Origin of the sequence: Campylobacter curvus (assembly GCF_013372125.1) — a bacterium.
Classification (GTDB): Bacteria; Campylobacterota; Campylobacteria; order Campylobacterales; family Campylobacteraceae; genus Campylobacter_A; species Campylobacter_A curvus.
The window spans coordinates 113,725-171,395 of sequence record NZ_CP053826.1 but is presented as its reverse complement, the minus strand read 5'-3'; the positions used below and the strand labels follow the sequence as shown (position 1 = coordinate 171,395).

Here is a 57,671-nt window from a genome sequence, read left to right as displayed (position 1 = left end):
TCGAAATTTAGCAAAAATAGATGATTGCCATCTACACGGATAAATGGCAAAATAAGAGCGATGACCGAAATAATGGCAAATACGATATATCGCCGCTTCGTATAGCTGTGACAGGGTGAAAAATTTTTCGGCAAGGTCATAAACGCTCCTTAGAAACAAATACGTAATATTTTAAAGATTATAGTCCTGTCAAAGTTAATCTATCTTGAAAATTTGTAAATTTAAAATTTTTAAGATATAATCCAAATCTCAAAATTTTACTGAAAGGTGGTGAGGATCGTGCCGGGAATCAAGGTGCATCCGAACGAGTCTTTTGACGAAGCTTACAGAAAGTTCAAAAAACAAGTAGATCGCAATCTCATCGTAACAGAGGTCAGAGCGAGACGCTTTTTTGAACCTATGACTGAAATTCGCAAAAAGCAAAAGATTTCAGCTCGTAAAAAAATGCTCAAACGTCTTTATATGCTTAGACGTTACGAGTCAAGACTCTAACCAAAACACGGTGGCGCTAAAACGCCGCCTTGTTTAACTCTTGTTTTAGCCTTCTTTGTTTATAATGCCTTGTCATAATCTTAAAATTTATCTTAAACGGAAAAATCTATGCAAAAGCTACCTGTTGGCCAAGCAGCTGAAATTTTAGGCATAACAAAAGAGGCGGTCTATAACCGCATAAGGCGAGGTTCTTTAAAGGCCGTAGAAAAAAACGGACAAAAATTCGTCATCTTAAATGACGAAAACGCGCAAGAGCCCGAAATAAAATCTGTCAAAAAGCCTACTACAAAAACTCCAAAATCCGCAAACAACGATGAATTTGTAAAATATCTCTTGACCGAACTTAGCGAGATGAAAGCGGCAAATTTAAACCTTCAGGCCGACAAAGAGCGGCTATTTAAAGAAAAAGAGCAGATGCTCATAGAGCGCAAAAACGAAATTTCGCAAATTTACAAAGAGCGCGACGAGAAGCTGATGCAGTTTCTAAACGCGATGCAAAAGCCATTTTTGACGCATAAAAACGACGAGCCCGCCATCGAAGCGCAGATAGACGAGGACGGTGAGAAAAAATGGATAAGCCTGGGCGAATATCTGCGCTCCTTGACGCCGCAACCAAAGAATATCAAAAAGGTGCAAAACAAGATAATAAAACGGATAAATCACTCAAAATTCATAAAATTTAAAAACGGCGTGATACTGATCAGAAAAAATAAAACTTTACAAGAGGTGACAGAATAGATGAAACATATAAAAAAGATAGCGACTTATGCGGCTATTGGCGGCTTTGGTGCGGTCGTGATGGCAGGACTAGCCGGATGCGACAGGAAGGACGAGCAAACCAACGCAATGAACGAAGTGGCGCAAAAAACGGGTGCGTTCGTCGTCATCGAGGAGACCGAACCCGGCAAATACAAAGTGCTTGAGGAGTATCCAAGCAGCGAAACGCGTGTAGTTTTAAAGCAGCTTGACGGCACGGAAAGAATTTTGTCAAAAGAGGAAATGGACGCATTAGTAGCCGAGGAAAACGCCAAAATCGACAACGGAACGTCAAATTTGACAAAGCCGGATGCCCAGCTAAGTAGCGGCGGTGCCGGCCTTGGCGAAATTTTACTAAGCTCTGCGGCAGGCGCGATAATCGGCAGCTGGATAGGCAACAAACTCTTTGGCAACCAAAATTTTCAAAGCCAAAGGCAAACCGCCTATAAAAACCCAAGCACATACATGAGAAGCGTCGATAGCTTCAACAAAGCAAGGAGCACGGTGACAAGTCCAAGAGGCGCTTCAAAGAGCGGATTTTTCGGAGGTGGCTCAAAAAGCTCCGGCTCTTCGAGCGGATTTTTCGGGGGTTAAGATGATAAATTTAAAAAAAATAGAGCCTTTGAATAAAGAATTTTTAGAGCAGATCGGCTTTGCTTGGCATACTGATGCCGACAACAGCGACTACGTCGCGGACGAGATCGTAGAGGTGAGCGATGAGCAGGCACAGGCGTATTACGAAGCGGCGAACGAGCTATACGATATGTTCGTCGCAGCAGCCCAGTACATCATCGACAACAACCTCTTTCACGAGGTCGGTATCCCTTTTAACCTCATCGATCTCATCAAAGACAGCTGGGAGAACGAGGTGCACTGGCATCTTTACGGACGTTTTGATCTAGCGGGCGGGCTTGATGGCAAGGGCATAAAGCTGATCGAGTTTAACGCCGACACGCCGACTGCGGTATTTGAGACTGCGATCATCCAGTGGGCGATGTTAAAATTTAACAAAATGGACGAGAGCTCGCAGTTTAACGATCTATACGCCGCCCTGGTCGAAAATTTCAAGCGGCTTGTCGTTTTAAACGGCGATACGGCCGATTTTAGCAAATATTACGAGGGCTGGAAAATTTTATTTAGCTCGGTCGCTGGCAGCATAGAGGATGAAAACACGACGAAGCTACTGCAAAGTGCGGCGAGTGAAGCCGGCTTCACGACTGATTTTGCATACGTGGACGAGGTGGAATTTAGCGACGAGAACGGGATATTTAAAGGCGATGGAAATTTCGAGTATTGGTTTAAGCTCGTGCCTTGGGAGGATATCGCGATCGAGGAAGGCGAGCTGGCGCTCATACTAAAAAACATCATCGAAAATCAAAAAGCCATCATACTAAATCCCGCATATACGCTGCTTTTTCAAAGCAAAGGCATACTCAAAATTTTGTGGGATCTTTACCCGAACCATCCGCTACTGCTCGAGACTTCAAACGAGCCGATAGTCGGTAAAAAATGCGTCAAAAAGCCGATATTTGGCCGTGAGGGCGAAAACGTGAGCATCATCGAGGCAAATGGCGAGGTAAGTAGCGAAAATGGCGGGATCTACGGCTCAAACCGCGCGGTCTATCAAGAATTTTATGAATTTAACAAAGACGCTAAAGATCAAAGCTATCAAGCGGGCGTATTTTTCGCATATGAGGGCTGCGCGCTAGGCTTTCGCAGAGGCGGTGAGATCATCAACAACACTTCAAAATTCGTAGGACATTACATAAAATGAAAATAGTCTGCCTGGACGCCTTGACACTTGGAAACGACGTCGATTTGAGCATTTTTAAGAGATTTGGCGAGTTTATCAGCTACGCAGTGACTAGCAAGGACGAAACTATCGCACGCCTAAAAAACGCCGATGTAGTCATCACAAATAAAGTCGTCATCGATAAAAACGTGATGGACGAGTGCGAAAATTTAAAGCTCGTCTGCGTGAGCGCGACAGGAACAAACAATGTCGATATGAGCTACGCCGCTCAAAAAGGCGTGGCTGTAAAAAACGTCGCCGGCTACTCGACAAACAGCGTAGTGCAGCATACTTTTGCCTGCTTGCTCGCACTTTGTAACGAGATAAAATTTTACGATGACTACGTCAAAAGCGGCGAGTGGGTGAAGAGTGAAATTTTCACGAATTTAAGCAAAGGCATAGGCGAAATTTCAGGTAAAAATTTCGGTATCATCGGACTTGGCGAGATAGGGCGAGGCGTGGCCAGGATCGCCTTGGCATTTGGAGCGAATATCTTTTACTACTCCACGAGCGGCAAAAATCAAAACGGCGAATTCACACGTCTCGAGCTAAACGAACTGCTTAAAATTTGTGATATCATAAGCATCCACGCTCCGCTAAATGAAAACACGAAAGCGCTGATCGGCGAGCGTGAGCTAAATTTAATGAAAGAAGGAGCCGTTTTGATGAATTTCGGGCGCGGTGGCATAGTCGATGAAAACGCCCTCGCAAGAGCGATAGACAGTAAAAATTTACGCGCTTGCATCGATGTGTTGCAAAGTGAGCCGATGAGGCCAAATCATCCGTTTTTACACCTAAAAAACAGCGCTAACCTCATCATCACGCCGCATATCGCATGGGCGAGCAAAGAGGCGCGTGAGAAGCTCATAAAGCTCATAGTAAAAAATATCGAAGATTTTATAAAGGAGAGATGATGGCGAGCGAACATAGCTTTGACATAAGCGCGCAGGTAGATATGATGGAGGTCAAAAACGCCCTGGAAACCTCTAAAAAAGAGCTTGCGGCCAGGTATGATTTCAAGGGCGTCACAGCACAGATCGAGCTAAGTGAAAAAGACAAAACGATCACGATCCTAAGCAGTAGCGACAACAAAGTCGATGCGCTAAAAGACATCGTCATCTCAAAGCTCATCAAGCGAAACATCCCGCCTGTCGCACTTAGCGAAAGTAAGCGCGAGAGTGCCAGCGGTGGCAATATAAAAGCCACGCTCAAGCTAAACGATACGCTAGATACTGAAAATTCCAAAAAGATCACAAAGGCCATAAAGGACGCCAAGCTCAAAGTCACAGCCACCATACGCGGCGAAGAGGTCAGAGTCAGCGGTAAAAGCATAGACGACCTGCAAGAGTGCATCCGCCTGGTCAAAGCCTTAAATCTCGAACTGCCTATAAATTTTAAAAATTTAAAATAAATTTAGTCCTAAATTTCGGGCTAAATTTGTCCAACATAGTAAATTTCAGGCGCCGATACAAGTAAAAATTTATAAAATTTTAGGTATCCTAACCCGAATTATTTAAACACTGCTTATTCAAGGTAATTAATTATGGGTTTTAAAAGTATTGTCGAGAGCTTTGCCGTAAACTACGCACATAACTCTATACAAAAGTCTTTATACAACGAATTTAACATAGACATCCTAACTACGACCTACAACAAAACGCCACGCGAGGGCAAAAAATACATGCTCTACGCTCATGTACCGTTTTGCCACACATTTTGCCCTTACTGCTCGTTTCACAAATACCACTACGAACAAGAGCTGGCTAAGATCTATTTTGAAAATTTACGCGAGGAGATGAGGCAGGTAAAGGACGCTGGATTTAACTTTAGCTCGCTTTACGTAGGCGGCGGCACTACGCTGATAAACGAGGTAGAGCTCGAAAAAACTCTACGCCTTGCGAAGGAGCTTTTTGATATCGAGGACATCTCTGCAGAAAGCGATCCAAACCATATCTCACCCGATAGCCTGAGGCGATTTGACGGGCTTATCGACCGTCTAAGCGTAGGCGTACAAAGCTTTGATGACGACACCTTAAAGCGCGTGGGTAGATTTGAGAAATTCGGCAGCTCCAAAGAGGTGCGAGCAAGGCTTGAAAAGGCGCTAAATTTCCTCCCGGTCATTAGTCTTGATCTCATCTTTAACCTGCCAAATCAAACAAAAGAGCAGCTCATAAATGATATCGAAATTTCAAAATCCATCGCCCCGCAGCAAATCACGCTCTATCCGCTAATGAAATCAGACCTGACAAGAGAAAATATCGCCAGGTCGCTTGGCGTCTCAAACGTCGATAACGAGCGAGAATTTTACGAGATCATCGTAGATGAATTCAGCCGCGGTAGGTATCATCAAAGCAACGCTTGGGCATTTTCAAACCAAAGCTCAGCCGATATGCGAGACGAATACGTGGGCTCAAACCACGAATACGTAGGCGTTGGCAGTGGAGCGTTCAGCTTCCTTGACGGCGAGCTCGTGATAAATGCGTTCAATCTGCTCGATTACGGCCGCAAGATAAAAGAGCACACGAGCCCGGTCATCGCAAAATGCGGCTTTAGTAAAAAAGAAAGGCTAAAATACATCTTTTTGACGGAGCTTTTTGACGGAGCCGTCGACATCCTAAAATACAACGGAAACAACCGAGCCAACATTCACAAAGACCTATTTGTCGAGCTAAATTTACTAAAGCTCGTAAATGCAATATACGAGGAAAATGGCTGCATAAAGCCGACATTTTTCGGCCGCTACATTTGCGTGGTGCTGATGCGCGATTTTTACGCGGGCATGGACAAGGTGCGCGCGATATTTAAGGATGACGCAAAGATCAAACGCAGCAAAAACCTACACATCATGAGCGAAGATACCGAGGTCGACTACGAAAGAGCCATCATCCAACCACGTGCAGCTATGTAAATTTAGGCACGCTCGGCTTTGACGGCTCGGCCTAAATTTTATTTTATGGCTCTGTTACAATATTTCATTGATTTTCAGCGTTCGAAGCGAAGTCAAACTTTGTGAAGCGACGCTATCAACGCCGATTTTCAGAGAAGCCGTAAGGCTGAACGCGAAAATCGTGCTATATGTTCGGTGCTTTGCGGAGCGAGCAAGGTTTGCGAAGCAAGCGTCAATGATTTATTGTAACAGAGCCATTTGATTTTATCTATCGATATTAGTATAATTTGGCTCCGTTTTTAAAAAAGTATTGATTTCTAAAATTTTAAATACCTTAGCGTAGTCAAATCTTATGAAGAGACACTATCGCCGCCGATTTGCAGGGAAGCGGTAGCTGACCGCGCAAATCGTGCTATATGTTCGGCGCTTTGTGGAGCAAATAAGATTTGCGAAGCGTTCGTTTAAGACTATCAACACTTTTATAATTTTTACCAGCAAGCGGGCAAGGAGCGATGAAAAATGCAGAACAAAACCTACGAAAAGCACGAATTTAGCGTGCAGAGCAAAAGGGTCACGCTCTATCCGAGCGACGCGGCAGGCAGACCCGTCATCTATCTAAACACATTTGAAAACGAGGGCGAGCGCGTGCTGGCGGAGGTGCGCGAGAGGTGCGCGGCGGACTTCACGCTCGTGGCGATCGGGGGTCTAAACTGGGATCACGATATGTCACCGTGGGCGATGCCGCCGCTGTTTAAGGGCGATGCGCCATGCACGGGCGGAGCGGATGAGTATCTGCGGCTTTTGACGGAGCAAATCGCGCCGCGAGCGGGGGAGCTCGTCAAAGGACGGGCGGCTTGGAGCGGGCTTGCGGGGTATTCGCTAGCGGGGCTGTTTGCGCTCTACGTGCTCTATCAAAGCCCCTTTTTCTCGCGGGTTGCGAGCGTCTCGGGCTCGCTTTGGTTTACAAATTTTAAAGAATTCGCCCTCACGCACGAGATGAAGGCGCCGCCTGAGTGCGTATATTTTTCGCTGGGCGACAAGGAGCGCATGGCGAAAAATCCCGTGCTTCAAAGCGTGCAGGAAAACACCGAGCAAATCGCGCGATTTTACGCGAATAGCGGTATCCAAACGACTTTCGAGCTAAACGAGGGCAATCACTTTCAAAACGCCATCCAGCGCACGGCAGCGGGCATTACGTGGCTACTAGGCAGGTGAAAATGCAGACGATTTACTCGGTTTTTAAAGACGTCGTGGCGGCGTACGGGGACGAGCCTGCGATCATCGAGGATGGCGGGACGCTCACGTTTGCCCGGCTTAGCCAGATGGTGGATGCTATCGCCGCGCATTTCCCGTCAAATTTAAACAGCGCGGGCATCGTGATGAGCCACGGCGCGCAGATGATCGCCACGATATTTGCGGTGCTAAAATACGGCGCGCGCTATGTCCCGGCAGAGCCCGATTTCCCGACTGGCAGGATCGCTACTATGATGAGCGAGGCGAATGTCGATTTTATCGTGACGCAGCGCAAATTTGCACCGCGGCTTGAGGGCTTTGAGCTAAAATTTATAGATGAAATTTGTAAATTTGGGGGTACGGGCGGGTCGCAAAATGATAAATTTTACGATAAAAATGAGCCAAGCGCAGAGCGGATCGCACACAAAATTTGCGATTTAAAAAACGAAAACAATCTAAAGTCAAGTATAAATTTGACCGCGACTGCGCAAGAATATGAAGTAAGCGAGGCTGGTGTGTCGGCTGAAAACTTCACGCTACAAAACGCCGCGCCGCAAGACAAAACCGAACAAATTTGCACCGCCGAAAACCAAATCGAACCGTCAAATTTTGCCGATAAAATCCACGAATTTACCGACCAAAGCGATCAAAATTATGAACCCGAAAATCAAAGTCCGGATGCGCCCGCTTATGTGCTCTACACCTCGGGCACGACGGGGCGGCCAAAGGGCGTTTGCGTCACGAACCGCAACGTCTGCCACTACGTGCGCGCGTTTGCGAGCGAATTTCATCCGCGCGCAGGCGACGTGATGCTTCAACAAAGCGTGTGCTCGTTTGACATCTTCGTCGAGGAGGTGTTCGCGAGCTTGCTAAACGGCGCGGCGCTGGCGATCGCGAGCCAAAACGACAAGGCGGATATCGGCGCGCTGATGAAATTCGTCGCGCGGCACAATGTAACGATGTTAAGCGGCTTTCCCTATCTTTTGGCGCAGATGAACGAGCTGCCCCGCATCCCGCGATCCCTGCGGCTTCTCATCAGCGGCGGCGACGTGCTGCGAGGAGCGTATGTTAGCCGCCTGCTGGCGCAAGCTGAAATTTACAACACTTACGGCCCCTCCGAAACCACGGTGTGCGCGAGCTACTATCGCTGCAACGGCGGCGCGGTCTTAAAGGACGGCACATATCCGATCGGGTGCGCGGTCAAGGGGGCGCGGATCAAAATTTTAAACGAGCACGGAGAGGAGCTACCGGCGGGCGAAAAGGGCGAAATTTGCATTTACGGTGACGGCGTATCGGAGGGCTACATCGGCGAGCACGACGCGGAAAACAGGGCGTTTGAGAGCTTGCCGGATGGTGACAGGATGTATCGAAGCGGCGATCTTGGCTACCTGCTGCCAAGCGGCGACATCGCATTTTTGCACCGCAAGGACACGCAGGTGATGATCTGCGGCAAGCGTACGGAGGTAGCCGAAGTCGAGGCGCGCTTACGGCGGTGTGCGGGCGTGTCCCAGGCGATCGTGCGAGCATTTACCGATGAGGTGGGGCTAGCGTATATGGTCGCCTACGTCGTGGCGGAGGGCGAAAATCTAAGCCTTCGCGCGCTAAAAAGCGAGCTCGCGCGAAATTTAACGGAGTTCATGATACCGGAGTTTTTCATTAGACTGCCGCAAATGCCGCTAAATACGAGCGGCAAGCCGGACGCGGCGAAGCTGCCCATACCGATGAAGGATGGCGGAAAATGACGGCCAGGGTGCGGCGAATTTACGCGGATGAGATGCCCCTGCTGCTCGCCCTGCGCGAAGAGGTGTTGCGCGAGGTGTTTGAGCTAGCCCCCGATGCGGACGTGTCGGCGCTACTCGAAGCAAACCGCCGCTACTACGAGGCTAGGCTTGCTAGTGGGGAGCACGTCGCCTGCTTTGCGTATGAGGAGGGGCGAATTTTAGGCTGCGGCGGGGTGTGCTTTCAGACCGAGCTACCCTCGCCCGAAAACCCAAGCGGTCAGTGCGCGTATCTGATGAATATCTACGTGCGAGCGCATGCCAGGCGGCGTGGTATAGGGCGGCGGATCGTGTGCTGGCTCATAGAGCGAGCGCGCGAGCAGGGCGTGGAGAAAATTTATCTGGAAAGCTCGAACGCCGCAAAAGGGCTTTATGAAAAGCTTGGCTTCGCAGAAATGAGCGATATTATGATCTATACGGGCGAGTAAATTTGGCGAATTTGGTGCGGCTGGGTTGAATTAAATTTGGACTGAATTTAGTTTTTGTAAAAGCGGCAAATTTTACAAGATGGGTGGCAAAAAAAGGGCAAGTAAAGGCAAGATCTAAATTCTCGTGCTCTAGGCAAAACAACAGATACCAAGTAAAATTTTAAACGTCCTAGCGAAGTCAAATCTATTGGAGGACTTATCGGCGGCGATTTTCGCGACAGAAACAAAAAAGCCATAAGACCGACTGATTTGTGCGAGTGCAAATCACAAAGCGCCTTGAAGAGCGGCGAGACAAAGCCAAACAGACAAAATCGTGCTATACGGCTACTAACTCTCGCACTTCACTGACAAGAAAAGTGCACACATCAACGTTTTTAAAATCTTAATCTCGCTAACGTAAACCAACAACATCAAGCGCTTCTACCGGTCTCAAGCACCGGAGAATTTACTGCTTAGAAAGAAATTTACTTATCATCGGCCAAACTATGTCAAAATCCGTTAGTAGTACGGGATGCGGAGCGTTCGGGACGATGCCAAGCTGCGCATTTGGCAGCATCTCATAAGCGGCGATGACCGTATCAAGAGGTACGTTTGCGTCCTTTTCTCCGACTATCATGAGCGTTTTTGCATTTACGTTTTTAAACACCTCTTCGCCGACTGACGCCGAGTCGTAATACTCCATGACCTGCTCGAACCACAACAAAATGCGCTCGGGCTCGGGTCTGACGCCATCAAGCTGTTCGTTCCAGTAGCGCTTATCGAGATTTTTTAGATCCTCAAACGTCTTCATCTGCGCCCTACTACCCTGCACAAAGCCCTTCTCCCACACTCCAGCACCTATAGCTACGAGGTTTCTTACCTTTTGCGGATATTTTTTAGCGAAAAGATACGCCGTATAAGCACCGTCGCTAAAGCCGATGATATCGGACCTCGAGATACCAAGATCGTCTAAAACGGCATTTATGTCATCAGCCTTTTGCTCAAAGCTTGGCACGACCTCGCCTATTTGGGATCTGCCGTGCCCTCTTGTGGCTACCAAGATCACTTTTCGATCTTCCCTTAGCTTGTCTGCCAGCTCGCTCATATCAGCAGGCGAGCCTACCAGCCCTCCGTGTAGCAGCACGATCGGACTTCCTTTGCCGTAAATTTCATAATAAATTTTCGTATCCTTAGAATTTACATAATGCCCCACAGCCTCGTTATTTCCATAGTCGGTTTTACTTTGATAGCTTTTAGATGTTTGTGCGAAATAATGATGCTTGGCTTCTTTAGCGAGCGCATTGACGCCGATCGTCACAAAAGCCGCGATCAATAAATTTCGTATTTTCATGGTTGCTCCTTTGGCGGATTTTGTTTTACCATACCACAAACTTATAAATTTTAAACCGCTCAAATTAAAATGCAAAATCAGTTAGCAAGATCGTTAAATCGGGCTAAACGGGCGGCCTATCTATTTTATTGATACGTGTCTATTTTAAATGCACTTAAGTATGCTATGCTAAAATTTTTTAAAATTTACAGGTAAGCGGATGATAAAAACTCTAATAAAAAACAATAAATTTTCTATCATAAAAATCGTCATTTTGACGTTCATTTTCAGCGGCTTTGGCATCGGTGTGCTCTCTTATATAAACGAAAAACTACTAGCCGCACAGAAATTCGACGTGATGGTGGCGGTACAGTTCATCGGCCTTTTGTTGCTGTTTTTGGCAACCTCGGTCTATGCCAACATCTCTCTTACGAATTTTGGTCACAAGCTCATCTACGAGATCAGACGCCACTTGGTAAAGCAGGTCTTAGACACGCCAAACGCGCAGATAGACGCGATCGGCAAAGCAAAGATCATAGCCAGCCTGAACAACGATATAAAAACGATCACATTTGCCTTCATGACAGCGACCGGGCTCATCCAAGGCTCCGTTTTCATCGTGGCTTCGAGCATTTATCTATGCTACATCTCGCCAAAGCTTTTCGTCTTCGTCGCGATCTGGATAGCGGCTACGATGGTGCTAAGTGCGTTTTTTATGAAAAAGATCCATCACTACTACACGCTCTCAAGACGCGATGACGACGCGCTTCAGCAAAGCTACAACGACGTCGTGGAAGGACACCGCGAACTCACGCTAAATCAGCACCGCGCCAAGCTTTGCTTTGACGAGCTTAACGAAATAGGCATGAAAAAGCGCCAAAGCATGGTGCGAGCAGACGTTTATCACGCACTTTCGGATAACTTTACCAACATCATGCTGCTTGGAGCTGTCGGCATGTGCGTGTTTTTGTGCGTCGGTCTTGGCTGGGCGAGCCTGCAGACGGCAGTCACCGTGAGCCTGACCATACTATTTTTAAGAGGCTCTTTCATCAGCATGGTAGCCTCCATCCCGACGGCATTAAGCGCCAAAGTGAGCTTGGATAAAATTCTAAATCTAAATTTAGCCCCGTTCAAAGAGAGCTTTGGCTTTACTGACAGCTTTAGCAAGCAGTGGAAAAGCATAGAATTTAAAAACGTTAATTTTAGCTATCCGGATAAAAATTTCAGCCTCACGGATGTGAATTTACGCATAGAGCGCGGTGAGCTGATATTTGTCATAGGCAAAAACGGTAGCGGCAAAAGCACGTTTTCAAACATACTGTGCGGGCTTTTACGCCCCAGTAGCGGTGAAATTTTAGTGGACGGCGTGAGGCTGAACGATGAAAATTTACGCAGCTATCAGTCAAACGTAAGCGCGATATTTTCGGACTTTTATCTCTTTTCGCAAACGCTTGGCGAGGGGAGCAAATTTGCAAGCGAAAAAGACGCGAACGAGCTTTTAAAGCTGCTTGAGATAGACAAAAAGGTGCAGATCATCGAGCAAAGGCTGAGCACCACGGCTCTTTCTCAGGGTCAAAGAAAGCGTCTTAGCCTGCTCATCGCACTACTGGAAAATCGTAGCCTGCTGGTGCTTGACGAATGGGCGGCGGATCAAGATCCGATATTCAAGCGCGTATTTTACCGCGAAATTTTACCGATGTTAAAGCAAAATGGCGTTACGATAGTCGCCATAAGCCACGATGACGCGTATTTTGATGTTGCAGATCGTATCATCTTGGCAAAAGACGGCGCGATAAGAGAGCTAGTAGGTGACGAGCGGCAAATAGCCAGCAAAGACGCGGTAGAAAAGATAAAAGAGTAAAATTTACACATAAAGTCGGTTAAAGCGCGGCGGCAAAATGTCTTTAACCTCGGATAAAAATAAATTAGATAAAATTCTTAAACATACTAATAAAGGCTGAATTTATGTCTCATTCGCAGCTTGCGAGCCCGTATCTGGGCGCTTTTATGATTTTGGTTCTAGCGACTTGCTCGTTCGTGCTGATAACGTTTTTATCCTCGTGCATCGGCAAAAAGCTCGCAAATCGTAACACCGAGCGCTTGAAATCCGGCATCTACGAGTGCGGCCCCGAGGTCGTAAAGCAGCCAAACAAGATCAATATCCATTACTTTTTTTACGCGATTTTGTTCATACTTTTTGATGTCGAGATTATCTTTATATATCCTTGGGCGGTGGATTTTAGGCTACTTGGAGCGTTCGGGCTCATAGAGATGCTACTTTTTGTAACGCTTTTACTCATCGGCTTCATCTATGCATGGAGGAAAGGGGTGTTTGAGTGGCAAAGCATCAAGTAAATTACGCTGCAAACGGTGGCCTACCGATAGTTTTGACGACGGTCGATAGGCTCGTGCAATGGGGCCGCTCCAACTCGCTTTGGGCGCTTAGCTACGGGCTAGCGTGCTGTGCGATAGAGATGATGGCAAGCGGAGCTAGCAGATACGACTTTGATCGCTTCGGCACGATATTTAGAGCCTCTCCTCGCCACTCGGAGGTCATGATCATCGCAGGCACCCTCACCAAAAAACACGCGGAATTTACCCGCAGGCTATACGATCAAATGCCCGAGCCAAAATGGGTCATCTCAATGGGAAGCTGCGCGAACACCGGCGGGATGTTCAACACCTACTCCACAGTCCAAGGCGTAGATCGTATAATCCCCGTGGATATCTACCTCCCAGGCTGTGCGCCGCGCCCCGAGACGCTACAATACGCTCTCATGATATTGCAAAAAAAGATCCGTCGCCAAAGCGCTTTTAGAGCGCAAAGTGCAAAAAGGCTTGAGGCATGAGAGCCTACAAAGATAGAAAAAACGCGCAAAAAAAGCAGTATTATGACGATAGGTTTTACGTCGTGCCCAAGGTCGAGAGGCAAGGCGTAGAGGGCAGCATTTTCGAGCCTGAAGTCAAAATTTTACAAGAAAAAGGCGTTGAAATTTTAGAAAGCTTCGTAGAGCTGGGGCAGCTCGTAGTCATCATCGATGCCGGACAAAATTTCAAAACGCTTGAAATTTTAAAGACCTATGGCTACGAGCAGCTCAGCGAGCTGGCGGCGGTGGATTTTATAGCAGATCGCGGCGGCTACGAGGTGTTTTACCAGCTGCTTAGCATCTCAAAAAACAAAAGAGTGCGCGTGAAATGCTTCGTAGCAAAAGGTGAAGCGCTAAAAAGCGTGAGTGAAATTTACAAAAGCGCCAACTGGGCGGAGCGCGAGATGTATGATCTCTCGGGCGTCTTGCTAAGCGGACACCCGAATTTAAAGCGCCTAATAATGCCCGATGACTGGTACTCGCACCCGCTTTTAAAGAGCTATCCGCTACAAGGAGACGAATTTGCCGCGTGGTACGAGGTCGATAAAATTTTCGGACGCGAGCACAGAGACGAGATAGGCGCGGAAAATCGCGATCCGGCCTTCATCGATGAAAAAGATACGTTTGAATTTTCCAGGATCTATCACGAAGTCTCAAAGGGCGAGCAACCAAGCAAAAGCGAAATTTCGCAGGAGTATCAAGAAGTTAGCGGAGTGAAATTCGTAAAAAGAGTAAAACGCAGCGAGAGCGAAATTTTAAAGGAGCGGCCGTGAGTCAAGCTCCAAACCGCCTAACGCCGTTTTTTGAAAACATCGAATTCGAGCGAAACGACGGCAAGATGATACTAAATTTCGGTCCGCAGCACCCAAGCGCTCACGGGCAGCTAAAGCTCGTGCTCGAGCTTGACGGCGAAAAGGTCGTGCGCGCGATGCCGGAGGTCGGCTTCATGCACCGAGGCATCGAAAAGATGGCTGAAAACATGACGTATCAAGAGTTCATCCCGGTCACCGACCGTGTAGACTACATCGCCTCGGCGGCCAACAACTACGCATTTTGCGAGGCGGTGGAGAGACTTTGCGAGATCAAAGTACCACGCCGTGCGCAGATAATAAGAGTGATCTTACTAGAGCTAAACCGAATCAGCTCGCATCTTTTGTTTCTAGCCACGCATGCGCTTGACATCGGTGCGATGACCGTGTTTTTATACGCTTTTAGAGAGCGCGAATACGTGCTTGACATGATCGAAAAATACTGCGGCGCCAGACTCACGCACAGCGCGGTCAGGATAGGCGGTATGCCGCTTGATCTGCCTGATGGGTGGCTTGAAGAGATGCTGAAATTTTGCGAGAAATTTCCAAAAGATATCAAAATTTACGAGGATCTGCTAAGCGAAAACAGAATTTGGAAAATGCGCCTTGAAAACGTTGGCGTCATATCAAAAGAGCTGGCCCTTAGCAGCGGCTGCTCGGGTGTCATGTTGCGAGCTAGCGGCGTGAAATGGGACATCAGGAAAGAGCAGCCCTACCTAGTCTATGACGAGATAGACTTTGAAGTGCCATACGCCGTGGCGGGGGATTGCTACGCCAGATACGTGCTTTACATGCGCGAGATGAAAGAGTGTGTCAAAATTTTAAAGCAGTGCGAGAAGCTTTACCGCGCAAGCTCGCGTGAAATTTTAGCCGATGCGCCGGAATTCGTTAGCCCCTCAAAAGAGCAGATCATGACGCAAAACTACTCACTGATGCAGCATTTTGTCCTCATCACCCAGGGCATAAAGCCAAAACGAGGTGAAATTTACTTCGCGAGCGAGTCGCCAAAGGGCGAGCTTGGAATTTATATCAACTCCCAAGGCGAAGCCAGCCCTTACCGCCTAAAGATCCGCACACCAAGCTTCTGGCACTGCGCGATATACGAGGACTTGCTCGTGGGCCAATACATAGCCGACATCGCCGCTATCATAGGCAGCACCAACATCATCCTGGGCGAGGTGGATAGATGAGGCGAGTCGATCTAAGGCATCTAAAAGATAGGTTTTTAAGCGCACTGGGCGAAACCGCAAGAAACGCCCAAAGCGGAGAGGTGATCGTATTTTTGTTTGAGATAGGCGACTTTAGCGGCGTCAAAAACGCGATAAATTTAGCCTATAACCTAAACTGCGAAGTGATGAATTCGCTTAAATTCAACCAAACCGACTGGACTTTGATAATAAAAAAGGTAGCAAAATGAAATTTTCTAAATTCACCAAAGCAAAGAGCCTAAGCCTCGCAAACCTGCTGAGCCTAACGGACAGGGCGCTAGCAAACGAGCTTAAAGAGTGCGATTTTAGATATATCTCCTGCATAGAAGACGGCGCGCTTGGCAGCGAGAATCTAATTCGCTGCGAGATAGGCTCTATCAGCTACGTTTTGGCGCTTCTTTGCAAATACACGCTAAATTTAGACGACGGATACTTTGGCTCACTTGACGAGGGCTTTTTAAGCGGCGAGTGCAATGTAGGCGAGGAGGAGTTCGAGGAGCTTGGCGAGTGGCTAAAAGACGCGCGAAACATCATCATCGACAGCTCCTTTTTCACTCATCCGGACTCAAAAATGCTATTTGAATTTTTGGAAATTTTAGGCAAAAACGTGATCCTAGCCGGCGGCAAAGAGCAAGAATACGAGACGAACGGAAATTTAAGCGAGCTAAAAGAGCTTGAAAATTTTGACGGCAGCGTCATCTACCTTGACCGTAAAGATAGCGACGAGGTCGTAGGCGGCGTGCAGTTTAGCATCGTCGCGAAAGTAAAAGACGGCGATGAAGTGACGCTAAGCGCGCCAAATTTCAACGCTAAACGTAAATTTAGACTAGATAGCGGCATGAAAGGGACGATCGCTATCGTTGGCATGAGCGAATTCGAGGGCTATGACTTCAAGCTCGTAAAAGTGAGTAAAAGCTAAATGAGACTAAGCATAAACGGCCAAATCTGCGAAGCAAGCGAGGGCGAATACATACTAAACGTCGCGCGCCGCGAGGGGATATTCATCCCTGCACTTTGCTACCTCAGCGGCTGTTCGCCTACCCTAGCCTGTCGCCTTTGCATGGTCGAGGCCGATGGCAAGCGCGTTTATAGCTGCAACGCCAAGGCCAAAGAGGGCATGAACGTCATAACAAATACCGCCGAGATCGACGCCGAGCGCGAAGCTATCATGCAAACTTACTGCGTGAATCACCCTTTACAATGCGGGGTCTGCGACAAAAGCGGCGAGTGCGAACTGCAAAATTTCGCCGCCAGAATGCGGGTGAATTCGCAAAAATTCGCGATAAAAGATAGTCACAAACCGCACAAAAAATGGGGTCTCATCAACTACGATCCGGCTCTTTGCATAGTCTGCGAGAGGTGTATCACGGTTTGCAAGGATAAGATCGGCGAGAGCGCGCTAAAAACGACGCCTAGAGGCGCGGATCAAGTCGCAAAGGAGCTAAAAGAGAGCATGCCAAAAGACGCATTCGCCGTTTGGAGCAAATTTCAAAAAAGCCTCATCGCCCCAAGCGTAGGCGACGTGCTCGAGTGCTCGTTTTGCGGCGAATGCACAAGCGTCTGCCCGGTCGGCGCGCTGGTAAGCTCTGACTTTCAATACACCTCAAACGTTTGGGAGCTAGAAAAGATCCCGGCTGCAAACCCGCATTCAAGCGACTGCGAGCTCATCTACTACGAGGTCAAGCCAAAAGGCATCGGCGATAGGGCAAAGCGCATCTACCGCGTGAATAACGAATTTCATTTTGGCGAGATAAACACGGCTGCGCGTTACGGCTTTGACTTTCACAACGAAAATGCGGCGAAAAACGAGGCGAAATTTGAAGAGATCGTGTCCGCCTTCAAGCAAGGCGAGATAAAAAATATAAGATTCAATAGCTTCATAACAAACGAAGAGGCGCTGATACTGGAGCGTTTGCGAGAGAAATTTAGTCTAAATTTGATAAATGAAGAGGCATACGCTTACGCGACATTTTTAGAGGAGTTTTCAAAATTTAGCGGCACGAGCCTTTATAACGGCAACTTCGAGAGTATCGCAAAGGCTGATTTTATCGTAGTTGCTGGCAGCTTTTTAAGATATGATAGCCCAAACACCGGCTACAAAGTAAATAACGCGCTTGTTATGAACAAAGCGAGCGGGCTTTATTTTCATCCTTTGGGCGATGAGATCGTGCGAAATTACTCTAAAATTTTTGATGTCATAGCCCATGAGCCGGGGGCGGAGGGTAAAATTTTGCTCTTGCTTTTGCAAAAATTCGCTAAAAATTTATCTGCCAAGCTGGCGGAATTTAGCCCGAGCGACCTCGCAAGCGAGCTTGGCGTAGATGAGAGCAGGCTTGAGGCTTTAAGCGCAAACAAACAAAATTCAGTCCTCATCCTAGGCGAGGATCTTTACCTCTCGCCGCACGCAAAAGAGCTAGCGGCCTTAGCAGGAGCGATACAAAGATACACGGATTTTAAGCTCGTTTTGATCCCGCCTCGCACCAACTCGCTAGGAGTAGCTAAAATCTGCACGCTCTCAAGCGAGCCAAAAAACGGCAAAACGCTTGGCTACAACGAGGAGGGTGACTTTAAATTCAGCGTCTTTGAGGGCGACATAGACGCCGGTGCGCTAAATCAGCAAGAGGGCACATTTACCAGCATAAACAAAGCCGTAGTACCGACAAATGCGGCGCTGGCTCACGAGGGGTATTTTTTGAACGATCTTGCAAACGCTCTTGGCCTTAGAGCGCGCTACACGATAGACTACACGCATGAGCTGCCTAAAAATAGCGGCTTTAAGGCGGTTAAATTTGACGATTTTAAAAATTTTTACGATAATGACGGCAAGGCTCACCGTGGATACGAGCTTGAAAATTTAAGCGTTTTGGCACAAGATGATCTTGATATCTCAAATTTCAAGGCATTTAGCTGCAAAAAGGCTGAAATTTTGCAAAATGACGGCGAAATTTGCATTTACAAAGCAAACCCTATCCGCCAGTTTTCAAAATTTACAAACCGCACGAAGCTGCTAAACGAGGTCGGTGCGCTTTACGCGAGCGCTGAATTCCTAGCGAAATTCAAGCTAGATCAAAACGACGCGGCGATCATAAAAAAAGGCGAGGACGAGATAGCGATCCTGGTGAAGCTGGATAAGGATCTAAGCGGCGAGTGGGCTTATCTGGGCGATTTTGACGAAAAGATACGAACGGATGAAATTTTTAAAGGCGCGCGCTTTGCAAACGTGCAAATTTTAAGATCAAAAGAGGCGAGCGATGAGTGAGGGGCTATTTTTTATCATCGAAACGTTCATAAAAGCCGTAGTGATACTGGCGGTCATAGCGTGCCTGGCGGGGCTAGCGACATACGCCGAGCGCAAGGTGCTAGCCTATATGCAGCGCCGTATCGGCCCTGATATGGTCGGACCGGTCGGGGTCTTGCAGATAGTGGCCGATATGATAAAGCTTTTTACCAAAGAGGACATCGTGCCTGCAAATGCAAACCGCTTTATATTTTTGATCGCGCCGCTGATCTCGGCTATCGCGGCGTTTGCAGCGCTAGCACCGATACCGTTTTTACCGGAATTCGAGCTTTTCGGGCATACGATCAGGCCGATACTGGCTGATATCAATATAGGCGTGCTTTACGTGATGGGCGTAGCCTCGGTGTGCGCATTTTCGCCACTTATGGCAGGGCTTGCTAGCTACAATAAATTTGCCCTCATCGCCGCAGCACGCGCCGTGATGGGGCTAATAAGCTTTGAAGTGGTCTCTGGGCTGGCGCTACTTAGCGTCATCATGATAACAGGTTCGCTCTCGCTCATAGACATAAATAACTATCAAAAAGGCATCTTTGGCTGGTTCGTTTTCAAGCAGCCGCTAGCTTTCGTGCTGTTTTTGATGGCGAGCTTTGTCGAGTGCAACCGTACGCCGTTTTGTCTGACCGAAAACGAGACCGAGATAGTCGCAGGATACGGCACCGAATATAGCGGCATGCGCTGGGCGATGTTTTTCATCGGCGAATACGCCAACATGATCGCCTCAAGCATCGTCATAACGCTGATATTTTTAGGCGGGTTCAACTCGTTTTGGTTCGTTCCCGGCGGCTTGATGATGATATTTAAGGCAAGCTGCGTGTTTTTCTTTTTCCTTTGGACGCGCGCAGCTTGGCCACATCTTAGGCCCGATCAGCTGATGGTGCTTTGCTGGAAAATTTTACTCCCGCTAGCGCTTGTAAATGTGCTGATAACGGGCATAGCGTTGATTTGAGGTAAAAATGGCCGAGAAAAAATATATTTTATTAGACGAACGAGCGAGTGTCGATACGAATTTTGATAAATTCAAGCGCTTTATCTCGCGCACCTTTAAAAGCGAGCTATTCACCGGACTTTGGGTAGTCTTGCGCGAGATGCTTTTTACAAAGTCGCACACCCTAAAATACCCCTTGCAAAAGATAGAGCTTGACGCTAGATATAGGGGCGTGCATAGGCTGATGAGGTTTATAGAGAGCGAAAACGAGCGGTGCATAGGATGCGGGCTGTGCGAGAAAATTTGCGTCAGCAACTGCATCGCGATGCAAACGGCGCTTGATGAAAACGGCCGCAAAGTGACGCTAAAATACTCGATAAATTTAGGCAGATGCGTGTATTGCGGATTTTGTGCGGATGTTTGCCCCGAGCTTGCCATCGTCCACGGTGACCGATACGAATTTGCAAGCGAACAAAGGGCGTATTTTGGCATGAAAGACGACTTTTTGACGAAAGATAAAAATTTAAGCGAGCAAGTGGAATTTGAAGGCTACGGAAGCCTACCGCCAAATGCGGACGCGCTCGTGAAGCAAAATCCAAACGCCTACTTGGAGGATGAAAATTTAGATGAAACGGACGAAATTCCGACCGCAAGCGCACGGGCGCTAAATTTAAACGCCAAAGAAGCGGACGAGAAAGCGAACAAGGAGAGCCAAGATGTATGAAGCCATCGCCTTTTATCTCTTTAGTGCGCTCAGCCTTGGCTGCTTTGGCGTGAGCGTATTTAGTAAAAACGTCCTTCACGCGATGAGCGCGCTGGCCGGGGGCATGATATTCATCTGCGCGCTATTTTTCTTGCTAGGAGCGGAGTTTTTAGGCGTCGTTCAGATCATCGTCTATACGGGCGCCGTGATGGTGCTTTACGCCTTTAGTATGATGTTTTTTGACATTAGCCGCGATGTGAACGAGAGCTATTCGCTAGCTTCAAAGCGCCTTATCTACACGCTTAGCGTGTTTATCGCGCTACTTTTAGTCATCGTGTTTTCAAGCCCTGTGATAGGTCAAAATTTAGCCGCACAGCAAAGCGCGCAAGAGCTTGGCAATATCGAGCTCATCGGCCTCATGCTCTTTGGCAAATACCTAATCGCCTTTGAGCTGACAGCCATCATGCTGCTAGTAGCGATGGTCGCTGGTATCGTGCTCGTGCATAAAAAGATGGACATCAAAAGCCAGACACAGGAGCTGCTATGATCACGCTTTCACACTATCTGGTCGTAGCCGCGCTGATGTTTGTTTTAGGACTCATCGGCATAATGAAGCGAAACAACCTCATAATGCTCTTTTTCTCGAGTGAAATTTTACTAAATGCCGCAAACGTCGCGCTGGCTGCGATATCTAAATTTTATAACGACATCACGGGGCAAATTTTTGCGCTTTTCATCGTCGCAGTCGCAGCGAGCGAGGTCGCAGTGGGGCTTGGGCTGCTGATACTTTGGTATAAAAAGACGGGCAGCATAGAGCTAAGCTCGATGAATAATATGAGGGACTGAAATGGCGCTATTTTGCATATCTTTATTTTTCCCGCTTCTTAGCTTCATTTTCGCCGCCGCCTTGTCGCACGCAAAAAGGCTAAATTTCGTGGGGCTGGTCTGCTCTTTCCTCATACTTTGCAGCGCTACCGCCTCGCTGATGCAAGCGACGATAGTATTTGACGGCACGCCGATACAAATTTTACTGAAAGACTTCATCTGGGTCGACGGGCTGAGGCTGAATTTCGGCTTTACGATCGATGCCGTGAGCGCTACGATGATGTGCGTAGTGGGCGTGGTCTCAACGATAGTGCATATCTACTCGATCGGCTACATGGGCAAAGACGATGGCTTCAACCGGTATTTCAGCTATCTTGGGCTTTTCGTCTTTTGCATGATGTTTTTAGTCATGAGCGACAACTTCGTAGGGCTTTTCATCGGCTGGGAGGGCGTAGGGCTTTGCTCGTGGCTACTTATTGGTTTTTGGTATCAAAGATCTAGCGCCAACGCCGCGGCCAACGAGGCTTTCGTGATGAATAGGATAGCCGATCTTGGCATACTGCTTGGCATATTTTTTATATTCAAAGAATTTGGCTCGCTAAAATTTAGCGATGTCTTTGCGGACGCGCCGACTGTCAGCCATCAGGCGCTAAATTTCATCGCGGCGTTTTTGTTTATCGGCGCGATGGGTAAAAGCGCGCAGTTTCCGTTTCATACCTGGCTGGCAAACGCCATGGAGGGCCCGACTCCCGTCTCCGCGCTCATCCACGCAGCGACGATGGTGACAGCGGGTGTGTATCTGGTCGTGCGCGCTAACGCCATATTTGCTCAAGCGCCTGAAATTTCGACCTTTATCGCCTATCTTGGCGCATTCGTGGCGGTCTTTGCGGCCTCCATCGCACTCGTGCATAACGATCTAAAAAAGATCATCGCCTACTCCACACTCTCGCAGCTTGGATATATGTTCGTCGCAGCGGGGCTTGGGGCGTATTGGGTCGCGCTCTTTCACCTGATGACGCACGCTTTTTTCAAGTCGCTTCTGTTTTTGGGCGCTGGCAACGTGATGCACGCGATGAGAGACGAGCTTGACATCAAAAAAATGGGCGGACTTTATAAATTTATGAAGCCTACGGCCGTTTTGATGGCTATCGGCTCGGTCGCTTTGGCGGGATTTTACCCGTTTGCGGGCTTTTTCTCGAAAGATAAAATTTTAGAAGTCGCCTTTGCAAACGGCGGATACATACTCTGGGTAGTGCTTTTTGCAGGCGCGCTGATGACGGCGTTTTATAGCTTCAGGCTACTTATGCTGGTATTTTTTGGCGAGGCTAAATTTAAATTTCATCCGCATGAGGCTAAAAATTTCATGCTTACGGCTATGGGCGTGCTTGGCGTGCTCGCGCTGATATCTGGCTGGTTTGGAAGCGATCTTAGCCTGGCTTTGTCCTCCGTGCTGCCAAAATTTGAGCTAAATTTAGAGTATGAAAGTGAGGTCACGCTCATCTTGCTCACGCTGATATCGATCACGCTTAGCACGCTGTTTACGATATTTGCCTATAAAAAGCAAATATTCAAAGAGGAGCTTGGCGAACTAAAAATTTATAAAATTTTACAAAATGCCTATTTCATACCAAAATTTTACGATAGATTCGTCATCAAAAACTACACCAAAGCGGCTAAATTTTGCCGCAAAATGGACGAAGCCGTCATCGATAAGAGCGTCGACGGCATCTCAAAGCTGATAAACGCCTTCGCATTTAACGCGAATAAAATGCAAAGCGGCGAGCTCACGCGTATGCTACGCCTCATGGTCGCTGGCTTTGCGATACTTTTAAGCTTTATATTTTTGCTCGCAGGAGGCGCATGATGCTCACGCTAATCATATTTTTCCCCGCTATCGGCGCGATGCTAGGCTTTTTGATCGAGGAGCGAAGCATAAAATTTTACGGAGTGAGCATAGCTTTCATAGAGCTCATCCTGACTCTTTTCGCGTGGTTTCGGGCGGATTTTGGGGCGTATGAGTTTGAGCTCATGAGTCAAAGCGCACTACTACCTACACTTGGCATAAGCTATCTTGTCGGCGTAGACGCGATCTCGCTAAGCCTCATCGTAATGAGCGCGTTTATGAGCCTGGTAGCGCTCTTTGCACTTAGCGTCAAAGAAAATTTAAAGCATCTTATCATCAGCGTGCTGTTTTTAGAGATGACGATGATGGGCGTGTTTGCCAGCCTTGATATGATAATGTTTTATCTATTTTGGGAGCTTAGCTTGCTTCCGATGCTTTATATCATCGGTGCTTGGGGCAGCGGCAAGAGGATCTACGCTGCGGTGAAATTTTTCATCTATACGTTTTTAGGCTCGGTTTTTATGCTGATAGGCATCATTTTCATGGCGTATCTAAATTTCAAATCAAGCGGCGCATGGAGCTTTAGTCTGCTTGACTGGTACGGCCTGGAGCTCTCAAAAGATGTGCAGATCTGGCTGTTTGTAGCGTTTGCATTTGCGTTTGCCGTAAAAACGCCGATGTTTCCGTTTCATACCTGGCTTCCTTACGCACACGGACAGGCTCCTACCATAGGCTCGGTGCTGCTTGCGGCGGTGCTTTTAAAGATGGGCACTTACGGCTTTGTCAGGCTTTGTTTGCCACTCTTTGCGGACGCTAGCGTCCAGCTTTACGGCGTCCTTTGCACGCTTGGCGTCATAATGGTCGTCTATACCGCACTCATCGCATACGCGCAAGATGATATGAAGCAGGTGATCGCCTATAGCTCGATCTCGCACATGGGCGTCATAATACTTGGAATTTTCTCGCTAAATTCCATCGGTATCGCAGGGGCGATATTTTTGATGATCAGCCACGGCATAGTTAGCGGTGCGCTGTTTTTACTGGTAGGCATGATATATGACAGGCGCCATACGAAGCTGATAACCGAATTTGGCGGGCTGGCTCATGTTATGCCTCGCTTTGCGCTTATATTTGGCGTCATCTTACTAGGCAGTATCGGACTGCCGCTTACGATAGGCTTTGTGGGCGAGTTTTTAAGCTTACTTGGGGTATTTAAAACAAACGCGGTGTTTGCGTTTTTTGGGGGCATAGGCATAATAGTAGGCGCTATTTATATGCTGAGCTTATATCGCAGAGTATTTTTTGGAGAGTGCAAAAACGAGCGAAATTTAGCCCTAAAGGATCTAAATTTTAAAGAGCTCATCGCTATCGTGCCGCTTTGCTTGCTAGTCATCGCGCTTGGAGTGTATCCAAATTTCCTCCTAAAGCCGATTGATATCAGCACGCAAAATATCATCTCAAAAATGCAAAAGCGAGCCGTTTTGCAGGATGATAAAGACAAAATTTCACGGCCAAATTCAGCAAGGAGCGAGCGATGAACGAGATGGCGCAGCTAAATATGAGCGAGCTTTCGATATCTTCGGTCGCACCGATGCTTAGCATGATAGTTTTCGCACTGTTCATCCTTTGCGTAGGCGTGATAAAAAAGGATCTCTCGCGCAGCTTTTACTCGGTGTTTTGCATCATTGCGATATTTGTGAACGTGGGGCTCGTGCTTGATTTTCACGGGCTTAGCGTTAGCTTTTTTGATATGCTCTTAGTAGATGGCATCTCACTAGTCTCTCAGCTCATCATCTTGCTGGCTTCAGCCCTTTTCATACCTTTAGCGCTTAGCACCAAGGAGTATTTTGAATACACCATCGCCGAATACTATGCGCTGTTTTTGTTTATGATCGCTGGTTTTGAGTTTATGGTGAGCTCAAACAACCTGCTTCTCATCTTTATCGGGCTTGAGACCAGCTCGCTGGCGCTTTATACGCTCATCGCCCTTCATAACAAGGCCAAAAGCATAGAAGCGGCGATAAAATACTTCACGATGGGCTCACTCTCTGCGGGCTTTTTTGCGTTTGGCGTCGCGATGCTTTACCTGACGGGAGGTTCGATTGACCTCGCGCAGATCGGGCAATCTATCAAAAATTTCAACCTCCAGCAAAGCCTCACGGCGCTGATTGGCTGCGTATTCATAGCCTCGGCTATCGGCTTTAAGCTATCTTTGATCCCTTTTCACACATGGGTGCCTGACGTTTATGAAGGCTCAAACGCTCCGCTGGCAGGCTATATGTCTATAGTGCCGAAGGTCGCGGGCTTTATCGTGGCTCTACGCTTTTTTGAGATGCTAAGCACTTCAGGGATGCTCTGGGTCAAAGACATGCTTTACATCGTCGCAGTAGCTACGATGAGCCTTGCAAACATCATGGCTTTGGTGCAAAGAGATGTCAAGCGCATGCTGGCTTTTAGCTCCATAGCGCATGCTGGTGTCGTGCTTTGCGCGCTAGTCGTCGGCGATACGCATGCAAATATAGCGCTGTTTTTTTACTGGATCATGTTCGTCTTTGCAAATTTAGGCGCATTCGCGATGCTTTGGGTAGCAAGATGCGACGACAAGGTCTGCTGGGACAAGCGCTTCAAGCATCCGTTCGAGAAATTTGCAGGACTGATCAAAATTTTACCAAGCTACGCCGTGATAATGGCGATCTTTATGGTCGCACTAGCGGGCATCCCGCCTTTTAGCGTATTTTGGGGAAAGATGTTTTTGCTAAGCTCTCTCATAAATTCCGGCTACATAGTCCTTAGCGCCATCATCATGCTAAATTCCGCCATCGCGATATATTATTACCTAAAGCTCATAGTCTATATGTTTTTAAAAGAGCCCGTAGTGACTGATAAAAATTTATACGTCGCAAACGTCTCCATGGCGCTTAAAGTCATCGTCGGCATAGCCGTCATAGGCACTGTTTTCGCCTTTTTACTGGCCCAGCCCATACTAGGATATATCGGGTATTTCGTTTCGGCGGCCGGATTTTAAAAAATGCAAAACTTAGCTATAATGTCGGCATGAAAAAAGCCTTATCGATTTTATTTTTTCCGATATTTTTGCTAGCTTTTAATCTCAGTTTAAACAGCGGCGCGCAAAGCGGCAAGCCATATAGCGTGCTTCAACTAAGCGACGAAAAAGAATTCGAGTGCGTGGAGCAAATTTTAGCCTACGACACGAAGCGATACGTTTGTATGCTAGACGACGGGATCTTGCCTCATATCGAGGACACCGTGCTTCCGCTGATGGATATAAAATACAAAAAACAAGACGGCAAGCTTTTTATCATCGTTTTACCAAAGGCGAATTCCAGACTGCTGAATATCCCCATCGAGCTATATGACAGCAACAAGGTCTATAACTCAAGTAGCACGATATCAAAGCACTTTAGCATCATCATCGATCCAAATTTAAGAGAATTTGACAAAATAAAGCCAAACGGGCTAAATTTCGCACCGGATTTTAGCAACTTGCTCTATCCTAGCATCGGAGCGCTCGATCTGAACAAAGCACCGATCGAGGGCATGGACAGCAACGACATAGATCTTTACATCAGCATAAAAAGAGCCTACGACAACGGCTCTTACGAAAACGTCGCTCACGATACGCAAACAGCCATGCAGCGCCATCCTCAAAGCCTCTTTGCGAGCGAATTTTTACTCTATCATCTAAGAGCGCTTGATAAAATTTTCGAGCATGCAGACGAGTTTGAGGGTGTGACGCCAAACGAGCTGGTGAGCGAAGGCAGGGCCTGGATACGTAAATTCCCGTCCGATGAGAACTATGCTGAAGTACTTTACCTCATCGCCCGCGCTTATTTAAAAGACGGCATAGCAAGCGACGCCAAATACATGCTAGATATCCTGATGGCCGAGCATGAAAAGTCTAAATTCACAAAGCTTACGATGCTTGATTACGCCGATTATCTTTATAGATTCGGCAAACAAAAAGAAGCGATGGGAATTTATGAAAACGTGCTTTACAATACCGCCGACGTCGATGTGGCCAGTCGCGCCGCGCTAGCGCTCGTGGATGCCAATATCGACAAAGAGAAATTCAACGAGGCTAAAAATTTCATCATCAAAATTTTAAACGCTAATGAGAAATTTTTTATGAACAACCCGCAACGAGCTATGAATTTAGCCAACGTATTTGCGAGTAAAAATATGCCGGATGTCGCGGCCAGGATCTATGAGATCATCGTAAACAACAGTAACCGCCAGAGCGAATTTTACGAGACGGCGCTAAAAAACATCGGTATAAATTTAGCCAAGACGAAAGACACCAAAAAGGCCTACGAATACCTAAAACGCTATGAAAACGAGTTTAAATACGGCGAATACGTCGATGAGGTCACAAGAACGCTGGACGGACTGTTTTTCGAGGTCAAAGAGGACAACTCGACCAAGCTTCACGAGCATTACGCGGATCTCATGCAAAAATACGGCGACTCCGACATCGGCAAAAAGGCGCTTATTAGTCAGATCGCGCTAGACATAAAAGAGCGCAGATACGCTGACGCGCTAAGCTATACGAGCGCGGTCAAGGAGATGAACGTAACGCAAGGCATGGAGCTTTTAAACACGGCTGCGTATGAGCTTGCCAAGCAGGGATTTATAGACGATGACTGCCAAGCGGTCGTAAATTTACTCGAAAACTACGATGTGGATAAAATTTCGCTCCCGCAGTTCAAGCTTTTTAACTGCTATTTTAGGACGGCTAGATATAACGAGGCTTTAGCGCTCGCCAAATCTCACGCCAAGGATGAAAATTTAGAGGATCGCGTCGAGTGGCTGGTAAATTTAAGTAAAATTTTGTATCAGCAAAAGGACTACGAAGCCACCATAAAAGCGGCAAATGATGCGCTCTCACTGGGTGCTGGCGTAGAGTATAGCGACCCGACGCCGGTGCTGTTTGACCGCTTTTACTCGCTATTAAAGCTAAAGCGCTTCGAGGAGGCGGTCGCGACGCTAAGTGCGATCGAGCAGCTACGCGGGCAGGACTTTAAGATAATCGAAACCTACGTAGCTCTAAGCGACTACGGGCTAAACAGCAACGACTACGCCATAGTGAGCTCCTATGCTAAAAAGGCGCTCGAGCTGCAAACTCGCGTCAAGATAGATACGTTCTCACCGAAGCTAAATTTCTCATACGCGTCCGCATCGCTCAAAATAGACAATCTCGCCGAGGCGCTTGATGAGGCGAAATTTATACTAAATATGAAGCTAAAGCCCGAAGATAGGCTACATGCGCTAAATTTAATAGGCGAAATTTACATCCGTATGAAACGACCCGAGCTTGCAAAGCCGTATCTTGAGGAGTGCGTGAGCTCGAATTTCACGAGCGCTTATAAAAGTGCGTGCCAGGCACAGCTTGGAATGGTGAAGTAAAATTTGCAGCTTCAAAAAATTTATTAACGCTTTAATAAAAGGCTCTACTACAATATTTCATTGATTTTCAGCTTTCAAAGCAGGAGAATGCGAACAGCATTCGAGTCAAACCTTACTAGCGAGCTTATCACCGCCGATGTTTCTGCTTCGCTTTGCTCGCAGCTTTTCAAGACACTTCACTTCGTTTGCAACTGCAAAGCAGAAGCGAAGCAAATATCAATGATTTATTATAAAAGAGCCCCTTAAATAAAAAACATTACAAAATCAAAAGTAAAATTTAAGAGTATATTTGGGATTTTAATCGCTATCTAGGGGTGATTAAAAAGATGGTGCGGATGAGAGGACTTGAACCTCCATGCCGTGAGGCGCCAGATCCTAAGTCTGGTGTGTCTGCCAATTTCACCACATCCGCACAAACAATGATAAATGGTACGCCCATCAGGATTCGAACCTGAGGCCTACGGCTTAGAAGGCCGTTGCTCTATCCAGCTGAGCTATGAGCGCATTAAACAAAGTGGCGCGCCCGATAGGAGTCGAACCCATAACCTACAGATCCGAAGTCTGTCGCTCTATCCAATTGAGCTACGAGCGCCCAAAATGGGGTGAGTGATGGGAATCGAACCCACGACCCTCAGGACCACAATCTGATGCTCTAACCGACTGAGCTACACTCACCATTTTGAAATGGTCGGGGTGAAAGGATTCGAACCTTCGGCCCTCTGGTCCCAAACCAGATGCGCTAACCAGCCTGCGCTACACCCCGCCTGAGTTGTGAGTTATGTGCCACTACCTCATTGAAAAATGGCATTTTAGCTAAAATCGCTTTTAATGTCAAGAAAATTTAGCCCTAGCGCCGCTTCAAATTTTAAGCCCAAGCCATAGCCATTTTGACATAGTATCTATCATCTTTTTCGTTTAGACAATCTCGCAAAAATCCATCCAGCTCACCTTCGTCTAAAAAGCTACTACACAAAATATCTTCTCATATTATAAATCTGAGCCCCAATACCGCCTCAAAAGCAAATTTGCAAATTTCTCATCTCTTAAATCGTATAAAATTTCACGTAGTTCGTCTTGAAGCCGCATGAGCCCTCCTTAAAACAAAGATCGTCCACAAAAGAAAGCAGCCTGCGATGAGGTAGACGTTGAAAAACATCGCGCGCCAGATATATGTGATGTCGCCATTTAAGACAAAAACCACGAACGAATACAAGCAAATTTGCAAGACAAGCTGCCTGATCGCGTTTAGCACGAAAACCATGCTCGGCCTTTTCACCGCTTGAAGCGCGCTTCCGGAGACGTTTATGACGCCGTATCCGATGTAAGCGAAGGAATTTACCAGCAAATAGCTCTGCGCGACATAAACCACCTGAGCGTTCGCGTCAAATAGCCGCACTATGTAGCTTCCGCAAAGCACGCAAAAAGCGCAGGCAAAGAGGCAATAATAAAGCAAGATCCTAAGTGCGTTTTTGTAGCACTCTTGCACACGGGCATATTCGCGAGCACCGAAATTTCGAGATATCACACTAAGCACGGCCGCAGCGATGCCGATCGTTGGTAGCACGACTATCTGCTCGATGCGAAGAGCGATGCCATACCCTGCGACCGCGCTAGTGCCGTAAAGGCTGATAAATTTTAACAGCACAAGCCCTCCAAGCGACATCGAGAGGTAGTTTAGACACGCGGGCACGGCTTGTTTTAAAATTTTAGCGTAGATCCTAGCGTCAGGCAGGAAAATTTTAAGAGAGCTGAAATTTATCATGCCGCTTTTATAGACTTTAACAAATAAAAATATCGCTCCTAAGAACTGCACGCTAGCCGTCACGAACGCTATGCCGCCAACGTCTAGATCTAAAATTTTAACATTTATGAAACAAAAGGCTATGTTGATGAAAAAGCCATAAAATAGCCAATTCCTGTAAGTTTTCGTATCGCCTAGCGCGACTAGGATACCATTTAGCGACTTTATGAGCAGAAAAAACGGCGAAGCAAGGAAAATCACCCTTATATATTCGAGCGCTTCGTCTAAAAATTCGTCGTTTGCACCCAAAAATACAAGCAGTTTGGGAGCTATGAAAAAGCCAAAAACACCCATAGTAACGGCAAACATCAGCACAAAGATGACGCCCTTTGCAGCGTAAATTCTAGCTAAAAACTCACGCCCGGCGCCTAGCGAGTTGCCAATGAGCGCCGTCAGCGCCGAGCCAAATCCAAGCCCTATGCCAACGATGCTAAGATAGAGCAAAAAGCTCATCGACAGCCCGGCGACTGCGGACGTGGAGATCGTCCCGGCAAAAAACGTCCCGGTCACGTTATAAAGCGTATTAAACATCATCGCCGTCCCGGCAGGCACGGCTAAAGTGATGATGAGCCGATTTACCGGCTCTTTTGTGAGATCCATTTTTGTCCTAAATTTTGCACGAGCGAGTCAATACGCGCATCATAGGCAAGCAAATTTTACCAACAAAATCTCTCGTTCGTGTTGTTTTCTTGACGGGCACGCTCAAATTCGACCCTATTTTTCGCATCGGCAAGATATCCGCTTTGCTTTTTGAGCTTCTCATCTAGCGAGCTCTCAGACTTTGCCAGAGCGGCTTTCCTGTCGCTAAATTTAGACGGAAACCTATCCATGAAAATCGCCTCGTAAGGATGGGCTTTGACCCACGCGATCGAGCGTGCAGCGATCTCTTCTTGCTTTTTGATATCGCAAAATGCGTATGGATTTATCACATCGCCTACGAGCTTCATGAAGGCTAAATTTATATCCATCGTAGACCTAAACATCGGATCTTTGACGTCGATCACATCGGCAAAGGTGATGAAGCGGTCTTTGCCCGCATAAAACCAAAACGACGCCTCATCGCGTAGTCCCAGATCATACGCGCGTGCCGCGATGCTCATCAGCGCGCTGGGACTAACTAGCGCAGGGTCGTCCTCGACGATCTTTATCGCCTTTTGTAGATTTGAGACGTCGCTTGACATCAAAAGATCGTTTATCTTGTCATAGACGTTGATGTATTCGGGTTTGCCCCCGCTTGAGGAGTAGATATCCGAGACGTAAATATCCACCGACGTTACCTTTTGTATCGGTTCGCCAGCTGACAATGTAGCCAGGCTCGCGGCAAACAAAGCGGATAAAATTTTGAAATTTTTCATGATTTTCCTTTTTCGATCTGGCTTTGCTTTTTCCTGGAGTAGATATTTATGAGCTCCACAGTCAAAGAAAACGCCATAGCAAAATAGATATAGCCCTTTGGCACGTGCAGTCCCAGTCCCTCGCCTATGAGCGAGAAGCCTATGAGTATCAAAAACGCAAGTGCTAAAATTTTGATAGTCGGGTTGCCATCTACGAAATTTGAAATGCCCTTTGACGCAAACATCATCACGCCCACGGCTAGGATCACGGCTAGGATCATGATCTCGATGTGATTTGCCATGCCCACGGCCGTGATGACGCTGTCAAGCGAGAAAACGATATCCAAAATAGCGATCTCGGTAACGATGAATATGAAATTCGCCTGCGTTTTTTTGAGATCCTTTTTCACCTCGTCATGCTCGCCCATGATGTTTGAGTGAATTTCAAGCGTGGATTTGGCTATCAAAAAGAGCCCTCCTATTATCAGCACCAAATCGCGCCCCGTGATCTCGAAATTTACAATGCTAAAGAGTGGCTTTGTCAGTTTCATTATCCAAAATAGCGATAGCAACAGCAAAATTCTAGTCATCATCGCTAGTGCAAGGCCTAAGATACGCCCACGGTCGCGCTGATTTGGCGGCAGTTTACCTACCAGGATCGCGATAAAAATGATATTATCGATGCCAAGCACTATCTCAAGCCCGGTCAGCGTCATCAGCGATATCCACGCCTCAGGCGAAGTCATCCATTCAAACATTTCGTTCCTTATTTGTAAATTTCATCATTTGCATAAAATTTTGACTATGCTTTGAGGCAAGATTTCATGCTCGATAGCGTGGATCTTAGCCTCCCACTCCTGCTCGCTCATGCCATCTTCGCGCTCGAAAGCACGCTGAGCGATGATCTTTCCGCCGTCTAGCTCCGCACTGACCCAGTGCACGCTCACGCCGCCGATTTGCATATCGCTAGCAAAGCTCTCTTTTATCGCATGAGCGCCCTTAAACAGCGGCAAAATAGAGGGATGCAGGTTTATCGCTCTTATCTGGCTGGTGAAAATTTCACTCAAGATCCTCATAAATCCAGCCAAAACCACGAGATCGACGTCGTATTTTTTGATCTCATTTACCAAAGCGGCGTCAAATTCCTCCCTGCTGGCGAAATTTTTATTTTCGATGACGACGCTGGTAAGGCCGTATTTACGCGCCCTTTCTATGCCATAAGCGTCAGCCTTGTTTGTGAGCGTGAGCGCCACTTCAAGGCGCACACCGTTAAAAATCTTACCATGCAACTGCGACAATATCGCCTCTAAATTCGAGCCGCTACCGCTAAAGAGGACGGCTATTTTTTTCGTAGGCATTTTACTCCCTCGATGATGTTTTTAGGGCTTAGCGCGTAGTCGTTTTTCTTAAATTTTCGCGCACCAAGCGCATGTGCGAGGCTCGCGGTCACGGCTGCATCAAGAGGCGAGTATCCTTGCGCTAAAAGCCCTGCGACAAGCCCGCTTAGCACGTCGCCGCTACCGCCCTTTGCCAGAGCGCTCGTGCCGTGCCTCATGATATAAAGCCTGCCGTTTTGCGCGATGATCGTATTTGCGCCCTTTAAAAGCAAGACGTTTTTAAATTTCAAGCTCCACTCGCGCGCAAATTTAAAGCGATCGCTTTGCAAGGTTTTAATGTCGATATGAGCGATACCAGCCAACGCCAAAAGCGAGCAAAATTCCTTCGGATGAGGCGTGATGACGATGTTCTCGTTTGATCTTAAAAGCTCGATCACGCGCGGCTCATAACACATATCAGCGTCTATGACAAGCGCTTTACCAGCTAGCTCACTAAGGGGCAGATCCGCGTAGTTTTGCCTACCAAGCCCCATACCAAGCGCACCTGCATTCATCTTTGCACTTAGGCTTTTTGTTTGCATTATATTTTCTTCAAGAGATGAGATTTCACTCTGGCTAACGACGCTAACGAGTCCCGCACCTATGGCGTTTGCCGCATTTGCCGCCATCATCGCAGCACCCTTGTGCTCTCCTGCTAGCACGAACACATGGCCAAAATCGCCCTTGTTGGTGTCGTTTTTACCGCGAAAAGGCAGCTTCATATCGCGTCTAGTGAGTAGATGATCCTCGCTTTGCACGCTGAAATTTTTAGAGCTCACGCCAAGCCTTGCGAGCAAAATTTTGCCAGTATAGTCCTTGGCCGCGTCAGAGTAAAGCCCTATTTTACGCGCTCCCATACATATCGTGACGTCAGCCTTCACGCATGCGCCAAGGATCGCACCTTGTTTGTTAAGCCCGCTTGGGACGTCGCATGCGACCTTGTAGGCTTTGTTTTTGTTTAAAATTTCGATCGTTTTTATGTGACCGGCTCCTAGCTGCCTGCTAAGCCCTGAGCCAAATATCCCGTCTATGATGCAGGCTGCTTCGCCTATCTCGCTTGTCTCGCAAACTCCCGCTTCAAGCGCTCTTTGACGCTGCTTGGCAGCTAGCGGCTTTAGCTCTTTTTCACAGGCGTAAAAGCTGGCTTCATAATCAAGCGCCAGCATACGAAGTGCGGCAAATACGTCCGCACCGTTGTTACCAGCGCCGCAAACGCCTAAAATTTTAGCTTTCTTTTTAAATTTTTTACGGATGAAATTTGCTATGCTTGCGGCTGCATTTTCCATCAAAATTTCATCGCCAAGCCCAAATTTCTCGCTCGCTCGCGCATCAAGCTCGGCGGTGCTTTCAAAAAGCCTTTTCATGCTAGCTCCTTACTCGAAAGCTCAAGGCCTCTAGGATATGCGACCTTGCTATCTTCTCACTCTCATCGATATCAGCGATACTGCGCGCGACTTTCAGCACCTTTTTTACGCCGCGCTGCGAGAGCGCATATCTTTGAGCCGCCGTATCAAGCGCGTCCTTGGCGCCATCTTGCAGCAGGCAAAATTTCGCGACATCGCTATCGCTTAGCTTGCCGTTTGGCTCGCTTTGAGCGCGCATTTTTTGAAATTTAAACGCACGCAAGACCTGCTCGCTCATCTGCTTTGAGGTGATCTTGTCGCGCTCGGCGCTTCTATTTTCCTCCATTTGCACGTGCAAGTCTATGCGGTCCATTATCGGCTCTGAAATTCGCGATTTATACTGCTTTATCTCGTTTTCGCTGCAGCGGCAGTTTAGATCCGCACTTAGTAAATTCCCGCACGGGCATGGATTTTGCGCGGCCACAAAGATAAATTTCGTCTCGTAAGTGACTTTGGAATTTACCCTTGCGATGTGGATTTTGTTGTCCTCAAGCGGCTCGCGCAGGCTTTCTACGATCTGCTTTGAAAAGTGCGGAAATTCGTCAAAAAATAGCACGCCGCCGTTTGCGAGCGCGATCTCGCCGATCTTTGCTACGTTTGAGCCACCCCCAAATATCGAGCTCTTCGTCGATGTATGGTGCGGGCTGCGAAAGGCGCGAACACATGAAAATTCGCTATCTTGTAAATTTAGCGAACGATATGCGGCGGCACTTAAAATTTCGGTCAAATTTTGAGGCGGCATGATGAAAACCAGCCGTTTAGCGCACATGCTTTTGCCACATCCCGGGCTGCCCTCGAAAATGAGATTATGCATGCCAGCAGCCGCTATCACGCAGGCTCTTTTGGCTCGCGTCTGCCCCATGACATCGCTAAAATCAAGCTCGAAATTTACGTTTGGGACATATTTCTCGCCATTTATCTCGATGACATTTTCAAAAAGAGGATGAACGTTTTTAAATTTACAGCTCTCTTTAAATGCCTCGTCTTGGAAAAATTTTATCGCCTCTTCCAGGCTAGAAACGCCGAAAATTTCAAGGTTTGGTATCATCGAGGCCTTTACGGCCACGTCCTTTGGCACGAGCACTTTGGCGTTTTTGATCTGCGTGCTCAAAAAAAGCAAGATAGAAAAAAGGCTCGCCGTATTTTTGACGCTTCCGTCAAGCCCGAGCTCGCCAAAAACGAAAATTTTCTCAAGGTCGCTTGATTTTTGAAGCGCGATCAAAAGGGCGATCGCAAGGTCAAAATGAGAGCCGCTCTTTGGAAGGTCGGAGGGAGATAGGTTTATAGTGATCTTTTGAGCCGGAAAGCTGAAATTTAGAGCCTGCAACGCCGCTTTGACGCGCTCGGCGCTCTCTTTTATGCTAGCTCCGGCGAGGCCTACGATACTAAAACCGGGAAGCCCGCGCGAAAAGACGGACTCGACGTCGACGATCTTGAGACCATCGCTATAAGCCGCGCATTTTAGGGACTTCATAATCTATGTTCTTTTTTGTTCTTTTTGTTTTTGTATTCTTTTTCGAATTTTTTACGTTTGTTGTAGCCGATCTTTTCGATGAAAAGATGTCCGTCGAGGTGGTCATTTTCGTGCTGCAAGGCAACGGCTAGAAGCCCGTCCGTCTCGATCTGGCGCTCCTGCCCGAAGCGATCTTGAAATTTTATCTTGACGCGCTCGGCACGCTTGACATCTTCGTAAAAGCCCGGTACGCTGAGGCAGCCCTCCTGATATACGCATTCGCCGACTTTTAGCTCGAATTTAGGATTGATGATCTCGATGAGATCGGCCTTATCCTGCACGCCCTCTTCGTTGCTTAAATTTACGATGAATACCCGTTTCGCGACGCCCACCTGTATCGCCGCCAGGCCGATGCCGTCCTTTGCTATCATCGTCTCATACATATCATCAAGCAGTTTATGTAGCTCCTCGTCAAAGAGCTCGACCTCTTTTGAGACCTCGTAAAGTTTTTTGTTCGGGTAGGATAAAATTTCTAAGACCAAATTTACTGCTCTCCGTCCGTGTGGCCCAAAAATACGGGCTGCTCTTCAAACTCGGTCGTAGCAAGCGCATCAAGCGCGCCCGAGAGCAGCTCCTCCATGCTTTTGTCTTTGCTTATCATACTAGAAACTATCTGCACATCGAGGTTGTTCTCCTCGCCGTCGATCTTCCACGGCATGCAAGTAAGCATATTTAAAATTCTTTTGCAAGCTTGTTTCGCGCCGTTTTCGTCGGTGTATTTCATGACCATAGCAAAGCATCCGTCACCATAATGTGCGACTATATCGCTTCTGCGCGAAGTCCTTAAAAGTAGCTGCGACATGCTTTTAAACATATTGTTGCGCTCTTTTAAATTTTTGACCCTGTTTGCAAATTTATCTTTGATCTTTACGAGTAAAAACGACGAGTTATAGCCGTATCTCTTGACCGATTCTATCTCGCTTTGTATCGTGGCTACGAGGAATTTTTTGTTATAGACCTCAAATGTGGTGTCATATATCGACTGCTCTTCGATAGCCTTAAACATCTTGCCGACCTCTTCGTAGCTGATCTTGATCACATCAAGATGCTTCTCCATGAGCTCGTTTAGCTTGATGAGGTCTTGGTTGAAAGCGCTTAGAACGTTTTGTAAGGCAAGCAGATTAGTATTGTTTTCCAGGCTTTCCATACGTTTTTGTATGATCGCTCTCATGACGTTTAAATTTTTATAAATGAGAGCTACGGCCTGAAGCATGCTTTTTATCTGAATGAAGCCTTGTTTCACCTCTTTTTCGATGTTAATGCTGCCGCCATCAGAGATGTTTTCGGAGTGAGAGATGAGGATGTCGCCTATCTCTTTTCTAAATTCATCCGACTGCTCATCAAGCATTTTTTCAAAATATATGGAGTAATTGCTAGGAATAGACGGGATATTATCGCCTCGAAGCTCGTGTAAAATATCCTCGGAAAACTTATAAATATCTACCTTTTTCTTTTTGGGATTTTGCTCTTTGGCCTCGGTTTCTTTCTTTTTTGGCTCAGGAGCATTATCTATCTTTACCACGACCTTCGTTCCTTTTTGTTATTTAAAGCTTTTCTCCAAAATTTTGTCGATAAGCCCGTATTCTTTAGCCTCGTGCGAGCTCATGAAAAAGTCGCGCTCAGTATCTTTTACGATCTTATTTAGCTTTTGTCCGGTATTTTTAGCCAAAATTCCATTCAAAATCTCTTTCAAGCGTAAAATTTCACGCGCTTGGATCTCTATATCGCTCGCCTGCCCTCTAGCGCCGCCAAGGGGCTGGTGTATCATTATGCGAGAATTTGGCAGAGCATATCTTTTACCAGGAGTCCCGCAGCTTAGCAAAAATGCACCCATCGACGCAGCCTGACCGATACAAATCGTGCAGACATCGGGCTTTATATAGTTCATCGTATCAAAGATACTAAACCCGCTGGTTATCACGCCGCCAGGAGAATTTATATAAAGGTAGATGTCTTTTTCAGGATCTTCGGCCTCCAAAAACAAAAGCTGAGCCACGATAGAAGCGGCCATACCGTCCTCTATCTCGCCGCTTAGCATGACGATCCTGTCTTTTAAAAGACGAGAGTATATGTCGTAGCTTCTTTCGCCCCTGCTAGTCCTCTCGACTACGACCGGAACATAATAGCTCATTACTCCGCCTTCTCTTTTTTGTTTGATTTTTTGTCCTCTTTACTAAACATTTCGTTAAAGAGTTTCTCCTCGATCATCGACATTTTGATCGCAGGGAGCATGCCTTGGTTGCGATACATTTCAAGATGAGCTTTCGGATCGCGACCGCTTCTGTAAGCCTCAAAATACACAGCCTGAACGACCTCTTGATCGTTCACTTTCACGCCTCTAACGCGTGCTAGCTCGTCAATGATGAAAGTAAGACGAACGCTTTTCTCGGCGTCCTCTCTGTATTCGTCGCGTTTTTTAGCCACGGCGTCTTTATCGTCTCTAAATTTCTTCTTCTCGTCCTCGCTAAAGCCGTTCCATGCGTTTCTAAACTGCATGTCTATCTCTTGCTCGACGATATTTTTTGGAGTGTCAAATTTAAATTTCTCGACGACTGCCTCGGCAAATTTAGGCTTTAGCTCGTCTGATATGAGCTTGAAAATTTTATCTTGACGGATCTGATCTTTTATACGCTCTTCAAGTAGCTCTTCGCTTGGCTTTTCCTCGTTTGGCATGATGGCTTTTAGGGTATTTTCATCTAGCGTCTCGGGGATCTTTCTTTCTTGAATTTCGTTGATCTTTACCTTAAAGACCGCTGGCTTGCCGGCTAGATGAGCCGCGCCGTACTCAGCCGGGAAAGTCACCTCTATATCTTTGCTCTCGCCGGTTTTTAGCCCTATCATGCCGTCCTCAAAGCCGGGTATGAACTGACCTGAGCCTATCTCAAGCAGATAGTTTTCGGCCTTTCCGCCCTCAAACGCTTCACCGTCTACAAAGCCCTCAAAGTCAAATTTAGCAAAATCTCCCGCCTTAAGAGCTCTCTTGCCCTCTACTTTTTCAAGCGGCGCGAACATCTTCAAAAGCTCGTTTTTCTTCTCGTCGATATCCTTTTTAAGCACTCTGGGAGTTGAAAATTCCGGTATCAAAGCCTCGTAGCCTTCGACACTTACGCTAGGCTTGAAAGATGCTGTCAGCTCGACATCTATGCCGTCATCTTTCCTGTCAAATTTCGATATTAACGGCTCACCGATGAGCTCGTCGCTTTTTTTACCTGATTTTTTGATAGCTTCGTTTAAAACGTCTCTTAAAATATCTTGTTCGGCGTCGCTAGTAAGCTCTTTTTCATAACGTTTTAGCACGATGGCGACTGGGACGTGGCCTTGTCTGAACCCGTCTACTTTCATCGTTTTAGCCGCCTTTTTAGCCAGCTTTTCTACGCTCGCTTTTATCTCGTCGCTTTTTATTTTAGCGCTTACTTCGACATTTACGCTATCGATTGGTTTTGCATTGATTTTCATCTATTTCCTTTTGAATACAAAAATTTGAGGCGAAATATAGCAAATTTTCCCTTATTTCATAGTTAAATGCAAAATTTATACATCTAAAAGGCGTTTTGACGTAAAATAGTCTTTTAAAATTTCGGAGAAAATTTATGCAAGAAAGCTTTGAAAATTCCGTAAAAAATATGCTAAAAATCATCGGCGAAGATCCAAACCGTGAAGGGCTTTTGAAAACTCCCTCACGTGTGTATAAGGCGTTTAAATTTCTAACCAGCGGCTACGAGGAAGATCCCAAAGAGGTGCTAAACGACGCGCTGTTTACGAGCTCGAACAACGAAATGGTCTTGATGCGAAACATCGAATTTTACAGTCTTTGCGAGCATCACCTGCTACCTATAATCGGACGCGTACATGTGGCTTATATCCCAAACGGCAAGGTCGTGGGGCTTAGCAAAATTCCGCGCATGGTAAATATCTACGCGCGCCGCTTGCAGATACAAGAGCAAATGACCGAGCAAATCGCCCAAGCACTAGCCGAAGTGATCGAGCCAAAGGGCGTTGGCGTAGTGGTCGAGGCTAGGCACATGTGCGTCGAGATGCGCGGAGTGCAAAAGATAAACTCGACTACGACGACATCGGCACTGCGCGGCTGCTTCATCAAAAACGCCGACACCAGGCGAGAATTTTTCTCTCTGATAAATTCCCCGCAGGAAACGCACTTTTGAACCTAGAACGCCTAAATTTAAAGCTGAAAAGCAAAGAGCTGTCTTTATCCAACACGTTTGGCATCATCACTAAAATCACCGCGACAAATATCGAGATCACCGGGCTTTGCCCAAGCATCGGCGACATCGTTCGTATCGTAGCTAAAGATAAGAGCAAAAACGGGCTTGGCATGGTGACGCAGATAAAAAGCGGCGGGGCTTTCATAAGTCCGTTTGGCTTCGTGGAGGGCTTTAGGATAGGTGACTTCGTCTACGCCAGCGATCAAGGTATGAATATCCCGGTCGGGCGAAATTTACTAGGGCGCGTGGTCGATCCCTTTATGAAGCCAGTAGACGGCAAAGGGGCGATCGAGACCAGCGAATACATGCCTATCATGAAAGCACCGATCGACGCGATGAAAAGGGGGCTTATAAACGAACCCTTTAGCGTCGGCATAAAGACGATCGACGGGCTACTCACCTGCGGCAAAGGCCAGAAACTAGGCATCTTTGCGGGCTCAGGCGTGGGCAAATCCACTCTCATGGGCATGATCGTAAAAAATACCCTAGCGCCTATCAAAGTCGTCGCGCTGATCGGCGAACGCGGCCGTGAAGTGCCTGAGTTTATCGAGAAAAATTTAGGTGGGAATTTAGACGGCACGGTCATCGTGGTAGCTACCAGCGACGATAGCTCGCTGATGCGAAAATACGGTGCATTTTGCGCGATGAGCGTGGCGGAATACTTCAAAAATCAAGGCAATGACGTGCTTTTTATCATGGATAGCGTCACGCGTTTTGCGATGGCTCAGCGTGAGATAGGTCTCGCTCTTGGCGAGCCGCCTACGTCAAAGGGCTATCCGCCAAGCTCGCTCACGCTTTTGCCTCAGCTCATGGAAAGAGCGGGCAAAGAGGAGGGCAAAGGTAGCATAACGGCCTTTTTCACGGTGCTAGTCGAGGGCGATGATATGAGCGATCCGATCGCCGATCAAAGCCGCTCGATATTAGACGGTCACATCGTGCTTAGCCGCGAGCTCACGGACTTTGGCATCTACCCGCCTATCAACATACAAAATTCCGCCTCACGCGTGATGGGCGACGTGATAAGCAACGAACACAGGCAAAATGCGATGAAATTTAAGCGGCTTTATTCGCTTCTAAAAGAGAACGAGGTCTTGCTGCGTATCGGCGCGTATCAGCGAGGTAGCGACAAGGAGCTCGATCTTGCGATCTCCAAAAAAGAATATATGGAAAATTTCTTAAAGCAAGACGCACAGGAAGTTTATAAATTTGAGGAGATTCAAAGCCTGCTCGCGCAGATAAATTAAATTAGCCATGTTTTGATGCTTTTACAAAATGCCTGAAATTTGCGCCTTAACAGCCAAACCAATCGCCAGCGACGCGTCAGCTGCCGTAAACGATAAAAGCCTTGTTGTCACTCAAAATTTCTAGCTCAAAAGCGATAAATTTAACGCTTCAAAGAGCAGCGATTTAAAAAATAACAAGCCGGACAAAAGCCCGTTATCCCGACGATCAGCGGCACAATGGCGATAACGGCGATCCACCAGCTACTAAAATATGCCGCCACGCCAAGTAGCAACACTCCCAAAATCACTCTAAAAATTCTAGTTTTCTTGCTTTGCATCGCATTTTCCTTTTTAAAAGCGTTGAAACAATGATAACAGATCTTAAATTTTAAATATGTGACGATGTCACTAAAGTGATGACGCCGCGTTTTTGCTTTATAGCTCCTTTAGCACTCGCGAGACCGCTTCGCGTGCGCTGCCTAAGTGGTTTGCGATCTGTTCGTGCGTGATTTTTAGCTCGTTTTGTGCGCCGTTTTGTTCTAAAAATTTCATTATTCGCCCGGTTAGCGGCGTAAAGAGTGCTTGCTCCATCACATTCATGACCGAGCTAAAACGCCGCGATATGAGCTCGAGCGTGTGATTTGCCACCTGCGGATAACGCTCGCGAAGCTGCTTGTAAAAGGGCTTTGGGATAAGGATTATTTGTGTATCTTGCATGATTTGCAAATTTAATTCTAACTGCGAGAGTCCCAGCGAGCAAAACGCGCAAAGTATGCAGCTATCACCATTTTTAAGGTTAAAAACAGTGATCTCTTTAAAATTACTCGTGCTGATGTAGCCTCTTATCTCGCCGCTTGTTACGATTGCGTAGCCGTAGCAGCCGTCTTTTGGATATATGATCTCACCTTTTTTAAAGGTTTTTATCACGGCATTTTGCAAGAGTATCCGCCTATCCTCACTTGAGATATCAAATTTCGATAAGAACTCACCATATAATATCTTTTGAAACTCGTCGCTTAGCATATTCGCCTCTTTTGCAGTAGGATTTTTTATTGTAGTCATATTCGTTTGAAATTTCGGTAAGAGAATTTATTTATAAAGCGCTTTAAGCTAAAATTCATCACGTGACATAATCACTGAAATTTCAATAAATTTTAGTTAAAATCACTAAAAATTTTAAGGAATAAAAATGTACGAAGATCAAAATGATATTTTAAAAAATACTAATTTAAGCAAACTTGCAAATTTCCCGATCGTGTTTTTTGCCGTTACGATGGGGCTTAGCGGGCTAGCCCTAGCTTACGAGCGGCTAAATTTACTATTTGATATTTCGCAAATTTTAGGCGAGCTGTTAAAATGGCTAACAGCTGCGCTTTTTATAGTCATTACGGTCTTTTACTGCTTAAAATTCATACGTTATCCAAATGCCGTGCGAGTCGAGTTCGCTCATCCCGTGCGGATAAATTTTTTCGCTGCATTTTCTATATCGCTACTTTTGCTCGCAGCCCTTTTTCAGGAAAGTAAAATTTATGGATTTTTGCTTTACGGCGGACTTGCGGTGCAGACATTTTTGACACTTTACGTTGTCGCTTTTTGGATACAAAAAGAGCTCTTGCTTACCCAAAGTAACCCCGCGTGGTTCATCCCGATCGTAGGCAACCTCATCGTTCCCCTTGCCGCGCCCACTACAAGCGTATTTGCGTGGTATTATTTCTCTGTCGGGGCATTCTTTTGGCTCGTGCTTTTTACCATCATTTTTTACCGCCTCATCTTTCACGAACGGCTCGCGCAAAAATTTATCCCCACGCTTTTTATCTTGATCGCTCCACCTTCGCTCGCATTTTCAGGACTTATAAAGCTTACTGGCGAATTTAGTCTGGTAGCGCAGATATTGCTAAATTTGACTTTATTTTTTACCTTGCTGATACTTTTTATGTTTAAAAATTTTTTAAAGCTTAAATTTTTCCTATCGTGGTGGGCTTTTACTTTCCCCACAGCTGCGGCTAGCATAGCGTTTTTTAGGGCATTTGAGATGACAGGAGAGAAATTTTGGCTAGCGTGCGCTATCGCGATGTTTGCGGCTTTAGTATTTTTCGTCTGCTTCGTAGGCTTTTATACGATAAAAGCAATCTTTCGGCGCGAGATCTGCGTTATGGAAAAATAAATTCAATAGTTGAATCCGACCCTTTTATCCTCGCCAAAGGCGGAATTCAGCTCGCGCTCGATCGTAGTCTTAAAGTCCTCGAAGGTAAATATAGCGTCGTCCTTGACGGCTACTTTCAGCGCGGTATTTTTTAGCACCAGCACGATCTGAGCGCCACTTAGGTTAAATTCCGCCAAGCGCTCGAGGCTGAAATTTTCCTCGAAATTCGCATTTTCAGGCAAAATTTTACGCCAGATGGCTAGACGCTGCTTGAAGTCCGGCTTTTTAAACTCGATCTTATAGTCAAATCTCCTTGAAAACGCGCTGTCAAGGCTTTGGAGGAAATTCGTCGTAGCGATCAGTACGCCCTCGAAGCGCTCGATCTGCTCTAAAAATATATTTTGCATTTGATTGTGCATTTTCTCCGCACCGCTACTGCTCTCCACGCGGGTGCTCAAAAACTGATCGGCCTCGTTTAAAAGCAGCACCGGCTCGCTCTTGCTCTTTTTGCATATCTCTTTATATGTATCGAAAATTTTACGCACGTTTTGCTCACTCTCGCCGACATATTTGCTTAAAATTTTAGAGCAGTCAAAGCTCAATATCTGCTTTTTTAGGCTCTTTGCAAGGCCTATGGCGCTCATCGTCTTACCGGTGCCGGGCTCTCCGTAAAATATGATCTTGGCATCGATGCCGCGGCGATTTTTGATCCCCCAGCTGTTAAGCCGCGCGAGCACCTTTTTATCGACTTGTTTCAAGATCGCACCCAAAAGCTCTTTGGTCTTTTCGTTTAGCACTACATCCTCAAGGCTCGTCGCAGGCTCTATGAGCTCGAATATCTCTTGCTCTTTTACGAGGCTTTCTAGCTTTAATTTTTTACTCTCGTTGTCATTTTTAGGGTGCATTATGCTTTGTAAAATTTCCTCATTTATGAAAAAATTTCGGCTGACGTTACCAAAGGCGTTTAAAACCTCGTCATAATCGATCAGTCCGTTTTCGATGAGCGCGGAGCCGTCCTCAAGCAGCGAGCGGTTTTTGATGCGCTCGAATTCATCGTCGCTTATGAGACCGATGAGAGCATTTAGATCGCGCCCGTTTTCAAAGTCTCCAGCGTATTCTTCTTTTAAAAGCGCTAAAAATATCAGCTGTTCTTTTACGCTAAGCGCGTTGTCCTTAAAAATTTGCTCGATTTTTATGGAAATTTTGCTTATTTCTATGCGTTCGTTTATGCGCGCTTCAAGCTCGTTTATCTGCGTTTTTATGCGCGCTTTGGCGTCGCTTACTCCGCTTTGAAACATCGCGGCTTTGGCGTAAAGCTCGATCCTTAAAAACTGATCTTTCAAATACTCCAAATGATCCTCATACGCGCTAGGCGTTGGCAGCTCTACCTTCGTGCTGCCCTCCTCTAAAATTTTGAGGAATGAGGGCGAAAGTGAAATTTCAGAGTGCAAAAGCGCAAGCAGGTTCGTGCCGCTTGATTTATTCGTATTTTCTGGCGTTTTAAAGATATTGTAGCTTTGCACTATCCAGCCGTAATCAAGCAAGGATTTTATAAATTTCAGATACGAAAGATGCCTGTAATCTTGCGAGCCAAATACCGTGCAAAGCAGGTCATAGACGCTTATATTAGCCACGCCTTCGATATAAATCTTGCTTAAATGGCGTAAAATTTTGGCCTCTTCCTCGCTACATTTTATGAGAGCCGAAATTTTGCTTTTTTTGATATCGGAATTTAAAAAATCAAGCAGATATTGCACTAAATTTTATCCTTTACCTGTTCTTTTAGCACGCGTTTTAGCACCTTACCGGTCGCATTTCTAGGTAACTGCTCGGCAAAATAGATGCTCTTTGGAATTTTAAAATTCGCCAAATGCTTTTTAAGATAGTCACGGACCTGTTTTTCGTCCAGATCCATACCCTCTTTTAGCTGGATAAAGGCCGCCACCTCCTCGTCCGCGTGCTCGTCTTTTATACCGATGACTGCGGCGGCTTCGACCTCTTCAAGCTTGTAAAGCACCTCCTCTATCTCGCGCGGATAGATATTTATGCCCTTTGAGATGATGAGATCTTTCTTACGATCGACGATGTAGATGAAGCCCTCGTCATCGACCTTGCCAAGATCGCCCGTCTTCAGCCAGCCGTTTATGATCGTTTCGTCCGTTATGTTTGGCATACCAAAATAGCCCTGCATGACGCAATCTCCCTTGACGATGATCTCGCCTATCTCGCCGGTGCCGACCTCTATCATCTCGTCATTTACAATCTTGACCTCGTATCCCTCAAGCGGCGGCCCTACGCTCAGGCTCTTTTGCTTGTCATATAAATTTGCCGCGACTACGGGAGAGCACTCGCTAAGTCCGTATCCCTCGACCAGCCTGGCATGAGGGAATTTTACCTTAAAATCATCGATAGTTTGCTTAGCCAGCGGAGCTGCACCGCTGATAAAAAGACGGATGCGATTGAACCACCTGAAATACCAAGGAATTTTCGCCTTGCCGATAGCCGTATATATCGCAGGGATGCCCAAAAATACGGTGACTCGCTTTAAAAGCGTCTGCTTTAGGACGTTTGAGAAAGGAAAGACCGACTTTATGAGCACCATCGACGCTCCCACGAACATCGGCAAAAGTATCATCGCCGTTAGAGTAAAGCTATGAAACATCGGTAAAAATACGATAAATCTATCGCTTGATCTTACGATGAACCTATTGTGAGCACCCTCGATATTTGAGAAAATATTTTTATAGCTTATCATCGCGCCCTTTGGCTTACCAGTCGTCCCTGAGGTGTAGATTATGTGCACCAGATCGTCTATCTCGGGCGTTTTGGAGATGCTTAGGGTATATTTGTGAGAGAACAGATCGGTAAAATTTATATTTCGCTCATTTGCACCTTGCAGGCTGAAATACTGCGCGTCGATGCCGTTTTCTTGCTGCAAAGCCGGTGCCAGATAGACGCTCTCGCCGTATTCTTCGTCTAAATTTTGCTTAGGCTCGAGCCTTGTTACCTGCAAAGATTTCGGCACTTCGCCTATCCAAATGATCTTTTGTAGCTGCTTTAGCTCGTTTAGCGGAGCAAGCTCTTTTGCAAGCTGACTTGAAGCAAACAAAATTTCAGCGCCGCAGTCGTTTAAAATATAAGAGAATTCCTCCGATTTCAAAAAGGTATTCATAGGCACAGCGACCGCTCCGATGGCAGTCACGGCAAGATAAGCAACGATGAATTCCTGAGAATTTACGACCGCCATGCCGACCTTGTCGCCAAATTTCACGCCGATAGCCTGCAGATACATCGCGGCCTTATCCACGCTGCTTTTTAGCTCACCGTATTTTATCTTCTGCTTATCGTCAAATATCGCCGTGCAGCCAAAGCGCTGCTTTGCGACGTCGCTTAGCATTTCGTAGAGATTTTGATACTTATACTGCATATTTTCGCCTAAAAATTATATTTAAAGCTTGTAGCCAAGATCTGTATAGCCCCGCGTCCAAATTCTCCCGAAATGGTGCTGTTTTGGCCGTTTGGGATATTTTCGGCGCGTTTTTGGTGTCTGTCTTGATAGACATAGCCAAGCGCGACCTCAAGCGCCTCTGAAATTTTATAATTTATGCCAAAAGAATACGCGCGTGAGGTGGTATTTGGTAGCTCAAGTCCGGTATTTCTGGCGTTTGAAACGTCCTGATCGTAGGCAAAGCCCGCCATTAGTCTCAGCCTTTGGCTCGCGTCATACGCCACTCCTAGGCGGTAGGTATTTGAGTCGCTGTATTTTCTATTTACAGGATCGTCCATCAAGCGGTTGAAATACCCGGCAAAACGAGAGTTCGTCTGGGCTGCGTTTTTGTTTGAATACTCAAAGTCATATCCTTTAAATTTCGACCAATACGTCCTCTCGTAGGCCAGTAAAAGCGTGAGATCTGAAATTTTATACCCCGCAGCCAAGACTAGCTGAGCTGGCAATGGTATCTGCACTTTTGCTCCTCCGCTGTAGTTTATCGCTCTAAGCGGGCTGTTAAATGTACCGGTTGCATCGCCCTTGATAGTCATATTGACCTTGGAGCGGTAAGTCGCCGCGAGGCTTAAATTTTCTATCGGTCTAAAGCTCAAAGCCGCATTGTAGCCGTAGTCTATGCTATCCCCTTCAAGCTCTCTGTATCCGATACTTCCAAAATCGCTCGCGACCTTGCCTTTGCTATAAACGGCTCTCGCACCGACCGCCACGGCAAGCGAGTCGTTTATGCGATAAGCTACGGTTGGATTTAGCTCGACTACTTGCAGTTTAAATCTCTTGCCCGTAAATGCCGTATCTGCATCCTCCCAGGCCATACCGACGGCAGCCGGCACCGCCAAAGCCAGGCCGAAACGCCAGTTTTCATAGTATTCAGGCGAAACGAAGCTAAATGTCGTAGCCAGGGAGTCAAAATTTTCAGATTTGTAGCTCTTGCCGTTATCGTTTTTAAATTTAAGCTCGCCAATGTGAAACCAGCCAAGAGAGCCCTCGAAATGATGCCTACCGTCTAGAAACATCATATTTGCGGGGTTAAAATAGGCCACATCGGCACCAAAGCTCATGGCAACGTTGCTGGCTAACAATCCCAGCGAATCCGCGCTTTGTTCAGGCACTTTATAGCCGCCGGCGTTTAGCAAAGAGCATGACGCAAGCATGCTAAGAGCGATCTTTCTCGTCATTTTTTTCCTTTTTGTAGATTTCTTAAAATTTTGATCTCATCAGCCCAGATGCTATCATCTATCGTCTCTAGTATCATCGGGATCTCGCCTATGCGCTCGTCGTTCATTATACACTCAAACGCTTTAAGCCCCAAAAATCCCTTCCCAAGGCTCTCGTGGCGATCTTTTCTGGAATTTAGCCCGAATTTACAGTCGTTTAGATGCATCGCCGATAAAAACTCATACCCGATAACGGCGTCAAATTCGTCCATCGTCTTTTTATAGGCTTCAGGCGTGCGCAGATCGTATCCCGCGGCAAAGGCGTGACAGGTGTCGATACAAACGCCAACGCGGCTCTTATCGTCCGTGCGCTCGATCAGATACGCCAGCTGCTCGAACCTAAAACCTAAATTTGAGCCTTGTCCCGCGGTATTTTCGATGACGAGCTTCACGCCGGCAGTACGCTTTAACGCCTCGTTCATGCACTCTGCGATCAAATTTAGACACTCGTTTTCGCTTATCTCATTTAGATGTGAGCCCGGATGGAAATTTAAAAGCTCCAGCCCAAGCTCGCTCACGCGCTCTATCTCATCTACAAACGCCTTAAAGCTTTGCTCACGCTTAGCGTCGTCATAGTGGCCTAAATTTATGAGATAGCTATCGTGAGGCAAGATATGCTGGGGGCTTATGTTCGCGGCCTTACAGTTTTGCTTGAATTCCAAAATAGTGTCACTTTCAAGCGGCTTTGCCGACCATTGACGCTGATTTTTGACAAAAAGCGCAAAGGCGTTAGCTCCGATCTTTGCGGCGTTTAAAGGTGCGTTTTGCACGCCGCCGCTAGCGCTCACGTGCGCTCCGATGTATCTCATTTCAGCTCTTTGAGTATGATTTTTATACGATTTTTAGTGTCGATAAATTTTATTAAATTGTCACAAACTTCATATTCTATTGAATCATTACTTATATTTTGTTCAAATCCGCACTCTTTTCTAACGAGATTTTTGCCGTCATAGATCTCTTTTTTTTGCAAGACATCTTGAAATATCGTCTCGTAATGCGGGCGCAGGAAAAATTTCTCGTTAAATTCCGTCTTTGAAAAACAAGCGCGATTGACGCAAATTTCATCGTCTATTTTTATGTCCGCGGTATTGATGCCAGAGCTGTAAATTTGCAAATTCAGACCGTTTTTATAGCTATGTAAAAAGCCGATATCGTTTATTTTTATAAGCGGTGAAAATATAGTGACCTGAAACGTTTGAGACCTTTGAGGAAGCTCGTTTTTTACGCAGCCAAGAAGGATAAAGGCAGCGACTATAGTCGTGGTGAAATTTAAAATTTTATTTATCAATTTTTTCCTTTTTTATATTCTATTAAGCAAATAAATAATATAATCCCATCTTTAATGACCGACGGCGGCCCCTTCGTCTAGCGGTTAGGACATCGCCCTTTCACGGCGGTAACACGAGTTCGAGTCTCGTAGGGGTCACCACTTCTTTCAAACTTTAAAATATTATCCACATAAGCTTTAAAATTTCGTTAATTGCTGATTTATTTTACTTAAAATTTTTATTTTATTTTATTTTTATATTGACTATCTTTGCTCGCTCGAAAACTGCGGTCGCCCAAAGATCACAAGATGGAATCGAAGCAAAAAGAGCAGTAGAGCAAGATGTGCTTGCGAAGTGCTAAATTTCGAGCAATGACGCTTATAAAAAGGCTAAATTTACCGTGGTGGTCGCCTAGCTCATCGACTTTGGCTTGCCCAGCAAGAAGCCTTGTGCGTATTTGATGCCAAATTCCTGCACCTTGGCTAAAATTTCAGGCGAGCTCACAAACTCCGCTACGACCTTATAGCCCTGCTTTTTAGCGAAATTTACGATGGTTTCGACTAGGACGCCCGCATTTTGATCATATGGCAGCTTTTTGATTATCGAGCCGTCTATCTTGATGTTATCGATGTCAAGCTCCAAAATTCGGTAATAGTTTGAATACCCCGAGCCAAAATCATCGATCGAAATTTTACATCCGTAGCTTTTCACGCGCTTTATGAAAGAATTTATGCCTTCATAATCGCTCATCTCCTCGCTTTCTAGCATCTCAAAGCATACGTGAGCGGGATTTGCGCATGCGCTTAGCTTCTCTTCCAGTAGCTTTCTGACGGAGCGATCGGCGATGTCGGAGCTTGAAAGATTTATAGAAAATGTGTATTGCGGGTATTTTTCGACGAGGGCAAAGGCGTGAGCGATGACCTTTTTGGTTATTTGCACGTATAGCTGCGTCCTCATGGCGATCTCTAAAAATTCACCCGGATAGCGGATCTTGCCGTTTTGATCCATTATGCGCACCAAGACTTCGTAAAATTTCGCCTCTTTTTCGTTCGCATCTACATCATAAATGCCCTGACACTCGACGATCACCATATCGTTTTCAAGGGCGTATTCTACTAGCTGAGTGGCGAGCTGGTTCTTGTGATACTGCATCTCGATGGCGTCGTTTTCTTGATAGTAGTAAATTTCGCTGCCGTTATCCAGGGCTTGTTGATTTGCCAAGATAGCCTGCATCAAGCGATTAGTCTGAGGCGTGTCGTTTGGTAAAGACACGCCCATGACTATTTTGGGGTTTGGCAAGCTCTCGTGCTTGTCATCTATCATCACCTCAAGCCTGTTGAAGCTAAAATACTCCTTGATAAAGCCGATGTCTCGGACGATATTATCCCCGTTGTACCAAAGGTAAAACGCATCGTCTTGAAAGCGAAAGAGCCAAGCGTTTATCTGCGAGGTATCCACGCAGAGCTTGAGCGTATCGGCGATCGCTTTTAGCATGGCGTCGATGATCCTGGTTTGATAGAAAAATCTAAGTGTTTTGAAATTTTTAATACTCATGCAAATAAGCATGCCGTCCTTTTTAGCCTCTAAATTTTCAGTCAGCGCGAAATAATTGCCAAAGCCGGTGAGCTTATCGATCGCCGACTGCGCCTTTATCTGCTCGTTTTTGACCGCGAGCTCGTTTAGCATTATGGTCTCTTTGGTCCTATTTAGCTTGATGGCGATATATCCTTCGAGCTTAGAGCGAAAGAAAAACGGGATAAATTTAGCCTTTTCGTAGATGAGGTTTCCGTCTTTGGCCTTACTGATGAGCTCGTCGCTCTCCCAAAAATTCGCCGTCCTTATCGCCTCTCGCATGCCCTCGTAAAAGCTTTCCGGGTGCATGCCGGATTTTAGCACGTGAGGATTTTTGCCTTTTACCTCTTTTAGTTTATACCCGGTCGTCTCTTCAAACGTTTTATTCACGTATAAAATTTTATTTAGCACGTCCGAAAATACTATCGAGCTATGCCCGCCGTCTATCGTCGTCTTTAAAAGCTTTATCTGGCGCAAATTTCTCACGCTTTGTCTTGCTTGATAAAATATAAACGCCAGTAGCCAAAAGAACAAAACGAAAGCCACGCTTTGCAAGAATTTCAGCCTATCAAACACCTCTTTATACCAAATGAGATTTTCGCGTCTAAAATTTTCTATAAATTTACCAAGCCCGAGCTGGGCGCTTTGAGTGTAGATCGTATTTAGCAAGATCATGGAATTTAGCGCGTATTTGGCCTTTTTTAGCATATTGGACTGTTTGGCGTTTTGCTCGCTTAGCCCGGACATCTCATCTATCTGCAACTGGGCTTGTTTGACGGTTTGCAGATCAAATCTGATCATATTTTTTATCGTCAAAAACAAAGGCTCGAACGCTTTTAGCTCGGGATCCTTGTTTATTTCGTATTCGCCGGCTATGATAAACGCCGCCATGCCAGAGCTAACGTAGTTTGATCTATCGACGAACCTACGTTTTTTGGTGTAAATTTCGCTAAGCTCTTTTAGCTTGTCCGCGTTATCATGCAGGCCAAGCCCTAAATTTTGCTCGTTTAGCGCTAAGAGCTTCGTTAAATTCCTGTCGAAATTTTTAGCGTTTTTGTTGAGTTCGTCGTAATTAAGCACGAGTATGTTATTTTCGAGGTTGAAATTCATCTCGTCGTTTGCAAGCTTTAAATTTATAAGAGCGTTGTTGAATTCCCCGCTCACGCTCAAAGCCTTGTTCGTTTTGTAGATGAAAAACGCACACACACCAAATACTACCGCCAGCACAAAAGCGAAAATTTTAATTTGACGAAGGTTCATTCATTATCCTCGGGCGTTCGCCGCTTAAAGAAAGCAGGAATTTATAGAGCGCATCGATCTCGTCACCACTTAGATCATACATAAACTGATTTGCGCCGATATGTTTTATCGCCTCTTTTAGCGTCATTATGCTGCCGTCCATCAAATAAGGCGCACTTGCCGCGATGTTTCTAAGTGACGGCACGCGGTAAAGGCGCTTGTTCATATCGCTTTGAGAGGAGATGCCGGCTAATATATCCTTTGAAAATCGCACGTCCTGCATCAAATTCGCACCTAAATTTTTACCGTTATGACACGCTACGCAACCTAAATTTTTAAAAATTTCAAATCCCTTTTTCTCACCCTCGCCAAGCGCGCTCTCATCGCCCGCCAGATATCTGTCAAAGGGCGAATTTATCGTCAGTATCGCCTTTTCGAATTCTACGAAGGCATCGACTATGTTTTCATAAGTTATGCCGTCTTTGTAGATGCGGGCGAACAAAATTTCATATTCCTCGATGCCCTTTACGGCGGTTAAAATTTTATCTTCACCGGAATTTAGCTCATAGCGCGAGGTGATGGACTCTTTTACTTGAGCATGGATGCCGCGGATACGACCGTCGTTGTAAAATATATAATTTGACGCTGCATTTAAGATGCTGGGCGGGTTTAGAGTGCCCTTTTGGACGTATTTTGAATTCGTGCCGCTAAAGTCCCAGTAGAGGTTGTGACAGGTCTCGCACGAGTAGTTTTCGTTGCTGCTTAGTCTCTTATCGAAAAAGAGCTTTTTGCCAAGGTGCGCCCTGCTCTCATCGTAGTTTAAAAATAGTAACGGCTCAAAGGACGCCTCGAGGGCGAAAATATCGACTGCCAAAAGTAGCGAAAAGAAAAGCTCTTGCATAAATTCCCCGCAAAAATTTTAGAATTGCATTATATCTTAATTTACTTTCTGATAAAATAAATCCGCTTAACTTCGTTTTGATATAGCATTTTTCACTAAAGGATAGCGATGAGAAAATTTTGCCTGCTTTTGCTTGCGTTTGGCGTGATTAGCATACTTCATGCAAGCTGGAAAGATACGCTAAATTCCGGCATGAGCGCCATAAATTCTGCAAATCCAAGCAGCAACGGCGACTATAAAAGCCTCGTTGCAAGCGCACTAAACGCCGCGGTCGATCAGCTCTCAAAAGACGGCTTTTTAAACAGCGCTACGGCCAAGATCCCGCTACCAAGCTCACTGCAAACGGCTGCAAATTTAGCCAAAAAAGTAGGTGGCGACAAATGGGCGAACGAGCTCGTCGTTTCGATGAACAAAGCTGCAGGCGAGGCCGTACCAAAAGCTGCGAACGTCTTTAGCGATACCATAAAAAATATGAGCGAAGCGGACGTAAAAAAGGTCCTTAACGGCAGCGAGGACAGCTTTACGAAATTTTTACAGGAAAGATCGGGCAAAAATCTACAAAAGGTCTTTAAGCCTATCATTGAAAAAATGATGAGCGACAACTCGTTCGCAACAGCCTACAAAAAGCTAAATTCGCTCGTTGCAAACAATGCTCTGACAAACTCCGACACCGCAAAATCGCTCAAAAATTTAGCCTCAGACCTTGGCGCAGGCGAATACATCCCGCAGCAAAACGAGGATATGAACGACTACATCACGCGCAAAACGCTAGAGGGGCTTTTTAAGGTCATGAGCGAAAAGGAGAGCGGCTTGCGCGGCGGGACTCTTGGCAAGGGCGCAAAAATTTTAAACGATATACTAAAGTAAATGTCAGCCAGAAAAAGTAAAGAATTCCTCGCCGATCTTGCACTCGTCGCAGTCGCCGTCGTTTGGGGCGTCACGTTTTTGCCTATGGCGCAAGCGCTTCATACAAACGGCGTATTCACGCTGCTTTTTTGGCGGTTTTTGCTAGCGTTTTTCCTGATGGTGCTAATCAGCCTAGCTTTCGTGCGCAAGATCGATGCGAATTCTATAAAATACGGCGCCATTTTAGGCGCGTTTTTATTTGCCGGATTTGCCTTTCAAACGTTCGCGCTAAAATACGCTCTAAGCTCCAGCGTGGCCTTTATAACAGGTCTAAACGTAGTTTTCGTGCCGTTTATAGTATTTTTATTTTTCAAGCAAAAGGTCTATATCTACTCGTTTGCGGGCGCGTTTTTAAGCGCGATCGGGCTTTATTTTTTATCCTCCGGCGAATTTGGCCTGGGGCTAGGAGAGCTGCTAAGTGTCATCTGCGCTTTTGCCTATGCGCTTCAGATAGTTTTTACAGGTGTTTTCGTAAAGCGATGCGAGCTTTATGCGCTGGTTTGCATGCAGTTTTTGACTATCTGCGCACTATCTTTGATATGTGCAGTCGTTTTCGAGGGCACGGCCATGCCAAATTTTGACACGGAATTTTACAAAGCCGTCATCATCACGGCAGTTTTTGCCACGGTCTTTGCTTTTTTCGTTCAAAACGCGATGCAGCGCTACACTACGCCGATGAAAACGTCGCTCATTTTTACGCTTGAGCCGGTTAGTGCGGGCGTGCTTGGATATTTTGTGGGCGGAGAGAGGTTTAGTGCGCTTCAGATCGGCGGAGCGCTCGTGATACTGGCTGGAATTTTACTAAGTGAGATAGGCTCATACTATAAAAATAAAGGCTCTTTTTAGTAAATTTTTGATTTCTTTTCAGCGAAGTCAAACCTTATGAAGCGACACTATTTCTGCCGTTCTGCTCGCAGTTGCGAGTGCATAAGCACGAAGCAAAAATTAAGGGAAGCGGTAGCTGACCGTTGATTTCGTGCTATATGCTTAGTTTCACTTCGTTCGCCACCGTCGCTACTCTCGAGAACGGCACTTTGTGAGCGAGTAAGATTTGCGAAGCACTTAAATAATGTATCAAAATTTTACCAAAAAGAACTAAAACTAAAAGGAATATGATGAATAGACTAAAAACGAAAGAATTCCGCGCGGATATCGCGCTCATATTTGTCGCTTTGGTTTGGGGAGCGACGTTTTTGCCGATGGCGGGAGCGACCGCGACAAACGGTGTCTTTACGATACTTTTTTGGCGATTTTTGATATCGTTTGTGCTGATGTCCGCCTTTACGCTCAAATTTAGAAAATTTGATCCAAATTCCGTAAAATACGGTGTCATCTTGGGGCTATTTTTATTTTGCGGTTTCAGCGCTCAAACATTTGCGTTTAAATTCACATATAGCGGCGCGGTCGCCTTCATATCGGGTCTAAACGTCGTCATCGTGCCGTTTTTGATGTTTTTGCTCTTTCGTCAAAGAATTTACGTTTATTCGTTCGTTGGCATATCTTTAGGCGCTCTTGGGCTTTATTTCCTCTCAAATGCCAGGTTTGGCCTAAGCTTTGGCGAGCTCTTGAGCGTCGTTTGCGCCTTTGCTTGGGCGCTTCATATCATATTTACGAGCATCTTTGTCAAGCGCTGTGAACTTTTTATGCTGATAAATACGCAGTTTGCGGTCGTCTGCGTGCTAAGCCTTATCTTTGCTTTTATCTTTGAGGGCGGAGCGAAGCCGAATTTAGACTACGCTTTTTACAAAGCGATGGTGATATCTATCGTTTTTGCCACGCTTTTTGGCTTTATCATGCAGCATCTCATGCTTCGCTACACCTCGCCTGTAAAAGCGGCACTCATTTTTACGCTTGAGCCGGTGAGCGCGGGCGTGCTGGGGTATTTTGTAGGCGGAGAGCATCTAAATTCAGTGCAAATTTCAGGAGCGACGATAATACTAGCCGGCATCGTCATAAGCGAACTTGGATCGTATTATAAAAGTAAACGGATAGAATTTAGCCAAATACCAAGCATACAAAGCCCGCAAAATGGCTAGTTTATAAAAAATTTAAAATTTGTTTGCAAAAAAACGAATTTCGTAGTATAATTCGCAATCGTATAACAAATACAAAACTTCAAAAAGGAGAAAACCATGAAAAAGGGTTTTACAATGATCGAGTTGATCTTCGTGATCGTGATTTTAGGTATCTTGGCAGCTGTCGCTATCCCAAGACTAGCAGCTACTAGAGATGATGCGGAGATTTCAAAGGTGGCTACCAATGTCCAAACTTTGGTTGCAGATATTGGTGCTTATTATACGTCACAAGGTTCTTTTTCGGCTATTAAAAACATGAGCAATGTACCAAACCCTGTTAAAGCAAAGACAGACACTTGTCTTACAATAGGTAATGATGCAGGCAACGGCACGATAGGTGCAACAATAGGTGAAGATGGTCTTTGCAAAGATGTTTGGAAATTGCCTGGTTTGGTACAGCTTAAAGACAATATCACAAGTAACGACAACAAAACTGCAAACACTCTAAAATTTGGGGGCATGGGAGTAAAATACTAATAAATTTTGCTCACTAAATCTTAATCAAAGAGCCTTTTGGCTCTTTGCTCCTTTTATTCAAATAAAATTTTTAATTTTTAACTGTTAAAATAAAGTCAAGCCTCATAAAGCGATGCTACCGTCAGTGATCGTAGTCATTCCTGAAGCGAGTAAGATTTACGAAGCTTTTAAATTTAGAAAACGAGTGGAGCGAGATAAACTAGCCCCTTAGATCCTTAAATTTAAAACAAAACACAAAAAAGCAAAGCGAAGCTACGAGGATGATACTAGCGCCGCTGGTTAAATTCAGCCAAAAGCTGAGCATCAACCCGGCGACGCAAAATGCCACCGAAAAAAGCGCCGAGATGACCATCATCGAGCCTAGCCTCTTGGCAAAGACTTGAGCTATATAAGGCGGTATCGTAAGCAGTGCGATGACTAAAATAAGCCCCACCACGCGAATCGTCGCGACCACACAAAGCGCCATCATACACACAAGCAGATAGTAAAAAAACGTCGTATCCACTCCGCGCAGCTTTGCAAATTCCGCATCAAAGCTTAAAGCTACGAACTGGCGGTAAAAGACCGCGATGATGAGGATAAATGCCGCATCTATCGCGCCCATGAAAAGCAGATCGCTATGGCTGACTGCGAGTATAGAGCCAAAAAGATAGCTCATCAAGTCGGCGTTGTAGCCGGGGGTGAGGTCGATAAATATGATACCAATCGCCATGCCAAACGCCCATATCGCGCCGATGACGGAGTCGATCTTAGTTTTATCATGTAGCGTGATAGTCGCAATGACGAGGGCTAAAAACAGCGAAAACAGCCCCGCGCCAAGCAGCGGCTCCAGCGAAAAGAAAAATGCCATCCCTATACCGCCGTATGCTCCGTGTGCGATACCGCCGGCGATGAAGGTCATGCGGTTTATCACCACTA

At 46.2% G+C, this 57,671-nt stretch carries 55 protein-coding genes and 6 tRNA genes (2 of these 61 only partly in view); 34 read left to right on the top strand and 27 right to left on the bottom strand.

Going from position 1 to position 57,671, the window contains the following annotated elements; translation table 11 throughout:
• Positions 1-140: the 5' portion of a cytochrome c oxidase accessory protein CcoG gene (ccoG, locus tag CCVT_RS00880; protein WP_018137397.1), read on the bottom strand. It extends 1,234 nt beyond the left edge of the window; the window shows 140 of its 1,374 coding nt (coding positions 1-140); it begins with the start codon at positions 138-140; its stop codon lies beyond the left edge, outside the window.
• 139 nt (positions 141-279) lie between these two features.
• Here ccoG and rpsU point away from each other — a divergent pair, with 139 nt between their 5' ends.
• The 10 genes from rpsU (at position 280) to CCVT_RS00830 (ending at position 9,366) form a co-directional block, all read left to right on the top strand.
• The gene (gene rpsU / locus CCVT_RS00875; RefSeq protein ID WP_009649620.1) at positions 280-492 is read left to right on the top strand and encodes a 30S ribosomal protein S21; all 213 of its coding nucleotides are present in this window, start codon (positions 280-282) and stop codon (positions 490-492) included.
• 108 nt (positions 493-600) lie between these two features.
• A complete protein-coding gene (locus CCVT_RS00870; protein WP_018137395.1) occupies positions 601-1,230 on the top strand; it encodes a MerR family transcriptional regulator in 630 nt (209 codons plus the stop codon).
• A complete protein-coding gene (locus tag CCVT_RS00865; protein ID WP_018137394.1) occupies positions 1,231-1,842 on the top strand; it encodes a UPF0323 family lipoprotein in 612 nt (203 codons plus the stop codon).
• Position 1,843: 1 nt separating this feature from the next.
• Entirely contained in the window at positions 1,844-3,022 is a 1,179-nt protein-coding gene (locus tag CCVT_RS00860; protein WP_018137393.1) for a glutathionylspermidine synthase family protein, read from the top strand.
• Complete coding sequence (locus tag CCVT_RS00855) at positions 3,019-3,954, top strand: D-2-hydroxyacid dehydrogenase (protein WP_018137392.1); 936 nt, start codon at positions 3,019-3,021, stop codon at positions 3,952-3,954. Before CCVT_RS00860 ends, CCVT_RS00855 begins: the two co-directional genes overlap by 4 nt.
• Entirely contained in the window at positions 3,954-4,451 is a 498-nt protein-coding gene (locus CCVT_RS00850) for a YajQ family cyclic di-GMP-binding protein (RefSeq protein ID WP_018137391.1), read from the top strand. The genes CCVT_RS00855 and CCVT_RS00850 overlap by 1 nt, the downstream gene beginning before the upstream one ends.
• A 132-nt stretch (positions 4,452-4,583) precedes the next feature.
• On the top strand, positions 4,584-5,948 hold the full coding sequence (locus CCVT_RS00845; RefSeq protein ID WP_018137390.1) for a coproporphyrinogen III oxidase family protein: 1,365 nt from the start codon (positions 4,584-4,586) through the stop codon (positions 5,946-5,948).
• 498 nt (positions 5,949-6,446) lie between these two features.
• Positions 6,447-7,142 carry an alpha/beta hydrolase gene (locus CCVT_RS00840; RefSeq protein ID WP_018137389.1) on the top strand — a complete coding sequence of 232 codons (696 nt, stop codon included), beginning with the start codon at positions 6,447-6,449 and terminating at the stop codon, positions 7,140-7,142.
• A gap of 2 nt (positions 7,143-7,144) precedes the next feature.
• Positions 7,145-8,902, top strand: coding sequence for an amino acid adenylation domain-containing protein (locus tag CCVT_RS00835; RefSeq protein ID WP_018137388.1), 1,758 nt, complete (start codon positions 7,145-7,147; stop codon positions 8,900-8,902).
• The gene (locus CCVT_RS00830) at positions 8,899-9,366 is read left to right on the top strand and encodes a GNAT family N-acetyltransferase (RefSeq protein WP_018137387.1); all 468 of its coding nucleotides are present in this window, start codon (positions 8,899-8,901) and stop codon (positions 9,364-9,366) included. Before CCVT_RS00835 ends, CCVT_RS00830 begins: the two co-directional genes overlap by 4 nt.
• A gap of 445 nt (positions 9,367-9,811) precedes the next feature.
• Here the strand turns inward: CCVT_RS00830 and CCVT_RS00825 are convergent, their stop codons facing one another.
• Positions 9,812-10,696: an alpha/beta fold hydrolase gene (locus CCVT_RS00825; protein WP_018137386.1), complete on the bottom strand. Its 885-nt coding sequence runs from the start codon at positions 10,694-10,696 to the stop codon at positions 9,812-9,814.
• A gap of 199 nt (positions 10,697-10,895) precedes the next feature.
• Between CCVT_RS00825 and CCVT_RS00820 the strand changes: the two genes are divergently transcribed.
• The 16 genes from CCVT_RS00820 (at position 10,896) to CCVT_RS00745 (ending at position 28,577) form a co-directional block, all read left to right on the top strand.
• Positions 10,896-12,536 carry a multidrug ABC transporter permease/ATP-binding protein gene (locus CCVT_RS00820; RefSeq protein WP_018137385.1) on the top strand — a complete coding sequence of 547 codons (1,641 nt, stop codon included), beginning with the start codon at positions 10,896-10,898 and terminating at the stop codon, positions 12,534-12,536.
• A gap of 104 nt (positions 12,537-12,640) precedes the next feature.
• Positions 12,641-13,030, top strand: coding sequence for an NAD(P)H-quinone oxidoreductase subunit 3 (locus tag CCVT_RS00815; RefSeq protein ID WP_018137384.1), 390 nt, complete (start codon positions 12,641-12,643; stop codon positions 13,028-13,030).
• The gene (locus tag CCVT_RS00810; RefSeq protein WP_018137383.1) at positions 13,012-13,524 is read left to right on the top strand and encodes a NuoB/complex I 20 kDa subunit family protein; all 513 of its coding nucleotides are present in this window, start codon (positions 13,012-13,014) and stop codon (positions 13,522-13,524) included. The genes CCVT_RS00815 and CCVT_RS00810 overlap by 19 nt, the downstream gene beginning before the upstream one ends.
• Positions 13,521-14,315, top strand: a complete 795-nt coding sequence (locus CCVT_RS00805; protein WP_018137382.1) for an NADH-quinone oxidoreductase subunit C — start codon at positions 13,521-13,523, stop codon at positions 14,313-14,315. The genes CCVT_RS00810 and CCVT_RS00805 overlap by 4 nt, the downstream gene beginning before the upstream one ends.
• Positions 14,312-15,541: an NADH dehydrogenase (quinone) subunit D gene (nuoD, locus tag CCVT_RS00800; protein ID WP_018137381.1), complete on the top strand. Its 1,230-nt coding sequence runs from the start codon at positions 14,312-14,314 to the stop codon at positions 15,539-15,541. The genes CCVT_RS00805 and nuoD overlap by 4 nt, the downstream gene beginning before the upstream one ends.
• On the top strand, positions 15,538-15,768 hold the full coding sequence (locus CCVT_RS00795) for an NADH-ubiquinone oxidoreductase subunit E family protein (protein ID WP_009649635.1): 231 nt from the start codon (positions 15,538-15,540) through the stop codon (positions 15,766-15,768). The genes nuoD and CCVT_RS00795 overlap by 4 nt, the downstream gene beginning before the upstream one ends.
• Positions 15,765-16,478 carry a hypothetical protein gene (locus tag CCVT_RS00790; RefSeq protein ID WP_018137380.1) on the top strand — a complete coding sequence of 238 codons (714 nt, stop codon included), beginning with the start codon at positions 15,765-15,767 and terminating at the stop codon, positions 16,476-16,478. The genes CCVT_RS00795 and CCVT_RS00790 overlap by 4 nt, the downstream gene beginning before the upstream one ends.
• Complete coding sequence (locus CCVT_RS00785) at positions 16,479-18,818, top strand: NADH-quinone oxidoreductase subunit G (RefSeq protein WP_018137379.1); 2,340 nt, start codon at positions 16,479-16,481, stop codon at positions 18,816-18,818.
• Positions 18,811-19,803 carry an NADH-quinone oxidoreductase subunit NuoH gene (nuoH, locus tag CCVT_RS00780; protein ID WP_018137378.1) on the top strand — a complete coding sequence of 331 codons (993 nt, stop codon included), beginning with the start codon at positions 18,811-18,813 and terminating at the stop codon, positions 19,801-19,803. Before CCVT_RS00785 ends, nuoH begins: the two co-directional genes overlap by 8 nt.
• A gap of 7 nt (positions 19,804-19,810) precedes the next feature.
• Positions 19,811-20,506: an NADH-quinone oxidoreductase subunit NuoI gene (gene nuoI, locus CCVT_RS00775; RefSeq protein WP_018137377.1), complete on the top strand. Its 696-nt coding sequence runs from the start codon at positions 19,811-19,813 to the stop codon at positions 20,504-20,506.
• On the top strand, positions 20,499-21,032 hold the full coding sequence (locus tag CCVT_RS00770; RefSeq protein WP_018137376.1) for an NADH-quinone oxidoreductase subunit J: 534 nt from the start codon (positions 20,499-20,501) through the stop codon (positions 21,030-21,032). Before nuoI ends, CCVT_RS00770 begins: the two co-directional genes overlap by 8 nt.
• Entirely contained in the window at positions 21,029-21,331 is a 303-nt protein-coding gene (gene nuoK, locus CCVT_RS00765) for an NADH-quinone oxidoreductase subunit NuoK (RefSeq protein WP_011991722.1), read from the top strand. Before CCVT_RS00770 ends, nuoK begins: the two co-directional genes overlap by 4 nt.
• Before the next feature lies 1 nt (position 21,332).
• Complete coding sequence (nuoL, locus tag CCVT_RS00760) at positions 21,333-23,174, top strand: NADH-quinone oxidoreductase subunit L (protein ID WP_018137375.1); 1,842 nt, start codon at positions 21,333-21,335, stop codon at positions 23,172-23,174.
• Entirely contained in the window at positions 23,174-24,691 is a 1,518-nt protein-coding gene (locus tag CCVT_RS00755; protein ID WP_026175549.1) for an NADH-quinone oxidoreductase subunit M, read from the top strand. Before nuoL ends, CCVT_RS00755 begins: the two co-directional genes overlap by 1 nt.
• The gene (gene nuoN, locus CCVT_RS00750; protein WP_018137373.1) at positions 24,688-26,178 is read left to right on the top strand and encodes an NADH-quinone oxidoreductase subunit NuoN; all 1,491 of its coding nucleotides are present in this window, start codon (positions 24,688-24,690) and stop codon (positions 26,176-26,178) included. The genes CCVT_RS00755 and nuoN overlap by 4 nt, the downstream gene beginning before the upstream one ends.
• Before the next feature lie 68 nt (positions 26,179-26,246).
• Positions 26,247-28,577: a tetratricopeptide repeat protein gene (locus CCVT_RS00745; RefSeq protein ID WP_169765128.1), complete on the top strand. Its 2,331-nt coding sequence runs from the start codon at positions 26,247-26,249 to the stop codon at positions 28,575-28,577.
• Positions 28,578-28,904: 327 nt separating this feature from the next.
• Here the strand turns inward: CCVT_RS00745 and CCVT_RS00740 are convergent.
• The 15 genes from CCVT_RS00740 to tig all read right to left on the bottom strand — a co-directional run bounded on the left by CCVT_RS00740 (position 28,905) and on the right by tig (position 39,460).
• Positions 28,905-28,989 (bottom strand) — tRNA-Leu (locus CCVT_RS00740).
• A 15-nt stretch (positions 28,990-29,004) separates the two neighbouring features.
• Positions 29,005-29,081, bottom strand: a tRNA-Arg gene (locus CCVT_RS00735).
• Between the two features lie 11 nt (positions 29,082-29,092).
• A tRNA-Arg gene (locus CCVT_RS00730) sits at positions 29,093-29,169 on the bottom strand.
• 6 nt (positions 29,170-29,175) lie between these two features.
• Positions 29,176-29,252, bottom strand: a tRNA-His gene (locus CCVT_RS00725).
• A 10-nt stretch (positions 29,253-29,262) separates the two neighbouring features.
• Positions 29,263-29,340 (bottom strand) — tRNA-Pro (locus tag CCVT_RS00720).
• Between the two features lie 297 nt (positions 29,341-29,637).
• Positions 29,638-30,978: an MATE family efflux transporter gene (locus tag CCVT_RS00710; protein WP_018137371.1), complete on the bottom strand. Its 1,341-nt coding sequence runs from the start codon at positions 30,976-30,978 to the stop codon at positions 29,638-29,640.
• A 56-nt stretch (positions 30,979-31,034) separates the two neighbouring features.
• Entirely contained in the window at positions 31,035-31,733 is a 699-nt protein-coding gene (locus CCVT_RS00705; protein WP_018137370.1) for a hypothetical protein, read from the bottom strand.
• A complete protein-coding gene (locus CCVT_RS00700; protein ID WP_018137369.1) occupies positions 31,730-32,470 on the bottom strand; it encodes a TerC family protein in 741 nt (246 codons plus the stop codon). The genes CCVT_RS00705 and CCVT_RS00700 overlap by 4 nt, the downstream gene beginning before the upstream one ends.
• A gap of 24 nt (positions 32,471-32,494) precedes the next feature.
• The gene (gene purN / locus CCVT_RS00695) at positions 32,495-33,070 is read right to left on the bottom strand and encodes a phosphoribosylglycinamide formyltransferase (protein WP_018137368.1); all 576 of its coding nucleotides are present in this window, start codon (positions 33,068-33,070) and stop codon (positions 32,495-32,497) included.
• Positions 33,052-34,452, bottom strand: coding sequence for a bifunctional ADP-dependent NAD(P)H-hydrate dehydratase/NAD(P)H-hydrate epimerase (locus CCVT_RS00690; RefSeq protein ID WP_018137367.1), 1,401 nt, complete (start codon positions 34,450-34,452; stop codon positions 33,052-33,054). Before CCVT_RS00690 ends, purN begins: the two co-directional genes overlap by 19 nt.
• Before the next feature lies 1 nt (position 34,453).
• On the bottom strand, positions 34,454-35,965 hold the full coding sequence (locus CCVT_RS00685) for a YifB family Mg chelatase-like AAA ATPase (protein ID WP_018137366.1): 1,512 nt from the start codon (positions 35,963-35,965) through the stop codon (positions 34,454-34,456).
• The gene (def, locus tag CCVT_RS00680; protein WP_018137365.1) at positions 35,962-36,486 is read right to left on the bottom strand and encodes a peptide deformylase; all 525 of its coding nucleotides are present in this window, start codon (positions 36,484-36,486) and stop codon (positions 35,962-35,964) included. Before def ends, CCVT_RS00685 begins: the two co-directional genes overlap by 4 nt.
• Before the next feature lie 2 nt (positions 36,487-36,488).
• The gene (locus tag CCVT_RS00675) at positions 36,489-37,526 is read right to left on the bottom strand and encodes a GGDEF domain-containing protein (protein WP_018137364.1); all 1,038 of its coding nucleotides are present in this window, start codon (positions 37,524-37,526) and stop codon (positions 36,489-36,491) included.
• A gap of 18 nt (positions 37,527-37,544) precedes the next feature.
• Complete coding sequence (gene clpP / locus CCVT_RS00670; RefSeq protein ID WP_018137363.1) at positions 37,545-38,135, bottom strand: ATP-dependent Clp endopeptidase proteolytic subunit ClpP; 591 nt, start codon at positions 38,133-38,135, stop codon at positions 37,545-37,547.
• A complete protein-coding gene (tig, locus tag CCVT_RS00665) occupies positions 38,135-39,460 on the bottom strand; it encodes a trigger factor (RefSeq protein WP_018137362.1) in 1,326 nt (441 codons plus the stop codon). Before tig ends, clpP begins: the two co-directional genes overlap by 1 nt.
• Before the next feature lie 134 nt (positions 39,461-39,594).
• Between tig and folE the strand changes: the two genes are divergently transcribed.
• Positions 39,595-40,167: a GTP cyclohydrolase I FolE gene (gene folE / locus CCVT_RS00660; protein ID WP_009649783.1), complete on the top strand. Its 573-nt coding sequence runs from the start codon at positions 39,595-39,597 to the stop codon at positions 40,165-40,167.
• Complete coding sequence (fliI, locus tag CCVT_RS00655; protein WP_009649608.1) at positions 40,164-41,471, top strand: flagellar protein export ATPase FliI; 1,308 nt, start codon at positions 40,164-40,166, stop codon at positions 41,469-41,471. Before folE ends, fliI begins: the two co-directional genes overlap by 4 nt.
• A gap of 140 nt (positions 41,472-41,611) precedes the next feature.
• On the opposite strand, the gene CCVT_RS00650 is transcribed toward fliI, so the two are convergent.
• Complete coding sequence (locus CCVT_RS00650) at positions 41,612-41,788, bottom strand: YgaP family membrane protein (protein ID WP_009649837.1); 177 nt, start codon at positions 41,786-41,788, stop codon at positions 41,612-41,614.
• Positions 41,789-41,885: 97 nt separating this feature from the next.
• The gene (locus CCVT_RS00645) at positions 41,886-42,512 is read right to left on the bottom strand and encodes a Crp/Fnr family transcriptional regulator (protein ID WP_018137361.1); all 627 of its coding nucleotides are present in this window, start codon (positions 42,510-42,512) and stop codon (positions 41,886-41,888) included.
• A 127-nt stretch (positions 42,513-42,639) separates the two neighbouring features.
• Here CCVT_RS00645 and CCVT_RS00640 point away from each other — a divergent pair, with 127 nt between their 5' ends.
• Positions 42,640-43,614, top strand: coding sequence for an SLAC1 anion channel family protein (locus CCVT_RS00640; protein ID WP_009649646.1), 975 nt, complete (start codon positions 42,640-42,642; stop codon positions 43,612-43,614).
• A 2-nt stretch (positions 43,615-43,616) separates the two neighbouring features.
• On the opposite strand, the gene CCVT_RS00635 is transcribed toward CCVT_RS00640, so the two are convergent.
• From CCVT_RS00635 to CCVT_RS00615, 5 genes are read right to left on the bottom strand one after another with little or no spacing between them, the layout of a single operon-like run.
• Complete coding sequence (locus CCVT_RS00635; protein WP_018137360.1) at positions 43,617-45,350, bottom strand: ATP-binding protein; 1,734 nt, start codon at positions 45,348-45,350, stop codon at positions 43,617-43,619.
• Positions 45,350-47,020 carry a fatty acid--CoA ligase gene (locus tag CCVT_RS00630; RefSeq protein WP_018137359.1) on the bottom strand — a complete coding sequence of 557 codons (1,671 nt, stop codon included), beginning with the start codon at positions 47,018-47,020 and terminating at the stop codon, positions 45,350-45,352. Before CCVT_RS00630 ends, CCVT_RS00635 begins: the two co-directional genes overlap by 1 nt.
• Before the next feature lie 8 nt (positions 47,021-47,028).
• Positions 47,029-48,276, bottom strand: a complete 1,248-nt coding sequence (locus CCVT_RS00625) for an OmpP1/FadL family transporter (RefSeq protein ID WP_018137358.1) — start codon at positions 48,274-48,276, stop codon at positions 47,029-47,031.
• Positions 48,273-49,124: a deoxyribonuclease IV gene (gene nfo, locus CCVT_RS00620; protein WP_018137357.1), complete on the bottom strand. Its 852-nt coding sequence runs from the start codon at positions 49,122-49,124 to the stop codon at positions 48,273-48,275. The genes CCVT_RS00625 and nfo overlap by 4 nt, the downstream gene beginning before the upstream one ends.
• The gene (locus CCVT_RS00615; RefSeq protein WP_018137356.1) at positions 49,121-49,603 is read right to left on the bottom strand and encodes a hypothetical protein; all 483 of its coding nucleotides are present in this window, start codon (positions 49,601-49,603) and stop codon (positions 49,121-49,123) included. Before CCVT_RS00615 ends, nfo begins: the two co-directional genes overlap by 4 nt.
• 66 nt (positions 49,604-49,669) lie before the next feature.
• Between CCVT_RS00615 and CCVT_RS00610 the strand changes: the two genes are divergently transcribed.
• Positions 49,670-49,744, top strand: a tRNA-Glu gene (locus CCVT_RS00610).
• A 250-nt stretch (positions 49,745-49,994) separates the two neighbouring features.
• Here CCVT_RS00610 and CCVT_RS00605 read toward each other — a convergent pair.
• Positions 49,995-52,415 (bottom strand): sensor domain-containing phosphodiesterase, encoded by a 2,421-nt coding sequence (locus CCVT_RS00605; protein ID WP_018137355.1) that lies wholly within the window; start codon positions 52,413-52,415, stop codon positions 49,995-49,997.
• Entirely contained in the window at positions 52,396-53,295 is a 900-nt protein-coding gene (locus CCVT_RS00600; RefSeq protein ID WP_018137354.1) for a cytochrome-c peroxidase, read from the bottom strand. Before CCVT_RS00600 ends, CCVT_RS00605 begins: the two co-directional genes overlap by 20 nt.
• A 108-nt stretch (positions 53,296-53,403) precedes the next feature.
• Here CCVT_RS00600 and CCVT_RS00595 point away from each other — a divergent pair, with 108 nt between their 5' ends.
• The 4 genes from CCVT_RS00595 to CCVT_RS00580 all read left to right on the top strand — a co-directional run bounded on the left by CCVT_RS00595 (position 53,404) and on the right by CCVT_RS00580 (position 56,753).
• Positions 53,404-54,162, top strand: coding sequence for a DUF4197 domain-containing protein (locus CCVT_RS00595; RefSeq protein WP_018137353.1), 759 nt, complete (start codon positions 53,404-53,406; stop codon positions 54,160-54,162).
• Entirely contained in the window at positions 54,163-55,047 is an 885-nt protein-coding gene (locus CCVT_RS00590; RefSeq protein WP_018137352.1) for a DMT family transporter, read from the top strand. It abuts the gene before it with no gap.
• A 269-nt stretch (positions 55,048-55,316) separates the two neighbouring features.
• Positions 55,317-56,237: a DMT family transporter gene (locus tag CCVT_RS00585; protein WP_018137351.1), complete on the top strand. Its 921-nt coding sequence runs from the start codon at positions 55,317-55,319 to the stop codon at positions 56,235-56,237.
• Positions 56,238-56,333: 96 nt separating this feature from the next.
• A complete protein-coding gene (locus CCVT_RS00580; protein WP_018137350.1) occupies positions 56,334-56,753 on the top strand; it encodes a type II secretion system protein in 420 nt (139 codons plus the stop codon).
• Between the two features lie 199 nt (positions 56,754-56,952).
• Here CCVT_RS00580 and CCVT_RS00575 read toward each other — a convergent pair whose 3' ends face one another.
• A protein-coding gene (locus tag CCVT_RS00575) for a metal ABC transporter permease (protein ID WP_018137349.1) crosses the window boundary here: on the bottom strand, positions 56,953-57,671 show its 3' portion. The gene runs 88 nt beyond the window's last position; the window shows 719 of its 807 coding nt (coding positions 89-807); its start codon lies beyond the right edge, outside the window; it ends in the stop codon at positions 56,953-56,955.

Bases quoted from the DNA above. Each gene is read 5' to 3' on its own strand.
- CCVT_RS00795 (WP_009649635.1), top strand. From the start codon at position 15,538: ATGAGGCGAGTCGATCTAAGGCATCTAAAAGATAGGTTTTTAAGCGCA.
- CCVT_RS00605 (WP_018137355.1), bottom strand. From the start codon at position 52,415: ATGAACCTTCGTCAAATTAAAATTTTCGCTTTTGTGCTGGCGGTAGTA.
- purN (WP_018137368.1), bottom strand. From the start codon at position 33,070: ATGCCTACGAAAAAAATAGCCGTCCTCTTTAGCGGTAGCGGCTCGAAT.
- CCVT_RS00770 (WP_018137376.1), top strand. From the start codon at position 20,499: ATGTATGAAGCCATCGCCTTTTATCTCTTTAGTGCGCTCAGCCTTGGC.
- CCVT_RS00685 (WP_018137366.1), bottom strand. From the start codon at position 35,965: ATGAAGTCCCTAAAATGCGCGGCTTATAGCGATGGTCTCAAGATCGTC.
- CCVT_RS00585 (WP_018137351.1), top strand. From the start codon at position 55,317: ATGAATAGACTAAAAACGAAAGAATTCCGCGCGGATATCGCGCTCATA.
- CCVT_RS00820 (WP_018137385.1), top strand. From the start codon at position 10,896: ATGATAAAAACTCTAATAAAAAACAATAAATTTTCTATCATAAAAATC.
- CCVT_RS00790 (WP_018137380.1), top strand. From the start codon at position 15,765: ATGAAATTTTCTAAATTCACCAAAGCAAAGAGCCTAAGCCTCGCAAAC.
- nuoN (WP_018137373.1), top strand. From the start codon at position 24,688: ATGAACGAGATGGCGCAGCTAAATATGAGCGAGCTTTCGATATCTTCG.
- nuoL (WP_018137375.1), top strand. From the start codon at position 21,333: ATGGCGCTATTTTGCATATCTTTATTTTTCCCGCTTCTTAGCTTCATT.
- CCVT_RS00860 (WP_018137393.1), top strand. From the start codon at position 1,844: ATGATAAATTTAAAAAAAATAGAGCCTTTGAATAAAGAATTTTTAGAG.
- CCVT_RS00710 (WP_018137371.1), bottom strand. From the start codon at position 30,978: ATGGATCTCACAAAAGAGCCGGTAAATCGGCTCATCATCACTTTAGCC.
- CCVT_RS00815 (WP_018137384.1), top strand. From the start codon at position 12,641: ATGTCTCATTCGCAGCTTGCGAGCCCGTATCTGGGCGCTTTTATGATT.
- CCVT_RS00595 (WP_018137353.1), top strand. From the start codon at position 53,404: ATGAGAAAATTTTGCCTGCTTTTGCTTGCGTTTGGCGTGATTAGCATA.
- CCVT_RS00690 (WP_018137367.1), bottom strand. From the start codon at position 34,452: ATGAAAAGGCTTTTTGAAAGCACCGCCGAGCTTGATGCGCGAGCGAGC.
- CCVT_RS00705 (WP_018137370.1), bottom strand. From the start codon at position 31,733: ATGAAAAATTTCAAAATTTTATCCGCTTTGTTTGCCGCGAGCCTGGCT.
- CCVT_RS00805 (WP_018137382.1), top strand. From the start codon at position 13,521: ATGAGAGCCTACAAAGATAGAAAAAACGCGCAAAAAAAGCAGTATTAT.
- clpP (WP_018137363.1), bottom strand. From the start codon at position 38,135: ATGAGCTATTATGTTCCGGTCGTAGTCGAGAGGACTAGCAGGGGCGAA.
- CCVT_RS00590 (WP_018137352.1), top strand. From the start codon at position 54,163: ATGTCAGCCAGAAAAAGTAAAGAATTCCTCGCCGATCTTGCACTCGTC.
- nuoK (WP_011991722.1), top strand. From the start codon at position 21,029: ATGATCACGCTTTCACACTATCTGGTCGTAGCCGCGCTGATGTTTGTT.
- CCVT_RS00625 (WP_018137358.1), bottom strand. From the start codon at position 48,276: ATGACGAGAAAGATCGCTCTTAGCATGCTTGCGTCATGCTCTTTGCTA.
- CCVT_RS00650 (WP_009649837.1), bottom strand. From the start codon at position 41,788: ATGCAAAGCAAGAAAACTAGAATTTTTAGAGTGATTTTGGGAGTGTTG.
- tig (WP_018137362.1), bottom strand. From the start codon at position 39,460: ATGAAAATCAATGCAAAACCAATCGATAGCGTAAATGTCGAAGTAAGC.
- CCVT_RS00755 (WP_026175549.1), top strand. From the start codon at position 23,174: ATGCTCACGCTAATCATATTTTTCCCCGCTATCGGCGCGATGCTAGGC.
- CCVT_RS00830 (WP_018137387.1), top strand. From the start codon at position 8,899: ATGACGGCCAGGGTGCGGCGAATTTACGCGGATGAGATGCCCCTGCTG.
- nfo (WP_018137357.1), bottom strand. From the start codon at position 49,124: ATGAGATACATCGGAGCGCACGTGAGCGCTAGCGGCGGCGTGCAAAAC.
- CCVT_RS00700 (WP_018137369.1), bottom strand. From the start codon at position 32,470: ATGTTTGAATGGATGACTTCGCCTGAGGCGTGGATATCGCTGATGACG.
- CCVT_RS00825 (WP_018137386.1), bottom strand. From the start codon at position 10,696: ATGAAAATACGAAATTTATTGATCGCGGCTTTTGTGACGATCGGCGTC.
- CCVT_RS00645 (WP_018137361.1), bottom strand. From the start codon at position 42,512: ATGACTACAATAAAAAATCCTACTGCAAAAGAGGCGAATATGCTAAGC.
- CCVT_RS00855 (WP_018137392.1), top strand. From the start codon at position 3,019: ATGAAAATAGTCTGCCTGGACGCCTTGACACTTGGAAACGACGTCGAT.
- CCVT_RS00630 (WP_018137359.1), bottom strand. From the start codon at position 47,020: ATGCAGTATAAGTATCAAAATCTCTACGAAATGCTAAGCGACGTCGCA.
- CCVT_RS00840 (WP_018137389.1), top strand. From the start codon at position 6,447: ATGCAGAACAAAACCTACGAAAAGCACGAATTTAGCGTGCAGAGCAAA.
- CCVT_RS00600 (WP_018137354.1), bottom strand. From the start codon at position 53,295: ATGCAAGAGCTTTTCTTTTCGCTACTTTTGGCAGTCGATATTTTCGCC.
- CCVT_RS00870 (WP_018137395.1), top strand. From the start codon at position 601: ATGCAAAAGCTACCTGTTGGCCAAGCAGCTGAAATTTTAGGCATAACA.
- folE (WP_009649783.1), top strand. From the start codon at position 39,595: ATGCAAGAAAGCTTTGAAAATTCCGTAAAAAATATGCTAAAAATCATC.
- CCVT_RS00865 (WP_018137394.1), top strand. From the start codon at position 1,231: ATGAAACATATAAAAAAGATAGCGACTTATGCGGCTATTGGCGGCTTT.
- CCVT_RS00580 (WP_018137350.1), top strand. From the start codon at position 56,334: ATGAAAAAGGGTTTTACAATGATCGAGTTGATCTTCGTGATCGTGATT.
- CCVT_RS00845 (WP_018137390.1), top strand. From the start codon at position 4,584: ATGGGTTTTAAAAGTATTGTCGAGAGCTTTGCCGTAAACTACGCACAT.
- nuoI (WP_018137377.1), top strand. From the start codon at position 19,811: ATGGCCGAGAAAAAATATATTTTATTAGACGAACGAGCGAGTGTCGAT.
- nuoH (WP_018137378.1), top strand. From the start codon at position 18,811: ATGAGTGAGGGGCTATTTTTTATCATCGAAACGTTCATAAAAGCCGTA.
- CCVT_RS00785 (WP_018137379.1), top strand. From the start codon at position 16,479: ATGAGACTAAGCATAAACGGCCAAATCTGCGAAGCAAGCGAGGGCGAA.
- CCVT_RS00850 (WP_018137391.1), top strand. From the start codon at position 3,954: ATGGCGAGCGAACATAGCTTTGACATAAGCGCGCAGGTAGATATGATG.
- CCVT_RS00835 (WP_018137388.1), top strand. From the start codon at position 7,145: ATGCAGACGATTTACTCGGTTTTTAAAGACGTCGTGGCGGCGTACGGG.
- CCVT_RS00640 (WP_009649646.1), top strand. From the start codon at position 42,640: ATGTACGAAGATCAAAATGATATTTTAAAAAATACTAATTTAAGCAAA.